This is a genomic window from Rathayibacter sp. AY1F4, from assembly GCF_002931775.1.
Classification (GTDB): domain Bacteria; phylum Actinomycetota; class Actinomycetes; order Actinomycetales; family Microbacteriaceae; genus Rathayibacter.
Genome location: NZ_PSVE01000029.1, coordinates 1 through 52,823 on the forward strand (window position 1 = coordinate 1; position 52,823 = coordinate 52,823).

The window sequence follows — 52,823 nt, forward strand, 5'->3', positions numbered from 1 at the left end:
GGCGAGCACAGCGACGACGCCGATCGGGACGGATCCGCGAGCGGCCGGCGCTGTCCGGGCCGGGGCTGTCGGGGCCGGCCGCTCGCGGATCCGTCCCGATCGGCGTCGTCGCTGTGCTCGCCGCCTCCGTGCCGTCCGGCTCCGCGGAGCCCGGCGGGGTCGTGCTCTGTCCTGTCATGCTGCGAGTCTCCCGTGCGCCCCACGGCCCGGACCATCGGGGGAACCCCTGATCCGACCCCGAGAGCACCCCCGATCGTGCGGCCGACCTGTTTGGATGCAGGGGTGAGCACAGTCCCCGGCACCGCCGTCCGCCCCCCGCTGCAGCGGCCGCGGACGATGCTGCTCGGCGGAGTGTGCACCGCGGTCGCCGACCACCTCGGCTGGAGCGTGCGGAGGACCCGCCTCCTGGCCGTCCTCACGACCGCGCTCGGCGGGGGCGGCGCGCTCCTCTACCTCTGGCTCTGGGCGCTGGTGCCCCTCGCGCCGCTCGAGTCGCGCGACGCGGATCCGGCCGTCCGCCGCTCGGCTCCCGTGGCCGGCCTGCTGACCCTCGCCGCCGCCGTCGCGGCGCTCGCCGTGCTGATCACCGTCGACAGCGGCGACGACGCCGACATCACGCGCGCGCTCGTCGCCGTCGGCCTGCTCGCGGGAGGAGCCGTCGGCTGGAGCCTCGGGCTCGACCGCGGCGACGCCGTCCGCCCCGCCCGGTACGGCTCCGCAGTGCGCCTCGCCTCCTGCGCGCTGCTGGTGCTCGCCGGAGCGGCCGTGCTCACCGGCCGCCCGAGCGCCCTCAACGCGGTGCTCGCCGTCGGCGTGCTGCTGATCGCCGCCGGCGTGCTGGCCGCGCCCCGGGTGGTGACCCTCTGGTCCGAGCTGATGGGCGAGCGCGCCGCCCGCGTGCGCGAGGAGCAGCGGGCCGAGATCGCCGCGCACCTGCACGACTCCGTGCTGCAGACCCTCGCGCTCATCCAGAACCGCGCCGGAGCCTCGAGCGAGGTCGCCCGCATCGCCCGCGCCCAGGAGCGGGAGCTGCGCGACTGGCTGTTCGAGCGCGACGTCCCGGTCGCCAACGACCTGGCCGCCGAGGTCCGGGCGATCGCCGCCGCCGTCGAGCTCGACTACCCCGTGCACCTCGAGGTGGTGGCCGTCGGAGCGTCCGTCCCCGGCGCCGCCGCGCTCCTCGCCGCGACCCGCGAGGCCGTGCTGAACGCGGCCCGGCACGCGGGCGGCGACGTCTCGGTGTACCTCGAGTCCTCCGTGCAGGGCGTCGACGTGTTCGTGCGCGACCGCGGCCCCGGCGTCGTCCTCGACGAGGTGCCCGGCGACCGCCTCGGCATCCGCGAGTCGATCATCGGCCGGATGGCGCGCGCGGGCGGCAGCGCGACCGTGCGCCCCGGAGTCGGCGGCACCGGCACCGAGGTGCATCTGCGGCTCCCCGCGGAGGTCGAGCGGTGACCCGCGTGCTGCTGGTCGACGACCACTCCATCTTCCGCTCCGGCCTGCGGGCCGACCTCTCCCCCGAGCTCGAGGTCGTCGGGGAGGCGGCCGACGTCGACTCCGCCGTCGGCCTGGTCGCCTCGCTCGCGCCCGAGGTGGTGCTGCTCGACGTGCACCTGCCGGGCGGTGCGGGCGGAGGCGGGGCCGAGGTGCTGCGGCGCAGCGCCGGGTCGTCGTCGCGCTTCCTGGCGCTCAGCGTCTCGGACGCCGCGGAGGACGTGGTCGGCGTGATCCGCGCCGGCGCCCGCGGCTACATCACCAAGGCCAGCTCCGGAGCCGAGGTGAGCCGGGCCGTGCTCGCGGTGGCGGGCGGGGACGCCGTGTTCTCGCCGCGCCTGGCCGGCTTCGTGCTCGACGCCTTCGGGGCGCTGGCGGGCGAGCAGGCGGAGTCGGTGGACGAGCTCGACCGGCTCTCGGCCCGCGAGCGCGAGGTGATGCGCCTGATCGCCCGCGGCTACGCCTACAAGGAGGCGGCCGCCGAGCTCTTCATCTCGGTCAAGACGGTCGAGTCCCACGTCTCCGCCGTCCTCCGCAAGCTGCAGCTCTCCTCCCGCTACGAGCTCACCGCGTGGGCCTCCGCCCGCCGCCTGCTCTGAGGCGCGCGCGAGCAGTCAACCCCGTCCCTCCTCCCGCTCCTGCCGTCCGACACTGTCGGGACACGACAGGAAAGGACGACCCGATGGTGACCACCACCCCCGCTCTCCCGACCCTGGCCGAGCTCCTCCGCGACTCCCGGCCCGTGTCGCAGCTCTACGTCGACCTCGCGATCGACTCCGGGGATCCGCCGGACATCTCGCTCGAGCGCGCCACGTCCCTCGGAGACGAGCTCGCCCGCCAGGGCGCCCCCCAGGTCGACATCCGGGCCCTCACCGCTCTGCTCGAGGGGGCCGGGCGCCCCCAGGGCGCCTGCTGCCTCTTCGCGGTCGCCGTGGACGGGAGGGTCGTGCTGAACGAGGTGCTGCCGGGTCGGCCGGTCGCGCCCGAGGCCACCGCCCCGGAGGGGATCGACGTGGTGACGCTGCCGCACGACGCCGACGCCGCGGCGATCCTCCGCTGGCGCACCGGCCCGCCGGTCCCGGGGGCCTGAGCGGCGGGTCCCCGAGCGCGACAGGGCCCGGGCCCCGATCCTGCGATCGGTCCCGGGCCCTGTCCGGCCTCACGCCTGCGGGTCGTCCTCGCCCTCGGCGGCCGCGCGGCGGCGCGCTCCGAGTCCGAGCGCGGTGGCGCCCGCGGCCAGGAGCGCGGTGGCGCCCGCGATCAGGCCGACGCTCTCGACTCCGGTCGAGGCCAGCCCGCCGCCCGAGCCGCCGACGGGCAGCGGGGTGGGAGTGCCGGTCGGCGCGGTCGTGGGCATCGGGGACGGAGCAACGGTGGGCGCCGCGGTCGGCCCGGCGGTCGGCGCCGTAGTGGGAGTCGCCGTGGGCGCGGTGGTCGGCGGGGTCGTCGGAGCCGTGGTCGGCCCGGCGGTCGGCGTCGGAGTCGGCGCCACCACCTGCGAGGCCGGCAGGATCTGCACGATGGTCGGACGCGGTGCCGCCACCGCTCCCGCCGCCGTCGATCCGTAGTCCGGGAAGAACGAGGTCGGCGCCTCGAAGGTGCCCTCCTCGCCCGGGTGCTGCACCGCCACGAACACGTGCTGGTCGAGGTCGTGGACAATCGGTCCGCAGGTCTCGGCGTCGCGGGGCACCGAGAGGAACTGCTCCACCCTGCCGCGCGTCGCGCCCTCGAGCGCGACCTTGAAGAGCCCGTCGTTGTAGCCGATGCCGCTCGGGGCGCCGTCGGTCGAGATCCAGAGGTTCCCGACCGAGTCGAAGGCCAGGTTGTCCGGGCACGAGATCGGCGAGACCTGGTCCGCCGGGAAGCCGGAGAAGTAGACGACGTCGCCCTGCGCCTGGTCGCCGCAGAGCATCAGCAGGTTCCAGGTGAAGGTGCGGCCGGTCTGGTCGCCGCCGTCCTCGATGATCTCGACGATGTGGCCGTCGCGGTTCTCGGTGCGCGGGTTGACCTCGGTCGCGCCCTCCTTGGCGCCCTCGGTGCCGCGGGCGGAGTTGTTGGTGCAGGCCACGTAGATCCGGCCGCTGACCAGGCTGGGCTGCACGTCCTCGCAGCGGTCCATCTTGGTCGCGCCCGCGGCGTCCGCCGCCTGGCGGGTGTGCACGAGCACCTCGGCAACGCTCATCCCGGCGATCGTCGAGGCGCCGTTCAGCACCAGGGGCAGCCACTCGCCGATCCCGTCGAAGCCGCCGTCCGAGGGGACCGCCCCGGTGCCGGTGATCTCGGCCACGGGGGAGTCGCCGGTGAAGCGGGCGACGTAGAGGTCGCCCTCCTCCAGCAGGGTCTTGTTGTGGGCGCGGTCGCCCTCGATGTAGCGCTTCGTCGAGACGAACTTGTAGAGGTAGTCGAAGCGCTCGTCGTCCCCCTGGTACGCGACCACGCGGCCGTCCGGGGCGATGATGACGTTCGCGCCCTCGTGCTTGAGCCGGCCGAGCGCCGTGTGCTTCTTCGGCGTGGAGTCGGGGTCGAAGGGGTCGAACTCCACGATCCAGCCGAAGCGGTTCGGCTCGTTCTCGTAGCCCGGGGTGCGGGCGTCGAAGCGGGGGTCGTCGAGCTCCCAGAGGCGCGAGGTCTCGGAGTCGGCGAGGCCGTAGCGCTTCTCGGCGTCGCTCGTGCCGACGGCGCGGAAGTAGCCGTTGAAGTTCTCCTCGCCCGAGAGGATCGTGCCCCACGGCGTCGTGCCTCCGGAGCAGTTGCCGAGCGTGCCGAGCACGGTGCGGCCCTCGGGGTCGGCGACCGTCTTCAGCAGCTCGGTGCCGGCGGCGGCGCCGGTCACCTCGTAGGGGGTGTCGAGCAGGTAGCGGCGGTTGCGCTCGCCCCCGCGGACGTAGGCCCACGGGCGGTCGACCGCGGTGCGGACCAGCTCGACGACGCTGAGGCCGTGGGCGGCGCGGCCGACGGCGCGCACGCGCTCCGGCTCCGCCTCGAGCTGCGCGGCCGGGAACATGATGCTCTCGTTCGTGTACTCGTGGTTCACGACGAGCAGGGCGCGGAGGCGCTTCGAGCCCGGGATCTCGACGATGTCGGTGTAGTCGTTGTTGTAGCCGAACTGCGCGGCCTGGGCGGCCTCCGTCTGGTCGGCGATGTCGAAGGCGGGGCTGTCGGCGAAGAGCGGGTCGCCCCAGCGGATGATCGGCTGCCAGGCGAAGCCCTCGGGGACGGTGAACCGGTCGACCGTGTACGGCACCGGAGCGATCGGAGTGAAGGCGAGCGGCGAGCCGTCGGCCGCGGTCGCCACGGCCGCCTCGGCGGTGGGCGCTCCTCCGGCGGAGGCGACGGCGACGGTGACCGCGCCGGCCAGGCCGAGGCCGAGGGCGCTGCGGCGGGAGAGCTGCGACGAGACGATGTCGCGGAAGTAGCTGTTGTGCGACGTGTTGCAGGTCGCGGTGGAGCAGGCGTTGGCGCACTTCAGCGCGCAGGTGACGGGGCTGCGCTTGCCGCGCACGTGGCCGGCCATCGGGAGGAGGAGCGGGCGGCGGGCGGTGTCTGACATGGAGGTCCTTCGATCACGAGCAGGAGACGCGATCGAGGCAAGCAAGGGGAGGGGGCGCCGATGCCGCCGGGTGGAGGCTCCTCCCTGAACGGGACGTGAACGTTCTCACAAGAAGGTGAGGCTCACCTTCCCTCCCGGCGGCCCTCCGAGCGCGCCTCCAGGACCGCCCCGACGTTCCCCGCGATCCACTCGACGACCGGCAGCAGCCGATCCGCCAGCTCCGCTCCCAGCGGCGTCAGCCGGTACTCGACGTGCGGCGGGACGACCGGCCGCGCCTCGCGGTGCACGAAGCCGTCCTCCTCCAGGATCCGCAGCGTCTGAGCGAGCATCTTCTCGCTGATCCCGCCGATCCGGCGCCGCAGAGCGCCCCAGCGCAGCGTGCCCGGAGCGAGCGCCGCGAGCACCAGGACGCCCCACTTGCTGGTGACGTGGCCGAAGACCTCGCGGCTCGGGCAGTCGGCGGAGTAGACGTCCCCGGCGAGCAGGGGGGAGTCGGCGATCGTCATGGGCGCTCCTCGGGACAGGGGTGATGACAGTACTAACGAAATAGTGGGTACTGCATTCCGGGAAGCAGGAGGAGGATGCGCCGGTTGCACCCTCCTGGCGGCGGACCCCGCCCGCCCCCACCCGTCAGGAAGGACCCCTCATGACCCTCGTCGTCACCGGAGCCACCGGCCACCTCGGCCGTCTCGCCGTCGAGCACCTGCTCGCCCGCGGCACCGCCGCCTCCGACATCGTCGCCACCGGCCGCGACGCCGCGAAGCTCGAGGCGCTCGCCGCCGACCTCGGCGTCCGCACCGCCGTCGCGGACTTCGACGACCCCGCCTCGCTCGACGCCGCCTTCTCCGGCGCCGAGGCCGTCCTCCTCGTCTCGGGCTCCGAGGTCGGCAGGCGCGTCGCGCAGCACACCGCCGCGATCGACGCCGCCGTCCGCGTCGGCGCGCGCCTGGTCTACACGAGCGCCCCGAAGGCGACCACGAGCGCGCTCATCCTCGCCCCCGAGCACAAGGCCACGGAGGAGGCGATCGCCGCCAGCGGCGTCCCCGCCGTCGTCCTCCGCAACGGCTGGTACAACGAGAACTACGAGCAGACCGTCGCCGAGCTCGCCTCCACCGGCAGCACCCTCTCGAGCGCCGGCGAGGGCCGCGTCGCCAGCGCCGCGCGCACCGACTACGCCGAGGCCGCAGCGGTCGCCCTGACCGACCCGTCCCTGGTCGGCACCGTGCACGAGCTCTCCGGCGACACCGCCTGGAGCTTCGACGAGCTGGCCGCGATCGTCGCCGAGGTCGCCGGACGCGACGCCGCGATCAGCCACGTCTCCTCCGACGAGCACGCCCGCGTCCTCACCGGCGCCGGCGTCCCCGAGGGCGGAGTCGGCTTCGTCGTCGGCCTCGACGCGAACATCGCCGACGGCCTCCTCGGCGGGACCGACGGCTCGCTCGCCCGCCTGATCGGGCGGCCGACCACGCCGATCCGCGCGTACGTCGAGGAGCAGCTCGGGCGCTGACGCTCCGGCGTCCCCGTCGGCCACCGTCCGGCTCGCAGGAGCAGTCCGCCCCCGCGAGCCGGACGCAGGCGCGCCCGGCCCTCCCGCGGCTCCGCGCCGGGCACTCCCGTCCGCGGCTCCGCGCCCGCCCTCCGCGGCTCCGCGCCCGCCCTCCGCGGCTCCGCGCTCGACCCGCCGCACCTCGCGCCACCGTGTCGGCGGCCCGACGTAGGCTGTCCGCCATGACCTCGACGACGCCTCGCTCCGGTATCGACCGCTCCGAACTCGACCCCGCGACGCGCCCGCAGGACGACCTCTACCGGCACGTCAACGGGCTCTGGATCGACCGCACCGAGATCCCCGCCGACAAGGCGCGCTACGGCTCCTTCCACGTCCTCCAGGAGGAGGCGGAGAAGGCCGTGCGCGACATCATCGTCGAGGCGCAGACCGCGCAGCACGGCACCGAGGAGCGCCTGTTCGGCGACCTCTACGCCTCCTTCATGGACGAGGAGCGGGCCGAGGAGCTCGGCGCCGCCCCGATCGCCGACGACCTCGCCGCCGTGCAGCGGGTCGACTCGATCCCCGGCCTGCTCCGCGCGGTCGGCGCCTTCGAGCGCACCGGCGTCCCCGGGATCTTCGGCCTCTTCGTCGACAACGACCCGGGCAGCCCCGAGCGCTACCTCGTCTTCGTCAACCAGGGCGGCCTCGGACTGCCGGACGAGAGCTACTACCGCGAGGAGGAGTTCGCCTCCGTCCGCGAGGCCTACACGCCGTTCGTCGCGCGGATGCTGGCGCTGGCCGGCATCGACGCCGCCGAGGCCCGCGCCGAGCGCATCGTCGCCCTCGAGACCGACCTGGCCGCCGCGCACTGGGACAAGGTCCGCAGCCGCGACAGCCAGGCGACCTACAACCTCCGTTCCTGGTCCGAGGTCGAGGAGCTCGCCGCGGGCGTCGACCTCGGCGTGTGGCTCACCGCGATGGGCGCTCCGGAGGGGGCGCTCGCCGAGGTGGTCGTCCGCCAGCCGAGCTTCCTCCAGGGTCTCGCGGGCCTGCTCACCGAGGACCGGCTCCCGGCCTGGCGCGACTGGCTGTCCTGGCAGGTGATCCGCGGAGCCGCGGCCTACCTGTCCAGCGGCTTCGTCGACGCCAACTTCGACTTCTACGGCCGCACCCTCACCGGCACCCCGCAGAAGCGGGAGCGCTGGAAGCGCGCCGTCTCGCTCGTCGAGGGCTCGCTCGGAGAGGCGGTCGGCCGCACCTACGTCGCCCGCCACTTCCCCGAGACGGCGAAGGCCGCGATGGACGTGCTGGTCGCGAACCTCATCGAGGCGTACCGCCGCTCCATCGTCGACCTGGAGTGGATGAGTCCCGCCACCCGCGAGCGCGCGCTCGAGAAGCTCGCGAAGTTCACGCCCAAGATCGGCTACCCGGTGCGCTGGCGCGACTACTCCGCCCTCTCGATCGACCCGGCCGACCTGCTCGGCAACGCCCGCCGCGTGGCCGAGTTCGAGTTCGCCCGCGAGCTCGGCAAGATCGGCCGCCCGCTCGACCGCGACGAGTGGTTCATGACCCCGCAGACGATCAACGCGTACTACAACCCGGGCTTCAACGAGATCGTCTTCCCCGCCGCGATCCTGCAGTTCCCCTTCTTCGACGAGGCCCGCGACCCCGCCGCGAACTACGGAGCGATCGGCGCCGTCATCGGTCACGAGATCGGCCACGGCTTCGACGACCAGGGCTCGCGCTTCGACGGCGACGGCCGCCTCACCGACTGGTGGACCGAGGAGGACCGGGCCGCGTTCGAGGAGCGGACGAAGGCGCTCATCGCGCAGTACGACGCGCTCGCTCCCGCGACCACGCCCGGGCACCACGTGAACGGCGCCCTGACCATCGGCGAGAACATCGGCGACCTCGGCGGTCTCGGCATCGCCTGGAAGGCGTACCTGCTCTCGCTGGACGGCGAGGAGCCGCCCGTCGTGGACGGCCTGACCGGCGCCGAGCGCTTCTTCCTCTCCTGGGCGCAGGCCTGGCAGCAGAAGTCGCGCGACGAGGAGACGATCCGCCTCCTCGCCATCGATCCGCACGCTCCGGCCGAGTTCCGCTGCAACCAGATCGTCCGGAACATCGACGAGTTCTACGCTACTTTTGACGTCTCCGAAGGCGACGCCCTCTGGCTCTCCCCGAGCGAGCGCGTCACCATCTGGTAGTCGCCGCTGACCACCTCCGCACCACGGACGAGGAGCCCCGGGCATCGAGAGCCGACCGATGCAGCGGGGTCGTCCGCCGATCGCGCGTCCTGCCGGCGCGTGAGGACCCAGGTCCCCCTCCGCACGACCGCACTCCCGACCCGTAGAGGGGCCGTACCCGTGGTGATCCCCACCAGCGAGACCCGCCGTGAGAGCCGACGCAACCGCCGGGGGCGCCACAAGGGCGGCGGCGACCGCGAGAACTTCCAGCGCGGCTTCGACGCCCTCGGCCGTCTCGCGATCGACGGGGTCGTCGTCTCGGCGCGCGCCGTCGACCTGGCGACCGGCCGCACCCTGTTCGCGGTCGACGACTCCGTCTCGATGCCCACCGCCTCCCTCGGCACCGTCGTGCTGCTGATCGAGGTCGCCGCCCGGCTGGCGAACGAGCCGCAGGAGAACCTGCGCCTGGTCGACCGGACCGCGTCGGACGCGGTCTCGGGGTCCGGGCTCTGGCAGCACCTCCAGGTGCCGTCGATGCCGATCGCCGACCTCGCCGCCCTCGTCGGTGCCTCCAGCGACAACCTCGCGACCAACGTCCTGCTGCGCCGCGTCGGTCTCGACGCCGTGCGCGAGCGGGCGGAGGCGCTCGGCCTCTCCCGCACCGCCCTGCTCGACGTCGTGCGCGACGAGCGCGGTCCCGACGACGCGCCGCAGCTCTCGATCGGCTCCGCGCGCGAGCTGACCTGGCTGCTCGCCACCCTCGCGAACGGCGAGATCGTCGACGCCGCCGTGAGCTCGCGGGTGATCGGCTGGCTCTCGCTCGGCACCGACCTCTCGATGGTCGCCGCCTCGTTCGGGCTCGACCCGCTCGCGCACCGCCACCCCGACCACGGGGTCCTGCTCGTCAACGCGACCGGCACCGACGTCGGCGTCCGCGCCGAGGCCGGCGTCCTCCGCGGCCCGCGCGCCGGAGTCGCCTACGCGGTCGCCACCCAGTTCGACGACACGACCCTGCACTACCGCCTCGCGGTGCTGGAGGGCATGCGCACTCTCGGAGCCGACCTGCTCGAGTACGTGCACTGACGGCTGCCGGGGCGGATGCTCCTCCGGAGCGGGCCGACCCCGCGGGGCCCCTCGGGTGCCCCGTCAAGTCCGTGACCGCCTCCGGGGGCGCGACCTAGGCTGCCCGCAGCGGCGCCGCCTCCCGGGCGCACCGCGGAGAGGGAACCATGAGCAGCTTCGGCTTCGACGCCCCCGAGGACGTCACCGACACCACCCGCCCCGACGGCGACTCCCTGCCGGTCCCGCCGGAGGACCCGGCCGAGATCGACGACCCCGAGTCGATCGACGAGGCGCTCGACCAGGGCGCCGACGCCCGCCTCGGCGACGACCAGGACCCGCCGGAGCACCCCTTCATCCCGTCGCCCAGCTGATCGGCCGGCCGGGCGCCCCAGCGGCGCCCGGCCTCCTCCGACCTGGCTGCTCCTCCGAGCCGACTACTCCTTCGACCCCGGCTTCAGGCGGTGCGCGAGGCGCTTGATCGGGTGGGCGGGCTCGCGCTCCGCCGGATCCTCGACCTCGAGGCCGTAGAACGTGCCGATGTCGCCGACGAACGCCTTGCGGCGGGCCTTGTCGTAGGCGCGGATCTCGCGGCGGAAGGCGATCACCGTCGCGACGCACATCAGGATCATCACGACGCTGAACGGCAGGGCCGAGAGGATCGCCGCGGTCTGCAGGGCGTCGAGGCCGCCGGCGACCAGGAGCGACAGGGCGAGCAGCGCGGTCGCGACGGCGAAGAACACGCGGATGCGGTTGCGCGGCTCCGGCTCGCCGCCGGTCGCGATCATCGACATCACCAGCGCTCCGGAGTCGGCGGAGGTGACGAAGAAGACGCCGATCAGGAGGATCGCGCCGATCGTCAGCACCGAGCCCGCGGGCAGTCCCTGCAGCATCGAGAAGAGCGCCAGGTTCGTGTCGACCGAGCCGTCGGCGCCGACAAGGCCGCCGTCGCCGTAGAGCTCGCGGTAGATGGCGGTGCCGCCGAGGACGCTGAACCAGAGGAAGGTCATGATCGTCGGCACGAGGAGCACGCCGCCGACGAACTCGCGGACCGTCCGGCCCTTCGAGACGCGGGCGATGAAGATGCCGACGAACGGCGCCCACGACATCCACCAGCCCCAGTAGAACGTGGTCCACGAGGCCTGCCACTGCTCGCCCTCGCGGCCGGCGTAGGCGCTGACCGTGAAGGTCAGGCCGATGAAGTTCTGCAGGTAGTTGCCGAGCGACTGCACGAACTCGCGGAGGAGGAACTGGGTCGGGCCGGCGACGAGCACGAAAACGAGGAGCGCCGCGGCGAGCAGCAGGTTGCCGGTCGAGAGCCACTTCATGCCCTTGCCCACGCCCGAGATCAGCGAGAAGACGGTCAGGCCCGTGACCACGGCGATGACCACGATCTGCACGGTGAGCGACGACTCCACGATGCCGCTCGCCTCCAGGCCCGCCGAGATCTGGGTGACGCCCAGGCCGAGCGAGGTCGCGACTCCGAACATGGTGCCGACCAGGGCGACCACGTCGATCGCGTTGCCCCAGCCGCCGCGGACCCGGCGGCCCAGCAGCGGCTCCAGCGCCCAGCGGATCGACACCGGCCGCTTGCGGCGGTGGATCGCGTACGCGAGGGCGAGGCCGACCACCACGTAGATGGACCAGGCGTGGACGCCCCAGTGCAGGTAGGTCTGCGAGATCGCGCTCTGCGCGAGCTGCGTCTCGGTGCCGGTGACGCCCGGGCGCGGAGTGGCGAAATGGGTGAGCGGCTCCGCGACGCCGTAGAAGACGAGGCCGATGCCCATGCCGGCGGCGAAGAGGAGCGAGATCCAGGCGAGCATCGAGAACTCGGGCTCGTCGTCATCGGCGCCGAGCTTGATGTCGCCGAAGCGGCTCACGCCCATCCAGATGGCGAAGGCCACGAAGACCGCGGCGATCAGCACGTAGTACCAGCTGAACGTGTTGACGACGGTGGTCTGCAGCGTCGAGAACACGGAGGTCGCGGCGTCGGGCGCGAGGATCGCGAAGGCCGCGATCGACAGCGTGAGGACGGCGGCGGGCCAGAAGACCCACCGCGCGAGGCGGTGCGGAGGGGCGGTCGTGCCTGCGGTGGCGGGGGCGGTGTCCGGGGAGGACGGGTGCTCGGACATGGGGTCCTCTCGTCGGCGGCAACCGTCCACGGTACACGGGGGCCCGTCGGCGGCCCCGGCCGGGGGAGCCGGGCTGGCATGATCCGGCCCCGGTGCGGGAGGCTGGACCCGTGCAGTTCAGAGTGTTCACCGAACCCCAGCAGGGCGCGAGCTACGAGGACCTCCTCGCCGTCGCGCAGGCCGCCGAGAGCCTCGGCTACGACGGCTTCTTCCGCTCCGACCACTACCTCCGGATGGGGGACGGCGATCCCGGCGTGGGCCCGTCCGACGCGTGGACGACGCTCGCCGGCCTCGCCCGCGAGACCGAGCGGATCGCGCTCGGCACCCTCGTCTCCTCCGTCACCTACCGGCCGCCGGGGATCCTCGCGATCCAGGTCGCCCAGGTCGACGCGATGTCCGGGGGCCGTGCCGAGCTCGGCCTCGGCACCGGCTGGTTCGAGGAGGAGCACGCCGCGTACGGCATCCCCTTCCCTCCGCGCCGCTTCGACCTCCTCGAGGAGCAGCTCGAGATCGTGACCGGCCTGTGGTCGACGCCGGTCGGCGAGCGCTACTCCTTCGCCGGCGAGCACTACACGCTGACCGACTCCCCGGCTCTGCCCAAGCCCGCGCGCCTGCCGCTGCCGGTGATCGTCGGTGGCGGCGGCCCCAAGCGGACCCCGGCGCTCGCGGCGCGGTTCGCGAGCGAGTTCAACCTGCCCTTCCCCGAGTTCGACGCGATCCCGGGGGCCTTCGAGCGCGTCGACGAGGCGTGCCGGGCGATCGGGCGCGAGCCCTCGTCGCTCGTGCACTCGGTCGCGCTGATCGCGGTCGGCGGAGGCGACGAGGCGGAGTTCACGCGCCGTGCCGCGGCGATCGGCCGCGAGCCCGCCGAGCTGCGGGAGCACGGAGTGGCCGGCGGCGTCGACGAGGCGGTCGACCGCCTCGAGTCCCTCCGCGAGGCCGGCTGCGAGCGCGTCTACCTGCAGTTCATGGACCTGCAGGACCTCGACCACCTCGACTTCTTCGCCCGGGAGGTCCTGCCGCGCCTGTCGGCCTAGGGCGGGCGCCGCTCCTGCCTCTGCTCCGACTGTCCAGAAGTCGTCGCACCCGCGCTCGAGTGCGACGACTCCTGGCTTCTCGCGGTCCCCGTCCTCGTGCCCCCGCGCCGAGTGCGACGACTCCTGGGCACTCGCGGGCTGCGGGCAGCACGCTCCGGCCCGCGCGCCCGGGCGTCCGTCCGCGCTGCGGCCTACGCTGGAGGGATGGCGGACACGATCGAGCGCGCGGACGAGCGCCTGGCGACCCGCTCGGCGGCCGAGGTCCCGTGGATCGTGCTGGTCTGGGACGATCCGGTCAACCTGATGTCGTACGTCTCGTACGTCTTCCGCAGCTACTTCGGCTTCGGCCGGGCCGAGGCGGAGCGGCTGATGCTGCAGGTGCACACCGAGGGGCGCGCGGTCGTCGCGACCGGCAACCGCGAGGAGATGGAGCGGCACGTGGAGGCGATGCACGGCTACGGCCTGTGGGCGACGCTGCAGAAGGCCGACGCGTGAGCGCCCCGCTGCGCCCCGCGGCCGCGGAGACCGGAGAGCACCCCGCTCGCGGCATCCGAGGACTCGGCTGATGCGCGCGTTCCGCCGCGACTCCTCCGGAGCGGCCGTCGCCCGCTTCGACCGCGAGGAGGCCGGGATCCTCCGCCACCTGGCCGGCGAGATGCTCGAGCTGCTCGATCGCGGGGCGTCCTCGGAGGAGGCCCGCTCCGATCCGGCGCTCGCGCGCCTCCTGCCCGACGCCTACCGCGACGACGCCGAGGCGGCCGACGAGTTCCGCCGCTTCACCGCTCCGGACCTCGCCGCCCGCAAGATGGACGACGCCCGCGCCGTCACGGCGGCCCTCGACGCCGGCGACGGCACGAGTCACGGCCGGATCTTCGAGGGGCTCGGGGAGGTCGCGGTTCGTCTCGAGGAGCCGCAGGCGATCGCCTGGCTCCGCGCACTGACCGACATGCGGCTCGCTCTGGCCGTGCGGCTGGGGATCGACGACACCGACGACGTCGTCCCGGAGGAGGGGAGCGCGGCCGCGATCCGCAGCGTCTACGACTGGCTGGGCGGCGTGCAGGACGGGCTCGTCCGCGCCGTCGACGTGTGATCCGCTCGTCCCTCTAGCGATTCCACAGCTGTGGACAACCCTGTGGAAAGGTGTGGAGAACCGGCTCCGGGAGCACCTCCGAACGGCGGAGCGCCGGGCGCGGGGGTGTGGAAACGCGTAGCGTCCACCCTGTGAACACTCCGAGCACCGCCGACGCCCAGCGCACCGCCGACGACATCCAGGACTCCCGGGCGGTGCGGACCCTCGCCCGCGGCGGCTTCGCGGCGAACGGCCTCGTCCACCTCCTGATCGGAGTGATCGCGCTCGGCGTGGCCCGCGGCGGCGGAGGCGAGGCCGACCAGAGCGGTGCTCTCGGCGCCCTCGCGGCGCAGCCCGGCGGTCTGGTGATCGTGTGGATCTGCACGGTCGGCCTTTTCGGCCTGGCGCTGTGGGGGCTGCTCGAGGCGTTCCTCGTCCGCCCGCGCGAGAGCGCCCTGAAGACCTGGGGCAGCCGGCTCAAGGAGGCGGGCAAGGCCGTCGTCTACGGCGCCCTCGGCGCGACGGCGCTGAAGTTCGCGACGGGCGGCGGGTCGAGCTCGTCCGAGTCGTCCGAGAGCGCGAGCGCGCAGGTGCTCTCGGCGCCGGGCGGAGTCGTGCTGCTCGTGATCGCGGGACTGGCCGTCCTCGCGGTCGGCGGCGTCTTCGTGTACCGCGGAGCGAGCAGGAAGTTCCTCGAGAACGTCGCGGAGCCGGGCGGTACGGCGGGCACCGTCGTCACCGTGCTCGGCGTCGCCGGCTACGTCGCCAAGGGCGTCGTCCTCGGCGCTCTCGGCGTGCTGCTGATCGTCGCCGCCGTCACCCATGATCCGGAGCAGGCGGGCGGGCTCGACGAGGCGCTGAAGTCGCTCGTGGAGCTGCCGGCGGGCGTGCTCCTCCTCGGCTTCGTCGCCGTCGGGCTCATCGCCTACGGGCTCTTCTGCTTCGCCCGCGCGCGCTGGCCGCGCCTGTGATGCCGGATGGCGGATCCGCTCCATACCTGTCACCCCCCTTCCGCGCAACTGGTCCCGCCGTCCCGGAGTCGGTGACACGCTGAGGTCTGTGAGTGCTGGAGGCGAGGACGCGACCGGAGGACGGGTGCGTCCGCCGCTGACGCAGGACGCCGCCCGTCTGCTGGCCCGCTCCGCCACGGGGGACGCCTCCGCTCTGGGAGAGCTCGTCGACCGCTTCGGCGGCCTCGTCTCGGCGTGCGTCGGCACGGTCCAGGCCGACCCGGCCGGCCGCGACCGGCTCTGCACCGACGTCTTCACCGCCGTGTGGCGCCGCTCCCGCGAGGGCGCCCGCTCGCCGGAGCCCGTGCTGTGGGTGCTCGAGGTCCTCTGCGAGACCCTCGGCACCGCGCACGAGCTCGCCCGGCGTCCGCTCGGCAGCGGCCTGCTCGCCCTCGACTGCCCGGACCGCGAGCTCCTGCTGCTGGCTGCGGCCGGCGGCTTCTCGCAGGCCGAGATCTCGGCGCTGACCGGGATCGACGAGTTCCGGCTGCGCTCGATCCTCCGGAACGCGCTCGAGGCGCTCCAGGGCCGCGACAGCGATCTTCTGACGGCCTGACCGCCGGAGCCGTCGCGGGAGTAAAGTTGAGTCCGTCGAACTCAACTTTCGAGCCACGGAGGAGACCACCATCATGCAGGCCGGTCGGATGCCCCAGCAGGACGAGAAGTCCGCACTCGAGCAGTACGGCGTCAACCTGACCGCCATCGCGGCGAGCGGCAAGCTCGACCCGGTGATCGGGAGGGACGCCGAGATCCGGCGCGTCAGCCAGGTGCTCACGCGCCGCACCAAGAACAACCCCGTCCTCATCGGCGAGCCCGGCGTCGGCAAGACCGCCGTCGTCGAGGGGCTCGCGCAGCGGATCGTCGCGGGCGACGTCGCCGAGAGCCTCAAGGGCAAGCAGCTCGTCAGCCTCGACCTCTCGGCCCTGATCGCCGGAGCGAAGTACCGCGGCGAGTTCGAGGAGCGGCTGAAGGCCGTGCTCCAGGAGATCGAGGAGTCCGACGGCCGGATCATCACCTTCATCGACGAGCTGCACACGCTGATGGGCGCGGGCGGCGGCGAGGGATCGGTGGCGGCCGCGAACATGCTCAAGCCCATGCTGGCGCGCGGCGAGCTGCGGATGATCGGCGCGACGACGCTCGACGAGTACCGCCAGTACATCGAGAAGGACGCCGCTCTCGAGCGCCGCTTCCAGCAGGTCTTCGTCGGCGAGCCGACCGTCGAGGACACCGTGGCGATCCTCCGCGGGCTGAAGGAGCGCTACGAGGCGCACCACAAGGTGGCGATCGCCGATTCCGCCCTGGTCGCCGCCGCGTCGCTCTCGAACCGCTACATCACCTCCCGCCAGCTGCCGGACAAGGCGATCGACCTGATCGACGAGGCCGCGTCGCGGCTGCGCATGGAGATCGACTCCGCTCCCGTCGAGATCGACGAGCTGCGCCGCTCCGTCGACCGGCTGAGGCTCGAGGAGCTGGCGCTGAAGAAGGAGAAGGACGAGGCCTCGAAGGCGCGGCTGGAGAAGCTGCGCGAGGACCTGGCCCGCCGCGGCGCCCAGCTCGAGGAGCTGCAGGAGCGCTGGGAGCGCGAGCGCGCCTCCCTCAACCGCGTCGGCGAGCTCAAGAACCGGCTCGACGCCCTGCGGATCGCCGCCGAGCGGGCGCAGCGCGAGGGCAAGCTCGAGCGCGCGTCGAAGCTGCTCTACGGCGACATCCCGGTGATCGAGCGCGAGCTCGCGGCCGCCGAGGCGGAGGAGGAGCCGGCCGAGGGCCGCATGGTCAACGAGCAGGTGACGGCCGACGACATCGCCGCGGTGATCGCCGCCTGGACGGGGATCCCCGTCGGGCGCCTCCTGCAGGGCGAGACCGAGAAGCTTCTGCACCTCGAGACCGAGCTGCACCGCCGATTGATCGGCCAGGACGAGGCGGTGTCGGCCGTCGCGGACGCGGTGCGCCGCACCCGCGCGGGCATCTCCGACCCCGACCGGCCGACCGGCTCCTTCCTCTTCCTCGGGCCGACCGGCGTCGGCAAGACCGAGCTGGCGAAGGCGCTCGCCGACCACCTCTTCGACGACGAGAAGGCGATGGTCCGCATCGACATGTCTGAGTACGGCGAGAAGTTCGCCGTCTCGCGGCTGGTCGGCGCCCCTCCCGGCTACATCGGCTACGAGCAGGGCGGCCAGCTCACAGAGGCGGTCCGCCGCCGCCCGTACTCGGTGGTGCTCCTCGACGAGATCGAGAAGGCGCACCCCGAGGTGTTCGACGTCCTGCTGCAGGTGCTCGACGACGGCCGGCTCACCGACGGCCAGGGGCGGACGGTCGACTTCCGCAACACGATCCTCATCCTCACCTCCAACCTGGGGTCGCAGTTCCTCGTGGACCCGGCGCTGTCGCGGCCGCAGAAGGAGGAGGCGGTCCAGCAGATGGTGCGCCAGGCCTTCAAGCCCGAGTTCGTGAACCGGCTCGACGACATCGTGATCTTCGACGCGCTCGACCGCACCGAGCTCGGCGAGATCGTGTCGCTGTACGTCGACCGGCTGTCGAGGAGGCTCTCGGAGCGACGGCTCGACCTGGCGGTGACGCCCGCGGCCCGCGGGTGGCTGGCCGAGCGCGGCTACGACCCGCAGTACGGCGCGCGGCCGCTGCGCCGGCTGATGCAGCGGGCGATCGACGACCAGCTGGCCACGGCGCTGCTCGGCGGCACGGTGCGCGACGGGGACGTGGTGCTGGTGGACGTGGCGCCGGACGGCGAGAGCCTGTCGGTGACGGCGGGGATGCCCGCGACGGACTGACCGGGGTGCTCGACCCCTGTCGCGAGTCCGCAGACGTCGCGGTGGTCGCGGTCGAGTACCGCGACGTCTGCGTTCCCGCAGGGGGAGGAGCGCGGGGGCGGCGACGGGATGTCCCTCCACAGGGCGCGCGAGGGCGGGAGTCGTCCACAGTCGCGGGATCCGCGGCGCGCCCGTCCGGCGGGCTCCGTAGCGTCGGCGGCATGTCCTTCGAAACGCCCGGCCCCCGGATGGCCGACCTCCCTCCCGAGGAGAGGCCGAGGGAGCGCCTCCGCGCCTACGGACCGGAGGCGCTCACCGACGCCGAGACCCTCGCCGTGCTCATCGGGGCCGGCGTCCGCGGCGCGAACGCGACCGTCGTCGCGCAGCGCCTCCTCGCGCGCTTCGGCGGCATCGACGCCGTCGCCCGGGCCGGGGTGGCCGATCTGATGCGGCACCGCGGAGTCGGCGAGGTCGCCGCCTGCCGCCTGGTCGCCTCCTTCGAGCTGCGGCGGAGGATGAACCGCGCCTCGCGCGCCGCCCGCGTGACCGACGCCGCCGGCCTGGCCGGGCTCGTCGCTCCGCTGCTGGCCGCCCGGCCGGTCGAGACCGTGCTGGCGGTGGCGCTCGCCGAGTCCGGAGCCGTCCGCGACGTCCTGACGCTGGCCGACGGAGCCCCGGCGCACGCCGAGGTCCCCGTGGCCGCGGTGCTCGCCGAGGTGCTGGCGCGGGGCGCGGCGGGCATCGGCCTGGCGCACAGCCACGCGGGCGAGGCCGTGGTGCTCCCCTCCGACCGTGCGGCGACGCGAGCGATCGCCGACGGGGCAGAGGCGTGCGGCCTGCGGTTCCTCGCGCACGTCGTGATCGGGCGCGACGGCTGGGCGGAGGCGCAGCCGTGACGCGGCGCAGGGCTGCTGCGGTCCGCTCCGTTCCGGCAGGACGCCTCCCGCCCGGCGCCGGACCGCCCCGGCTCTCCACCTGTGACGCGTCGGCGCGCGTTCGTGCAAGCCCCCGCCTCTCCGGCGCCCGCGGCCGGTCGCGGGCGTACCGTGGACGCCGACCCCACCCCCCTCCCGACCAGGAGCACCCATGCGAGCAACACTCATCCACGGCGAGCGCGACATCCGACTCGAGGAGGTCCCCGACCCGCAGCTCTCGACGGGGCGCGACGCGATCGTCCGCGTCACCGCGGCCTGCGTCTGCGGCTCGGACCTCTGGCCCTACCGCGGCGTCACGCCCACCAAGGAGGCGCACCGCATCGGCCACGAGTTCGTCGGCGTCGTCGAGGAGATCGGCGACGACGTGCACGACGTCGCGGTCGGCGACTTCGTGATCGCCCCGTTCTACGTCTGCGACGGCACCTGCGCGAACTGCGCCAACGGCGTCTCCACCTCGTGCCTCACCGGCGGCTGGTGGGGCGCCGAGGTCCGCGAGGAGGGCTTCGCGGACGGCGCCCAGGGCGAGAAGGTGCGCGTGCCCCTCGCCGACGGCACGCTCTTCCGCGTGGGCATCGACCCGGATCCGGCGCTCATCCCCAGCCTGCTCACCCTCGCCGACGTGATGGGGACCGGCCACCACGCCGCGGTCTCGGCCGGCGTCACCGCGGGCTCGACCGTCGCGGTCGTCGGCGACGGCGCGGTCGGCCTCTGCGCCGTCCTGGCGGCCAAGCGCCTCGGCGCGACCACGATCATCGCGATGTCGCGGCACGAGTCGCGGCAGAACCTCGCCCGCCGCTTCGGGGCGACCCACATCGTCGAGACCCGCGGCGACGAGGGCGTCGCGCGCGTCCGCGAGCTGACCGGCGGGATCGGCGCCGACTGCGTGCTCGAGTGCGTCGGCACCAAGGAGTCGATGCAGCAGGCCCTCGACTCCGCCCGCCCCGGCGGCATGGTCGGCTACGTCGGCGTCCCCAACGGAGGCCCCGAGCTGCCCGTCCGCCAGATGTTCGGCTCGAACGTGGGCGTCAACGGCGGAGTCGCGCCGGTCCGCGGCTACATGGCCGAGCTGCTGCCCGACGTGCTCAGCGGCGCGATCGAGCCCGGTCTGGTCTTCGACCTCGAGCTGCCCCTCGAGGAGATCGCCGAGGCGTACGCCGCCATGGACGAGCGCCGCGCGATCAAGACCCTCGTGCGTCCGTAGTCCCGCCGAGGGGCGCCGGCACGGTCGCGAGGAGTAGCCTCCCGCGCATGACCGCGTCAGCCCGCACCGCCGCGACGGCGCCCCTCTTCCACCCCGACCTCGCGCTCGGCCGCTTCCTCCCGCCGATCGTCCTCGGCCCGCGACTGCTGCGCCTCGCCACGCGACGCGCCGCCGAGGGAGGCGAGGCCCCGCCCGACATCGTGGTCGACGACGTCGAGATCCCCGTCGCCGGAGCCGCTCCCGTCCGGGCCCGCAGCTACCGGCCGCGCATCCTCCGCGGTACCGCTCCCGCGCTCCTCTGGGTGCACGGCGGCGGCATGGTGCTCGGCAGCCACCTCCAGGACGAGGCGTCCTGCATCGACTTCGCACGCACCCTGGGCATCACGGTCGTCTCCGTCGACTACCGCCTCGCGCCCGCGCATCCGGCCCCGGCTGCCGTCCAGGACGTGCTGGCCGCGTTCGACTGGCTCGTCGAGCACGCGCAGGAGCGCGGCGTCGACCCGGCGCGCATCGCCGTCGGAGGCGCGAGCGCGGGCGGCGGCATCGCCGCGGGTGCGACCCTCCTCGCCCACGACCGCGGAGGAGCGCAGCCCGCGTTCCAGCTGCTCGTCTACCCGATGCTCGACGACCGCACCGTCACCCGGCCCGGTCCTCCTCCGCGCGGAGTCCGCGTCTGGACCCCGGGCAGCAACCGCTTCGGCTGGACCGCCTACCTCGCCGGCGAGCCCGGCGGCCCCGGCGTCACGGCCTACGCCGCCCCCGCCCGCCGCGACGACCTCACGGGCCTGCCGCCGGCCTGGATCGGCGTCGGCGGCCTCGACCTCTTCCACGACGAGGACGTCCGCTACGCCGAGCGCCTGCGCGCGGCCGGAGTGCCGTGCGGGCTCGAGATCGTGGAGGGCGCCTTCCACGGCTTCGACGCCCTGTTCCGCCGAACCGGCGTGGCGAAGCGCTTCTGGGCGGCGCAGGCCGCGGCGCTCGGCGACGCCCTCCTCGCCTGACCTCCGCGTCGACGCGCCGGGCCGATTCCGTCTCCGGCGCTCGGCACTGCGAGGCTGAGGGGCGACGGCCGCCGCCGCCCGCGCGTCACCCGTGCCGTGCCTGCCGCGCATCCGTCTCCGCCCCGTCGCCCCGCCCCGCCCCGTCTCCCGGAGGACCCATGGACATCGACCGACTCGCCACCCGCTACGAGATCGCCCTGCCCGCCTGGATCGGCGACGCCCTCCGCGACGTCCCCGAGGTCCTCCCGAGCCTCGAGGACCGGATGGCCCTCGTGCACGCGCTCGCCGACCGCAACTTCCGCGAGGGGAACGGCGGCCCGTTCGCGGCGATCGTCGTCGAGCGCGACTCCGGTCGTCTCGTCTCGGTCGGAGTGAACGTCGTCCTCGGCAGCGGGGTCTCGTCCGGCCACGCCGAGGTGACGGCGCTCGGTCTCGCGCAGACCGCGCTCGGCACCTGGGACCTCGGCGGCGAGGGCCTCCCCGCTCACGACCTGGTCGTCAACTGGCGCCCGTGCGTGCAGTGCTACGGAGCGACGATGTGGTCGGGGGTGCGCCGCCTGGTCGTCGCGGGCTCCGGCCCCGAGCTCGAGGAGATCAGCACCTTCGACGAGGGGCCGATGCGCGAGGACTGGGCCGCCCAGTTCGAGGCCCGCGGGATCGAGGTCGTCGACGGCGTGCTCCGCGACGAGGCCCTCGACGTGTTCCGCGCCTACCGCGCCTCCGTCGACTCCGGCGAGGTGCTCGTCTACAACGCCCGCGCCGACTCCTGATACCGCGGCAGGTCCGGACCGCGCGGGGGTTCCGCGCCGGACGCACGGGAGCCCCGCCTCAGCGGGGCCCCGTGCGGTCCTGAGCTGCCGGCCGCTGGAAGCGGTCAGCGGCGGCTCAGCGCCACCAGTCGTCGAACATCGACAGCGGCACCTGGCGCTTGTGCTCGGTCGCGGCGTACCTCGCCTCGATGGCCTCGGCGACGGCCCGGTCGACCTCGCCGCCCTCGAGGTACGTGTCGAGGTCGGCGTAGGTGAGCCCGAGGTTCGTCTCGTCGGTCTGGCCGGGGTTGTCGTCGAGCAGGTCCGCCGTCGGCGCCTTCTCGTAGAGCCGGGCCGGTGCGTCCAGGTGCTCGAGGAGCGAGCGGCCCTGCCGCTTGGTGAGACCGGTGAGCGGGAGGACGTCGGCGCCGCCGTCGCCGTACTTCGTGAAGAATCCGGTGACCGCCTCGGCCGCGTGGTCGGTCCCGACGACGAGCATCCCGGCCTGGCCGGCGATCGCGTACTGCGCGATCATCCGCATCCGCGCCTTCACGTTGCCCTTCACGAAGTCGCTGATCGGCTCGTCGACGGCGTCTCCGAACGCCGCGGCCACGCCGTCGACGCCCTGGTGGATGTCGAAGACGACCTGGCGGTCCGGGCGGATGAACGTGAGGGCGAGCTGGGCGTCCTCCTCGTCGGCCTGCACCTTGTACGGCAGGCGGACCGCGATGAAGGAGGCGTCGCCGCCGGTCGCGCGGACCTGCTCGACCGCGAGCTGGCAGAGGCGTCCGGCGAGGCTCGAGTCCTGGCCGCCGCTAATGCCGAGGACGAGGCCCTTCGCGCCGGTGCTGCGGAGGTAGTCGGCGAGGAAGCCGCTGCGCCGTTCGACCTCGACGGCCGGATCGACGGCGGGGGAGACGTGGAGCTCGGAGATGATCTGCTGTTGGACGTCGCGCACGGCTTCACGCTACTCCGGATGCTCCCCGGCGGCCCCTCCTCGCCGCGGACGCGCAGGCTCCCGACGCCTCCCCGAAACAGGCGCCGCCCGCCGCGTCCGCGCGGCGCGGCGCCTACCCGCGCTCGGCGACGATGCGGGCGATGCGCGCCGGGACGGTGTCGTCCTGGAGGCTCGTCACGTCTCCGAGCGGGCGGCCGTCGCGGATGTCGCCGAGCAGCCGCCGCATGATCTTGCCGGAGCGGGTCTTGGGCAGATCCGGCACCACCACCACGTCGCGCGGCTTGGCGATCGGCCCGATCGCGACCGCCACGTGGTCGCGCAGGAGCGCCGAGAGCGTCGTGCCGAGCGCGGTCCAGTAGGCCGGGTCCTCCTCGGTGCGGTCGACGGCCTCGTCGGAGGGGATGACGAACGCCGCGATGGCCTGCCCGGTCGTCGCGTCGGCGACTCCGACGACTCCGGCCTCGCCGACGGCCGGATGGGCGACGAGGGCCGACTCGATCTCGATCGTGGACAGGCGGTGCCCGGAGACGTTGATGACGTCGTCGACGCGGCCGAGCACCCAGACGTCGCCGTCGGCGTCGTACTTCGCGCCGTCCCCGGAGAAGAACCACCCCTGGGACGCGTAGCGGGCCCAGTAGGAGTCGCGGTACCGCTCCGGGTCGCCCCACACGGTGCGGGCGAGCGCCGGGCCGGTCCGGTCGACCACGAGGTACCCGCCGGAGCCGTTCGGCACCCGCTCGCCGTGCTCGTCCACCACGAGGACGCCGAGCCCGGGCAGGGCTCCGAGCGACGAGCCCGGCTTGAGGGTCGAGACGCCCGGCAGCGGGCACATCACGGCGGCGCCGGTCTCGGACTGCCACCAGGTGTCGACGATCGGGCAGCGCCCGCCGCCGATCGCCTCGTGGAACCAGACCCAGGCCTCGGGGTTGATGGACTCGCCGACGGTGCCGAGCAGGCGCAGGCTCGACAGGTCGTACCGGGCGGGCACGCCCTCGGGGAACCAGGTCATCAGCGTCCGGATCAGCGTCGGCGCCGTGTAGTAGACGGTCACCCCGTACCGCTCGATGATCTCGAAGTGCCGGGCCGTGTGCGGGGTGCTCGGGGTGCCCTCGTAGATCACCTGGGTGAGCCCGTTCGAGAGCGGTCCGTAGATCTCGTAGGTGTGCGCGGTGACCCAGGCGAGGTCGGCGGTGCACCAGTGCACGTCGTCCGGCTTCGCGTCGAACACCGCCCAGTGCGTCCAGGAGGCCTGCGTGAGGTAGCCGCCGCTGGTGTGCACCAGCCCCTTGGGCTTCCCGGTCGTGCCGGAGGTGTAGATGATGAACAGTGGCGTCTCGGAGTCGAAGGCCTCGGCCTCGTGGACGTCGCTCTGCGCGTCGACCAGCTCGTGCCACCAGACGTCGCGGCCCGGGGTCCACGGGACGTCGGTCTCACCGGTGCGGCGGACGACGAGGACGTGCTCGATCGACGCGACGCCCTCGACCGCCCGGTCGGCGCTCGCCTTGACCGGCACCGTCGCTCCGCGCCGGAACTGCCCGTCCGTGGTGACCAGGAGCTTCGCGCCGGTGTCCTCCACGCGGAACCGCACCGCCTCGGCGGAGAAGCCGCCGAAGACGAGCGAGTGGATCGCTCCGATCCGCGCGATCGCGAGCGTGATGACGATGGTCTCGGGGATCACCGGGAGATAGACGACGACGCGGTCGCCCTTACCGATCCCGAGCGCGGTCAGCGCGTTAGCGGCGCGGGAGACCTCGCGCTGGAGCTCGGCGTAGGTGATCGACCGCCGGTCGCCGCGCTCGCCCTCGAAGTGGAGGGCGGTCTTCCCGCCGCGTCCCGCGTCCACGTGGCGGTCGACGCAGTTGACGGCCACGTTCAGCCGTCCGCCCTCGAACCAGGTCGTGCGCGGCACCGAGAGCGAGCCGTCGGGCAGCGGAGCGGCAGGCTCCCAGCTGTGGGCGGTGTGCCACGGCTCCGCCCACTCGAGGCGGCGGGCCGCCTCCTCCCAGAACGCGACCGGATCGGCGGCGGCGCGCGAGTACTCCTCCGCGCCCGCGTTCGCCTGCGCGGCGAAGGCCGCGGGCGGGGGGAACCGGCGGTGCTCGTCGAGCAGGTTGGCGATCGTCCCGCTCACGCTCGGAGCTCCCTCCCCGGCGCTCACGCCCACTTCCTCACGGCGTAGCGCTGGAACACGCCGACGACGGCATCGGTGAGCTTGCCCAGCACGGCCAGCAGGACGATCGCCAGGAACACCCGGTCGATCCGGCCGTTGTTCTGGCTGTCGATGAGGCGGAAGCCCAGGCCCATCGAGGAGGCGATGAGCTCGGAGGCGACCAGGAACAGCCACGACTGGGCGCGCGCGAGGCGCAGCCCGGAGATCACGGACGGGATCACCGCGGGCAGCTGCACCGTCGTGAAGAGCCGGACGCCCGAGAGGCCGAAGGCGCGGCCGGCCTCGACGAGGTGCCGGTCGACGTGGCCGAGCGCCGTGGCCACCGTGGTGAAGACGGGGAAGAACGCGCCGATCGTGATCAGCGTGATCTTCGACTCCTCGCCGATGCCCATCCAGAGCAGCAGCAGCGGGACCCAGGCCAGCGACGGGACCGCCCGGATCGCGCCGAGCGTCGGCCCGAGGACGACCTCCCAGACGCGGGAGAGCCCGAAGAGCGCGCCGACCACGAGGCCGAGCGCCGAGCCGAGTGCGAACCCGATGAGCACGCGCTGCGTCGAGATGGCGACGTCCTGGCCGAGGTCGCCGCGCTGGGCGAGGTCGACGCCGGCCGCCCAGACCATCGCGGGCGAGGGGAAGACCGCCACCGAGACCATCCCGGTCGTCGTCGCGATCTGCCAGGCGGCGAGCAGCAGCACGGGCAGGACCGCGCCTCCCGCGACGACGAACCACCGTCGCGATGTGAGCGGGTGGGAGCGGTCCTCGCGGAGGCGGCGCTGGGAGGCCGCGACCGACGGGCCCGCCGTCGCGAGTCCGGGCTCACCCGGCATCGGCGCGGACAGCGCGCTCCGGCGCAGCACATCGGCGTCGGTCGCGGTGTCGTCGTCGCGGATCGTCATCGTCGGTCTCCTCGGATCACGGGGTGGGGGCGGAGGGCCGGACCCTCAGGCGCCGATGGCGCTCGGGTCGGCCGCCGAGGCGTAGGTGTCGTCGAGCAGCGAGTCGAGCGCGTCGTCGACCTGCTGCTGCGAGGCGACGTCGCCGTTCTCGACGAAGATCGGGCCGATCACGGCGAGCACGTCGGTCTGCGCGGAGCCGGGGACGTTGTCGACGTCAAGGTTGCTGCGCTCGGTGATGACCGTCGTCGCCACCGCCACGTCGAGGCCGGCGACGGAGGCGAGGATGCTCGCCGTCTCGTCCTGGTTCTCGAGCGCCCAGGCGCGGGCGTGCTCGTACGCGTTCACGACGGTCTGCGCGAGGTCCGGCTTCTCGGCGAGGAAGCTCTCGGTCGCGTTGAGCAGACCGTAGGAGTTGAAGTCGACGTTGCGGTAGAGCAGGGTCGCCCCGGCCGCCTCGGCGCCGGCCATGATCGGGTCCAGGCCCGCCCAGGCGTCGACGGAGCCGTTCTGCAGCGCCGCCCAGCCGTCGGCGTGCTGGAGGTTCTGCACCGTCACGTCTCCGATGCCCAGCCCGGCGGCCTCGAGCGCCTGCACCAGGAAGAAGTACGGGTCGGTGCCCTTGGTGGCCGCGATCTGCTTGCCCTCGAGCTGCTCGACCGACGTGATCGCCGAGCCGGCGGGGACGACGAGGGCCGACCACTCCGGCTGAGAGAAGATGTCGATCGTCTTGATCGGCGAGCCGTTCGAGCGGGCGAGCAGTGCGGCCGAGCCGGCGGTGGAGCCGACGTCGATCGCTCCGGCGCGCAGGGCCTCGTTGGCCTTGTTGGAGCCGGCCGACTGCACCCAGGCGACGGTGACCTGCTGCTCGGCGAGGGCGGCCTCGAGCCAGCCCTTCTCCTTGATGACCAGGCTCAGCGGGTTGTACGTCGCGAAGTCGAGCGTGAGCGTGCCGCCCCGGGTTCCTCCGGAGGCGGCGTCGGCGGTCGCGGCCGCCGCTCCTCCTCCGCCCTCGCCCTGCACGCAGCCCGCCAGGAGCGGGACGGCGGCGGCGGTGAGCAGACCGGCGAGAGCGGTGCGGCGGGTGAGCGGGGAGCTGGTGAACGACATGGGGGCCTCGGCTTCGGGGATGCGGTGACAGCGAGTGTGGACGCTGCGGAGGAGGGGCGGTGCGGGGAGGTGCTCGTGCGGTGGAGAGCGGGAGGAGGAGGCGGCTGGGGAGGGAGGTCGTGCCGCCCGGACCGTGCCGCCCGGGTGGAGGGACGCGGGTCGATCCGCCCGGGGTCAGTGCCGCTCGATGCCCAGCCCCGCGAGGAGCTCGGCCCGGTGCTCGGCGAGCTCCGCCGAGCCGCGGTCGCGGGGCCGCGCGCCGGGGACGGTGACGATCCGCTGGATGCGCGAGACGCCTCCGGGCTCGTCGCGCCCGAGGAGCACGATGCGGTCGGCCAGCTGGAGGGCCTCGTCGACGTCGTGGGTGACGAGCAGGATCGTCGCCGGAGCCGCCGCGTGCACGTCGAGCAGCAGGTCCTGCATCCGCAGGCGGGTCAGCGCGTCGAGCGCCCCGAAGGGCTCGTCCAGGAGGAGCACGCCGGGGTTCCGGGCGAGGGCGCGGGCGAGGGAGGCGCGCTGGGCCATCCCCCCGGACACCTCGCGGGGCCGCGAGCGGGCGTGCGCGGTGAGGCCGACCAGCGAGAGCAGCTCGTCGACGGCGGCGCGGGCGGCCGGGCGCGGGGTGCCGCGCGGCAGGCCGAGCGCGACGTTGTCGGCGATGCTCCGCCAGGGCAGCAGCCGCGGCTCCTGAAACGCCACCGCGCAGCGCGGGTCGATGCCGGAGACGGGGGCGCCGTCGATGAGGACGGACCCCTCGGAGGCGGTGTCCAGGCCCGCCGCGATGCGCAGCAGCGTCGACTTGCCGCAGCCGCTCGGGCCGAGGATCGCGATGACCTCGCCCGCGGCGGCCTCGAGCGTCACGTCCGTCAGCACGGGGGCCCCGGGCGCGAAGGTGCGGCCGACCCCCTCGAAGCGCACGGGGAACGCCGACTGGCCGAGCTCGGCGTCGAAGGCCAGGCTCGTGCGGGCGGCGGGGGTGGCGGGCATGTCTCTCCGGGCAGCGGGACGGGCGGGCGGATCGTCCGATCGTACGGAGAGGCTCCCGGCGGCACAGCGGGGACCGACACGGGGAGTAACACAGGGGGTGGGACGCGGAAGGCCTCCCCGGTCCGCGGACGGGGGAGGCCTTCCGCCGGAGGGCTACGCCTGGACGAGCACGAGCTCCTCGAGGGGCAGGCGGGTGCGCGGCGCGGTCTCGCGCTCGCGGAGGGTCTCGTTCGCCAGCGCGTCGGCGTCGGCCGCGACTCCCACCGCGGCGATCGTCACCGGGTCGAAGCGCTCGTCGACGCCGAACGCGGCGCGGACGGCGTCCTTGTCGAAGCCGGCCATCTGGTGCACGTGCAGGCCCTCGTGGTGCGCCTGGACGCTGAGGTGGGCGATCGACTGGCCGAGGTCGTAGACGGCCCAGGGGCGCGGCTTCCCCTCGGAGTCGACGGTCTCGGCCAGCGCGACGACCAGGACGGCGGCGGAGCCGGCCCAGGCGCCGTTGAAGCCGGCGAGCGTCGCGACGATGCGGTCGAACTCGTCGGTTCCGCGGCGGGCGACGATGAAGCGCCACGGCTGCGAGTTGCTCGCGGACGGAGACCAGCGCGCGGCCTCGAGGAGGGACGCGAGGGTCTCGTCGGAGACGGTCGCGGTCGCGTCGTAGGAGCGGGGGCTCCAGCGCTCCGCGAGGACGTCGAGGATCGGGGCGCTGGTGCTGGCGGTGCGGGAGGCGGTGGCGGACATCGCGGGGCTTCTTCCGTGCGGGGGACTGGGGGAGGGGCTCCGTCGCCCGAGGAGCCCAACCGTCCCCGCCCCGCGGGCATTCCCGCGCGTGCACGGCAGGCGCCCGCACGCGCGTTCGCCCACGGAGGAGCGGGCCGTCTCCGAGCCCCGGAACGGTACGGTGGGAGACGGCGTGGTCACCCCGCGCACCACCATCCACGACTCTGGAGGATCATCCATGGCCCAGCACTTCGACGTCGTCGTCCTGGGGGCAGGCCCCGGCGGATACGTGGCCGCGATCCGCGCCGCCCAGCTCGGCAAGTCCGTCGCCGTCGTCGAGAAGCAGTACTGGGGCGGTGTCTGCCTCAACGTCGGCTGCATCCCGTCCAAGGCGCTGCTGCGCAACGCGGAGCTCGCCCACCTCTTCCACACCCAGGCGAAGCAGTTCGGCATCTCGGGCGACGTCTCGTTCGACTTCGGCGCGGCGTTCGACCGCAGCCGCTCGGTCGCGGACGGCCGCACCAAGGGCGTCCACTTCCTGATGAAGAAGAACAAGATCGCCGAGTTCGACGGCGTCGGCTCCTTCACCGGCCCGCAGGGCCTCGACGTGCAGCTGAGCAAGGGCGGCACGGAGTCGCTGACCTTCGACGACGCGATCATCGCGACCGGTGCGAGCGTCCGCCTCCTCCCCGGCGTCGAGCTCTCCGAGAACGTCGTCACCTACGAGACCCAGATCATGACCCGCGAGCTCCCCGACACGATGGCCATCGTGGGCGCGGGCGCGATCGGCATGGAGTTCGCCTACGTCCTCAAGAACTACGGCGTCGACGTGACGATCATCGAGTTCATGGACCGCGCCCTCCCCAACGAGGACCCGGACGTCTCCAAGGAGATCCAGAAGCAGTACAAGAAGCTCGGCGTCGAGATCCTGACCTCGACCAAGGTCGAGTCGGTCGTCGACAAGGACGGCTACGTCACGGTCACCTACACCGCGAAGGACGGCACGCAGTCGACCCTCGAGGTCGACAAGGTGCTCATGTCCATCGGCTGGGTCCCCCGCACCGAGGGCTTCGGCCTCGAGAAGACGGGCGTCGAGCTCACTGAGCGCGGCGCGATCGCGATCGACGACCACATGCGCACCAACGTGCCGCACATCTACGCCATCGGCGACGTCACCGCGAAGCTGCAGCTCGCGCACGTCGCGGAGGCGCAGGGCGTCGTCGCCGCCGAGACCCTCGCCGGTGCCGAGACCCAGACCCTGGGGGACTACCGGATGATGCCGCGCGCGACGTTCTGCCAGCCGCAGATCGCCTCCTTCGGCCTCACCGAGAAGCAGGCGACGGACGAGGGACACGAGATCACCGTCTCGACCTTCCCCTTCATGGCGAACGGCAAGGCCCACGGCCTCGGCGAGCCCACCGGCTTCGTGAAGCTCATCGCGAGCAAGAAGTACGGCGAGCTCCTCGGCGCCCACATGATCGGCCCGGACGTCTCGGAGCTGCTCCCCGAGCTCACGCTCGCCCAGAAGTGGGACCTCACCGCGACCGAGCTGGCCCGCAACGTGCACACCCACCCGACGCTGTCGGAGGCGCTGCAGGAGGGCTTCCACGGCCTCAAGGGGCACATGATCAACATGTAGGGCTCGTCCCTCCACGGCCTCCGGCCCGCAGGATCCCGCTCGGCTCGTCCGCGGCGGATCCTGCGGGCCGGAGCCGTCTCCGGGGGCGTCCACAGGGCTCCGGCGCCGCTCCCGCTACCGTGGCCCGATGGATCCGCGCCTGCTCGACCGCCTCGCCGCCGACGCCTGGCCCGCGCTCGTGCGGCGCCCCCTCGGCGCGTGGGAGCTGCGCGCCTCCGCAGGAGTCACCAAGCGCGCGAACTCGGTGCTCGCGTCCGGCGACGTCGTCGACCAGGAGGCGGCGCTCGACGCGGCGGAGGCGTTCGCCCGCGAGCACGGGATCGCGCCCCTCGTGCAGATCGGGCCGCCGAGCCCCGCCGGTCTGACCGGGCTGCTCGCCGAGCGGGGCGCCGCGCCGATCGACCGGACGCTCGTGCTGACGGGTTCGGTGCAGGAGGCGCTCGCCGCCCTGCCCTCGACGTCGGGGTCCGCGCCGTCGGTATCCGCGCCGCGGCCTCGCGTCCGCCTCGCCCCGGCTCCCGACGAGGACTGGCTCGCCCTCTGGTGGTCGGTGGACGGTCGCGGTGGCGCGGAGGAGCGTGCGGTCGCCGAGCGCATCCTCGCGGGCTGCCCCTCCTCCTACGCTCTCGCCGTCGACGGGGACGGCCCGGCCGCGACCGGCCGACTCGCGCTCGTCACGGCGCCGGACGGCGAGCTCTGGGGCGGCCTCTTCGCCCTGGCGACCCGGCCGGACGCCCGGCGCCGCGGGCTCGCCTCCGCCGTGATCCGCGCCCTCCTCGAGGACGCGTCCGGCCGGGGCGTCGCGCGCTTCTGGCTCCAGGTGCTCGCCGAGAACGCCGGCGCCCGCCGCCTCTACGCGTCCCTCGGCTGCCGCGAGTCGTCCTGGTACGAGTACTGGCGCTGACCCGCTCGCGGAGGAGGAGCGGGGTGCCCGGGTCAGGCGTTCGCGAGCACGGCGCGGGCGACGGCCTCGGCCTTCGCCGCGTCGCCGGTGACGGTCACGCGCCACCACACGTCGTCGGCCAGCGCGTCGATCTCGCAGACGTCCGCCGCGCAGCCGGTGAGGGCCTTCTCGCCGAAGCCGTCGAGCGGCTCGAGCGGGATCGCCAGGCCCGAGGTCAGCGAGAGGTTCCGCCAGCCGTCGTCGCCGTTCGGGAGCGCGTCGACCGTCACGCCCGAGTAGGTGGCGCTGGAGGCGTCGCTCCAGCTGCAGGAGGCGTACCCGGCCCGGGCGGCGGCAGCAGCCGACGCGGTGGTCGGCGTCCCGGTCCCCGTCCCCGCGGTCGCCTGCGCGAGACCGGCGGCACCGGACAGCTGCTCGGCCGTCAGGACCTCGGTGCAGACGGGCGCCGTCGCGGTGACCGGCTCGTCGAGGGTGCCGAGCGCGGCGGAGGCGGTGCCGGTCGCCAGCGCGGCGAGGTCGACCGCGGCCGGGGCGCCCCGCAGCTGCAGCGTCACCCAGGTGGAGCCGGCGAGCAGGTCCAGGTCGCAGCTGCCGTCGGTGCAGGAGCCGTAGGCCTCGACGCCGGTCTCGAGGCGCGGGCCCGGACGGCCGGCGAAGGCCTCGGCGGCGTCGTCGACCGCCGCCGCGGTGATCGAGGCGTCCTCGTCGTACCAGGCGCAGCGGAGCGCTCCGCCGTTCTCCTCCGCGGCCTCGCGGATCAGCTCGCCCGAGGAGCGCGTCGTCACCTCGCGGCTGCCCTCGAGAGCGCTGCGGGAGACCCCCAGCGCCGTGGCCGCCCGCGTGGCGGGGAGGAGGGAGTCGCAGCCCAGGCGGGTCGAGGCCGTGGGCGAGGGCGTCGGAGTCGCGGAGGGAGTCGGAGCGGCGGTCTCGGACGCCGACGGGGTGGCCGCGACGTCCGAGCGCTCGGCCGTCGTGCAGCCCGTCAGCGCGACGAGCACGGCGAGCGCGGCGCCGACCGTCGCCAGGCGCGGGAGGCGGGCCCTCACGCGGCCAGCTCGCGCTCGATCGCGGCCGTGAACGCGTCGATGTCGTCCTCCGTGGTGTCGAAGGAGCAGACCCAGCGGACCTCGCCGGTCGCCGGGTTCCAGTCGTAGAAGCGGTAGGCGGCGCGGAGCCGGTCCGCGACTCCGGGCGGCAGCGTCGCGAACACCGCGTTGGCCTGGGTCTGCTGAGTGAACTCGAGCCCGGTGATCCGTCCGGCGGCGATCGCCTCCTCGAGCCCCGAGCGCAGGCGCGCCGCCATGGCGTTCGCGTGCCGGGCCGAGCGGAGCCACAGGGGCTCCTCCTCGCCGCCGTCGCCGAGCAGGGCGAGCAGCTGCGCCGAGATGAAGCGCATCTTGGAGGAGAGCTGCATGTTGGTCTTGCGGAGGAAGGTCAGCCCGGTCGAGGCCGCCGGGTCGAGCACGACGATCGCCTCGCCGAGCAGGATGCCGTTCTTGGTGCCGCCGAACGAGAGCACGTCGACGCCCGCATCGGTCGTGAAGGAGCGCAGGGGAAGGCCGAGGGCGGCCGCGGCGTTCGCGATGCGCGCCCCGTCCATGTGCAGCCGCATGCCGAGGCCGTGCGCGTGGTCGGCGAGCGCGCGCACCTCCTCGGGGGTGTAGACGGTGCCGAGCTCGGAGGACTGGGTGATCGAGACCACGAGCGGCTGGGCGCGGTGCTCGTCGCCGAAGCCCCACGCCTCTTGGTCGACCAGCGCCGGGGTCAGCTTGCCGTCGGGCGTGGGGACCGTGAGGATCTTGATCCCGCCGACCTTCTCGGGCGCTCCGCCCTCGTCGGAGGTGATGTGCGCGGTGCCCGCCGAGACGACGGCGCCCCACCGCGGCAGCATCGACTGCAGGCCGGTGACATTGGCGCCCGTGCCGTTGAAGACGGGGAAGGCCTGGGCCTGCTCGCCGAACTCGCGGCGGAACGCCTCCTGCAGGCGCTCGGTGTAGACGTCCTCGCCGTAGGCGATCTGGTGCGCTCCGTTGGCCGCGGCGATCGCGGCGAGGACCACGTCGTGCACTCCGGAGTAGTTGTCGGAGGCGAAGCCGCGGACGTCGGGATCGTGCAGAGCGCTCATCCCTCCATCTTCGCAGCCCGCCGCCCGGAGGAGCCCCGGAGGCGCCCTCCGAGACACCCCTCCTGCCTCCCGCATGTTTCGGGCAGGTGAACGGACGACGACCCGAAAGCCGATCTCCGTCAAGAAGTTGGTATCGGCTGGGAGGCAGGCCACTCTTGACGTATGCGCATGGACACGACGGGAGCTGTCCGCGACATGCCCGCCCCTCCCGGGGTGGACGAGATCGCGGCTCGCTTCGGCGATCCCGTCCTCGCGTTCGCGCCCCAGCCGAGGCTGGAGGAGTTCGCCGCGGCGCAGACGATGGCGCTCGGCCGCTTCGTCGAGATCTCGCTCTCGTACTCGTTCTACAAGAACCCGCGCAACCGCGCCGACCCCGTCAACCACGTCCCGCTGACCCCCGAGCAGAAGCGCGCGATCGAGCGCGCCGAGAACGACCACCTGCCGCCGTGGATGGTCGACCAGGTGACGCGGATGCGGTACCCGGTGCTCTGGGAGGCGGTCCGCACCTCCGTGCCGATCCCCGCCGAGCGCAGCCGGCCCCTGGAGTCCCGCCTCGCGGCCCACATGGGCGACGTGCTCCGCAACACCTTCCCGGGCCGCGTGCGCAGCCGCCGCGGCGGGATGCCGGTGGTCGCCGCCGCCCTCCGCGACGAGGACGTCGTGCGGGGCGTCCCGGTGATCGTGGACGGGGAGGCGCTGCGCGGCTACCGCGTGGACACCGATCCGGACGTGGTCGCGATCGGCGCCCGCGTCGACGGCCGCTACATGACGGTCGTGCTCGACCGGAAGATCGTGCCGGAGATCCGGATGGAGTTCGTCCGCCGCACTCCGCCGCGCCCGGCCTCGAGCCAGCCCCGGCGCTGACGGCCCGACGTCGAGCACCCGAGAGCCGACCGCCCGGCCCACCGCTCAGGGGCGCCCCGGCACCGCGATCCCGTGCTCGTAGGCGAACACGACCGCCTGGATCCGGTCGCGCACGCCGAGCTTCATCAGGATCTTCGAGACGTGCGTCTTCACGGTCGCCTCGCCCACGAACAGCTCGGCAGCGATCTCGGCGTTCGACCAGCCCCGCGCCAGGTGCACGAGCACCTCGCGCTCGCGGTCCGTCAGATCGGCCACTCCGGAGTGCTCGGCGGCGGCCGGCGTGCGCTCGGGCACGGACGCGAACCGCTCGATCACGCGCCGGGTGACGTCGGGGGCGAGCATCGCGTCGCCGCGGGCGACCACCTGCACGGCCTCGACCAGCTCCTCCGGCGATGCGTTCTTGAGCAGGAACCCGCTGGCGCCGGCCGAGAGCGCCTCGAAGAGGTAGTCGTCGCGGTCGAAGGTGGTGAGGATGAGCACCCGCGAGCACAGGCGCGGGTCGGCCACGATCTCGCGGGTCGCGGCCAGGCCGTCGAGGCCGGGCATCTGCACGTCCATGCAGATCACGTCGGGGCGCAGCTCGGAGGCGCGCTGCAGGGCCTCGAGCCCGGTGCGGGCCTCGCCGACCACCTCGATCCCCGGCTCCGACTCGAGGATGATGCGGAAGCCCACGCGGACGAGCTCCTGGTCGTCGACGAGCAGCACGCGCACGTGCTCGGTCATGGGCGGCCCCCGCTCGCTCGCTCCTGACGCCCCCGCGACGTCTCCGACGACGGTACCGGGTCGTCGGCGTCCGGCACGCTCGCCCGGACGGGGGACAGCGGCACCCGGGCGTGCACGAGGTAGCCTCCGCCCCTCGGCCCCATCTCGATCCAGCCGCCGACCGCGGCCGCGCGCTCGCTCATGCCGGTGTGCCCCAGTCCGCAGGAGGCGGGAGCGCTCGGGTGCGGGCCGGACCCGCCGTCGTCGGCGATCTCGAGCTCGACCGCGTCGGGGGCGTAGCGGAGGCGCACCTCGGCGTGCGCGCCGCGCCCCGCGTGCTTGCGGACGTTCGTGAGCGACTCCTGCGCGATGCGGTAGAGGCTGAGCCCCACCGTCGCGGGGATCTCGCGGGGCGTGCCGAGGGTGAGGAAGACGGTGGGCAGGCCCGACCCGCTGGACGCCGCGACCAGCTCCTCGAGCTGGGCCACCCCGCGGGTGGACGCGGCGTCGGTGAGCGGATTCGGCACCGCGTCCTCGGCGCGCAGCGCGACCAGGATGCGGTGCAGCTCCTCGATCGCCGAGCGCGCGTCGCCCTCGATGGCGCTGAGCGAGGCCGCCGCCCGCTCCGGATCCCGCGCCAGCACCCGCCGCGCCGCTCCCGCCTGCACGCCCATCACGCTGACGTGGTGCGCGACCACGTCGTGCAGCTCGCGCGCGATCCGCAGCCGCTCGGAGGACACGGCCTGCCGCGAGGAGCGCTCCCGCTCGTCGTCGAGCTCGGCCGTGCGCGTCTCGAGCGCCTCCAGCCGGCGGGCCGACTGCCACGACGCCTCGCCGAAGACGTAGGCGCTGCCGAAGTAGAGCAGGTTCGACACGACCGCGAGGGCCGACTCCGCCGCGTAGGGCGAGAGCAGGCCGGGGGAGTCGTCGACCGGCACGGAGCTGCCGAAGTACTCGCCCGTGGCGAGGGTGGTGAGCAGCCAGCCCAGCATCCCGACCGCGATCGCCACTCGGACGACGAGCGCCGTGCGCCGGTTCCGGCCCCACGCGCCGACCGTGTAGAGCGCGAGGAACAGGCAGATCTGGCCGAAGAGCGACTCCGGCACCTGGAGCACGATCCCGAGCGCGTAGACGACGGAGAGCCCGGCCGCCACGCTCGCGGGGAACCGGCGGCGCAGCGCGAGGGGAAGGGTCATCAGGACGGCCCAGTGGGCGCTGACGACGGGGTGCGCCGCGTCCGGGAAGCCCGCCGAGGAGTACAGCGCGACGGAGACGACCGTCGCCACCAGCAGGATCCCCGCGGTGACCGCGTCGCGCACGTATCCGGCCCGGCTCGGCGCTCGCCGGATCCAGCCCGCGTCGAGCGGGTCCGCGGCTCCGTCACCTGAGGGCATGCGCCCCACGCTAACCGACGCCGGTCGGACGGGGCCCGGGAGGCGGAGGAGCGCACCCCGCCGCGTCCCGGGCGCGACGTCAGTCCCGGCCGGTGATGCCCCGGGTCGAGGCGATGACGTCGCCCATCTTCTTCCCGAGGGCCTCGTAGAACATCGACAGCGGGAACTCGTCGTCCAGCACCGCGTCGGTGAACCCGCGCGGGGCGCCGAGCAGCACCTCGTCCGGGAGCCCGCGGGCCCAGGCGGAGGCGGGGTGCGGAGTGAGAGTGGCCGCGATCAGCTCGTGCGCGGCCAGCCAGTGCGCCGTCTTCGGCCGGTCGATCGAGCGCCAGTAGAGCTCGTCGATCGCGTCCGAGAGGGCGACGACCACGTCGGCGACGCCGTCCCACTCGAACGCCAGCCGGGTGTCGGTCCAGTGCAGGACGCCGTGCTGGTGCAGCCAGGCGAAGAGCAGCTGGCCGCCGAGGCCGTCGTAGTTGCGCACCCGCGACCCGGTGAGCGGGAAGCGGAAGAGCCGGTCGAACAGGATCGCGTACTGCACGAAGCGCGAGCGCTCGGCCAGCGCCTCCTCCTCGTCGTCACGGCGGTCCAGCGCGCCGAGGCGGCGCTCGATGGCGACGGCCTCGCGGAAGGCGGTGAGGTCGCACCGCAGCTCCTCCAGCGAGTAGAGGAAGAAGGGCATCCGCTGCTTGATCATGAACGGGTCGAACGGCAGGTCGCCGCGCATGTGGGTGCGGTCGTGGATGAGGTCCCACATCACGAAGGACTCCTCCGCCAGGCGCTGGTCGGCCAGCAGGCGCTGCGCGTCCTCCGGGAGCTCGAGACGGGTGATCCGGGCCGCCTCCGTGACGACGCGGCGGAACCGGGCCGCCTCGCGGTCGGCGAAGATCGCGCCCCAGGTGAAGGACGGGACGGAGCGCATCGCGACCGTCTCGGGGAACAGCACGGCGCTGTCGGTGTCGTAGCCGGCGGTGAAGTCGACGAAGCGCACGGGCACGAAGAGGGCGTTGGAGTAGTCGCCCGCCTCCAGCTCGGCGACGAACCGCGGCCAGACGACCTCGACGAGGACGGCCTCGACGTGGCGGTCGCGGCTGCCGTTCTGGGTGTACATGGGGAAGACGACGAGGTGGCGGCGGCCGTCGACGCGCTCGAGCTGCGGCTGGAACGCCGTGAGCGAGTCGAGGAAGTCGGGCAGGCCGAGGGCGCCGGCGCTCCAGCGCTCGAGGTCGACGACCAGCGCGTCGAGGTACGCGGCGTCGTGCGGGAACGCGGGGGCGAGGGTGCGGACGCCGGCGACGATCCGCTCGACGAGGGAGCGCGCCTCCTCGAGCCGCTCGGGCTCGGCGAGCGAGCCGTCCTGGGACTGGAGCGGCTGCAGCGCGGCGGCGGCCGCCTTCAGGTCGAGCCAGGCGGCGGAGTCCTCCACGCGGTCCTCGACGACCTCGGGTTCTCCGACGACGGTGCTCTGCACGGCTTGCGACATGGTGATCCTCCTCACGCTGGTGATACGGGGCTGCAGGAGCGGAACGCGCTCCGACTCCGAGCGTATGGGCTCGTGCGCGCGCTTTTCTTGCGTCTCGGCGGAGCGAAGCGGCGATCTCGCGGGGGCGGGCGCACGTCTCCGCCGCCCCTCGGAGGCCCCGCGGTCAGCGGTTGCCCAGGTGTTGTGCAGGTCCCACCCCCCGTCCGGGGCTAGATTCCTCACCGCTTCCGTTTCCCTCCCCTGATCGGGTCGAAGATGGGGCGACACCGTGTCCGCATCCCGAGTGCGGAGACATCCGATCGGACAGGCGCGCCGAACACCCTGGCGGCGCGCTCGATCGGCGAGCCATCCTGAGAGAGAGGATCGGAGCGCGTGACGGGACCCGAACCCGGAAGCGACCAGAGAACAGCCAGCATCGACCACCACCCCGAGAACCTCCGCCTGCTCCCCTGGCCGCAGGCGGACGCCTCCGTCCTGCGCGACACCCTCGCGCACGCGGGCAGCGGACTCGAGAGCGAGAGCGAGATCCTCGTGCGCCACGACCGCTACCTGCGCGGTTGGGCGGACGGCGACGCGTTCTTCTACGTGGTCGAGCTGGACGGACTCTCCGTCGGCTCCATCGGCTATTGGTACGGCTGCTCGCGCGGCGTCGTCGCCTATGAGGCGGCGTGGAGCATCGCTCCGCACGCCCGCGGCATCACCGCGGACTCCGTGCGGATGCTGCTCGAGGAGGCGGCGGCGTTCCCCGTGCCCCGCTTCGTGCACGCCTTCGTGGCGGAGAGCGACCTGGACGCCGGCGCGACCTGCGTCGAGGCCGGCTTCGACCGGATCGACCTCGTCGAGCAGGGCGAGCCGCCGGAGCTCTACGTGGACTGGGCGTTCGACCTGGCCGCCGTGGCCTGATCAGATCCCGTGGCGCTCCAGCCACGGCCGCAGCACCGCGAGGAACTCCTCCGGGTGCTCGAGGCTGGGCAGGTGCGCCGCGTCCTCGAGCACGTGCAGCTCTGCACCGCCCACCTCGGCGGCGAGGTGCTCGCAGACCGGCAGCGACTCCGAGAGGTCGTGCGCGCCCGCCACGACGAGGGTCGGCACGGCGATCTCCCCGAGCCGCTCGCCCGCCGGCCCGGAGGGATCGACCGGGCGGGGGGCCTCCGCCTCATGGCCGACGCCCGTGAGCGCGAGCTCCCGGACCCGCGCGAGGAACTCCGGAGCCACGTCGTCCGCGGAGCGGTCGGGACCCACGGCCCAGAGCTCCGCCTCGACGATCGCCGCGGCCTCCCGCTCGCCCGCGAGCTCCAGCGCCTCGACCTCCCCGAAGCGGCGCTCCTCCTCCGCCGTCAGCGCGGGGTAGTCGAAGCCCGCCAGGCCCGGGGCGATCACGACCAGGCCGGTCACCCGCTCCGGATGCTCGAGCGCCAGGTCGAGCGCGAGCGTTCCGCCCCGCGAGCAGCCGACGACCACCGCGCGCTCGACGCCGAGGTGGTCGAGCACGTCCAGGGCGTCCCGGCGCGGGTCGTACTCCACGTCCTCCGTGCTCGTTCCGCCCGCGCCGCGGACGTCGTAGCGGACCACCAGCCGGTCGCGGGAGAGGTCGGGGACGAGCGGGTCCCACATCCGCAGGTCGGCGATGCCCGCGTGCACGAGCAGCAGGGCGGGCGCGGAGGCGTGGCCGTCCGCCTCCCAGTGGAGGCTCGCGCCGGGGACCTCGAGATGCGGCATGCCGCACACCGTAAGCGCGTCGCGCCGGCGCTGCAACGCCCGGCCACTGCCTAGGGTGGAGGCGCGACAGCGGACGGGCCGCGGCGGGGAGGCGGCGGCGTGGAGGGCGTGCTCACCGGCTTCTCGATCATCGGGGTCGTCATCGCGGTCGGCTACCTGATCGCGCGGTTCCGGATCGTCCCGCCCGAGAGCCGGCTGATCCTGTCGCGGATCGCCTTCTTCGTCACGACGCCGGCGCTGCTGTTCACCGTGCTGTCGCGGGCCGACGTCTCCGTCCTCTTCTCCTCGTTCCTGCTCGTCTCGCTCCTGACGGTGCTGACCGTCGCCCTGCTCTACGTGCTGGCCTCGCGGCTGCTCTTCCCCCGCCCGCTGCCGGAGACGGTGATCGGGACCGCGGCCTCCTCCTACGTCAACGCCAACAACATCGGACTGCCGGTCGCCATCTACGTACTGGGCGATCCGCAGTGGGTGGCCCCGACGCTCCTCCTGCAGCTGATCGTCCTCGCACCGACGATCCTGACGCTGCTCGACGTCTCGACGAGCGGGCGGACCTCGGTCGGTGCGATCCTCACGCAGCCGCTGCGGAACCCGATGATCATCGCCTCCGCCCTCGGCCTCGTCGTCGCCCTCACCGGCGTGGAGCTGCCCGCGCCCGTGCTGCAGCCGTTCTCGATCATCGGCAACGCGTCGATCCCGCTGGTGCTGATCGCCTTCGGCATGTCGCTGCGCGGGCAGCGGCCGCTGGAGGCGGGGCCGGCGCGGGTCGAGGTGGTGGTCGCCTCCGTCCTCAAGTCGCTGGTGATGCCGGCGGTCGCGCTGCTGCTGGGGCGCTTCGCGTTCCACCTCGACTCCGAGCACCTCTTCGTGGTGACGGTGACCGCCGCGCTGCCGACCGCGCAGAACATCTTCACCTTCGCCTCGCGCTACGACCGGGGCGTCGCCGTCGCCCGCGACACGGCCCTCGTGACCACGGTCGCCGCGGTGCCCGTGCTCATCGGGGTGTCCCTCCTGCTGGGCTGAGCGGAGCAGCATCCCCGCCTCCCGCTCGGTCCCGGCGGAGGCGCCGGACGGCCCGCGCATCCGCGTCGCGTGTCCCTCGTCCTGGGACGGGGCCGGTGGCGCGGGCCCGGTCGCACTCCGCCGACCGTCGCTTAGGCTCTCTCGAATGAGCACCACCACGTCCGCCGACCGATCCGCCCGCGGCAGGCCGCGCCGCCGTCGCGGCCTCTGGATCACGCTGATCGTCCTCCTGGTCCTGCTGATCGGCGCCGTCGTCGCGGTGCTCCTCGGCGTGCGCACCTACGACAAGGCGATGACCGTCCGCGACAAGCTGACCGAGGCGATCCCGCTGGTATCGCAGGTGACGGACAGGCTGACGACGTTCGACACCTCCGGTGCGGAGGAGACCGCGGGCCGGATCGCGACCCTCACCGGCGAGGCGCGCGACGAGACCGAGGACCCGGTGTGGCGGGTGATGGAGGTGGTGCCCGTCCTCGGGCCGAACCTGTCCGCGGTCCGCGCCGCGACCGAGATCGCCGACGACGTCTCCGGCCGGATCGTCACGCCGCTCTCCACGACCTCGCTCGACATCCTCAAGCCCGTCGACGGCAGGGTCGACCTCGCGGCGATCACCGAGCTGTCGCAGAAGATCACCGTCGCCAAGGAGGTCGTCGACGCGGCGCAGACCCGCGTCGAGGGCATCGACCGCGGCCCGCTGGTGCCGCAGGTCGCCTCCGCGCTCGACTCCTTCACTCCGCAGCTGGCCACCGCGACCGCGGCGATGGAGCAGGTCGAGCCGCTCACCGCGATCCTCCCCGACTCCCTCGGAGCGTCCGGTCCGCGCCACTATCTGGTGATGTTCCAGAACCTGGCGGAGTCGCAGGCTCTGGGCGGCGGCGCGTCGTCGGTGATGCAGCTCGACGTCGACGGCGGCGCGATCTCGATAGGCCGTCAGCTGGGCAGCGGCGACTTCCGCGGTCTGGCTCCCGTCACCGTCGACCAGAGCGCGCTCGACACCATCGGTGAGAACATGGCGACGACCTTCAACGTCTCGACCAGCCGCCCCGACTTCCCGACGGCCGCCTCGATCGCCTCGCAGTTCTGGGCGCAGAAGTTCCCCGAGCAGAGGATCGACGGCGTCCTCGCGATCGACCCCGTCGCCCTCTCCTACCTCCTCGGCTCGACCGGGCCGGTGACCCTCACCGACGGCACGGTCCTCACGAGCGAGAACACCGTCTCGACCCTGCTCAACGAGGTCTACTTCCGCTACCCGGAGTCGGTCGTGGCCGAGCGCACCGACGAGTTCTTCTCGGAGGCGAGCGCGACGATCCTGGGCAAGATCCTCGGCGGCGAGATGGAGCCGACGAAGATGCTCCCGGCGATCGTGAAGGCGGTCGACGAGAGCCGCATCCTCGCCTACAGCTCCGACGCCGACGAGCAGGCGCTCCTCGCGCCCACGCCGATCGCGGGGGTCCTGCCGCAGACGACGACCGACGGCACGACCACCGGAGTGTTCTTCCAGGACGCTTCGGGCGGCTCGAAGATGGACTACTACCTGAGCACGGCGGTCACGCAGTCGAGCGCGGGCCGGTGCGCCGCCTCCGGCGCGGTCTTCACCACCTCCGTCACCGTGACCAACACGATCTCGAAGGCGGTCGCTCGGACGCTGCCCGGCTACGTCGCCGCGGCCGGCGGGCGCGGTGCGTACCCCCTGGGCGACTTCGTCACCAACATCTACGTCTACGGCCCTCCCGGGACCACGGTGTCGAGCGCGGCCTGGGCCGACGGCACCGGCTACGGACCCGAGAGCCTCGACGACCTCGGCCGTCCCGTCTCGAAGGTCGCCGTGCAGCTCTCGCCCGGCCAGTCCGAGACGTTCGACGTGCAGTTCAGCGCCGGCGACGCCTCCGGCTTCGGCGACCAGACCGTGCGGGTGACCCCGATGATCAACCCCACCGCGGTGACGCTGAACGACGAGCCCGCCTGCGGCTGACCTCGCCGGCGGTCGGCGCCCCGGGTCGGTGCTGGACCAGCGCCGCCCGCTCGACCGCTGACGCGCCCCCGGGTCGGTGCTAGACCAGCGCCGAACCGGGGATCGAGCTCGTCACGAGCGAGGAGGCGAGGAACGCGGTGGCGATGCAGAGCACGAACCCGATGACCGGCACGAGGAACGCGCGACGGCCCACGAGGTAGCGCACGACCGTCACGGCCACGGCGATCAGCGTCAGCGCGGGCGGCCCGATCAGCGCGATCGAGACGCCCCAGTCGATCCGGTCGAAGTCGCAGGCGAAGTTCTGGCCCTCGCACTGCGCGGGGAAGACCGAGAGGATCGCGGCGAGGTAGCCGAGCACGATCGTGAGCAGGCCGAGGGCGAGGCAGCCGAGGATCGAGAGCACGAGGTCCCAGCGGCGCCGGCGCGGCTTCCCGGCGGCGATGATCTCGCCCACCGAGCGGTAGGCGTCGGACCGGAACTCGTCGTGCGCGGCTCCGGGGCGGGCGGTCGCAGGGCGTGCCGTCGCGGGTCGGGCGGCGGGGCGGGAGGCGCCGGCCGAGGCGGCCTGGGCCCGCGCGCGCTTCTTCTTCGACGAGGCCATGCTCAGAAGATCATCGGGCGGTCGTCGTCGAGGGTCGTCTCCAGGTCGAGGTCGACCACCACCGGGACGTGGTCGCTCGGGGCGTCGCCCTTGCGCTCATCCCGGTGGATCGAGGCGCCGGTGACGATCTCGCCGAACGCGGGGGAGCCGAGCACGAAGTCGATCCGCAGCCCCTCGTTGCGCGGGAAGCGGAGCTGCTTGTAGTCCCAGTAGGTGTAGCCCTCGGGCACGAGCGGGCGGACGACGTCGCGCAGGCCCGCGTCCTCGAAGGCGGCGAAGGCGGCGCGCTCGGGGATCGAGACGTGCGTCGATCCGGGGCCGAGGCTCGGGTCGCCCACGTCGCTGTCGAGCGGCGCGACGTTCCAGTCGCCGACCAGGGCGAGCGGCAGGTCGGGCTCGGCGGCCAGCCACTCGCGGGTGCTCGCCTCGAGAGCTGCGAGCCACTCGAGCTTGTAGAGGTAGTGCGGGTCGTCGACCGCGCGGCCGTTCGGGACGTAGAGGCTCCAGACGCGCACGCCGTCGACCGTGGCGCCGATCGCGCGGGCCTCGAGCGGGTAGGAGCCGTCGGCCGCCGCCTCCTTCGCGAAGCCGGGCATGCCCGGGAAGCCGATCTGCACGTCCTCCATCGGCAGGCGCGAGGCGATGCCGACGCCGTTCCACTGGCTGAGCCCGACCATCTCGACGTGGTAGCCGGCGTCGGCGAAGGCCTCGTGCGGGAACTGCTCGGGCTTGCACTTGAGCTCCTGCATGGCGAGGACGTCCACGTCCTCGCGCACGAGCCAGTCGACGACGCGGCCGGTGCGGGCCCGGATGGAGTTCACGTTCCAGGTGGCGATGCGCATCCTGGAAGTGTAGGAGCCGCCGCCGACACGTCTCCTGCGCGTCCTCCGCGCGTCCCGGCGGCCGCGGGCCGGGGGAGTCATCCCCTCGGCGGATTGCGGAACCGGTGTCGGTGGTCGATGGTTGTCTAGCGCCGTCCCGACCGGCCGTTCGTCGTGCCGTCCGGACGCCGCCGCCGCCCGCGCCGTGCGGGCCCGACGGGCTCCTCGGCGCTCCGCGCTCCCCAGCCCGGTCCCCACCCCTCCCGCTCCTGCTCCGCCCCTCCGGAGGACCCATGATCCTGCTCCGCCTCGCCTCCGCCTACGCGAAGCCCTACGCGCGCTGGGTGGCCGCCGTCGTCGTGCTGCAGCTCGTCGCGACGCTCGCCGCGCTCTACCTGCCGAGCCTCAACGCCGAGATCATCGACCAGGGCATCGGCCGCGGCGACACCGACTTCATCTGGGGCACCGGCATGACCATGCTCGGCGTCTGCGTCGTGCAGGTCGCCGCGGCGATCGGAGCCGTCTACTTCGGCGCCCGCACCGCCATGTCCGTCGGCCGCGACCTGCGCCGCGACGTCTACCGCCGCGTCGACTCGCTCAGCGGGCTCGAGGTCGGCGGCTTCGGCACGGCCACCCTGATCACCCGCGGCACGAACGACGTGCAGCAGGTGCAGATGCTCGTGCTGATGACCCTCAACTTCATGGTCTCCGCGCCGATCATGTGCGTCGGCGGCATCGTCTTCGCCCTGCGTGAGGACGCCGGCCTCTCCTGGCTGGTCTGGGTGTCGGTGCCGCTGCTGTTCGTCGTGGTCGGCTTCCTGGTGTTCCTGCTGCTGCCGCTGTTCCGCCTCATGCAGGACCGGATCGACGGGATCAACAGCGTGCTGCGCGAGCAGATCACGGGCATCCGCGTGGTGCGCGCCTTCGTGCGCGAGCCGTTCGAGTCCGAGCGGTACCGCAAGGCCAACGCGGCGATCACCGAGGTGTCGATCAAGGTCGGCAACATCTTCGTGCTGATGTTCCCCGCGATCATGATGATCCTGCACCTGGCCACCGCGGCCGTGCTGTGGTTCGGCGGGCAGCGGGTCGACGCCGGTCAGATGCAGGTGGGCTCGCTCACCGCGTTCCTGCAGTACCTCCTCCAGATCCTCACCGCCGTGATGATGGGCGTCTTCATGGTGATGATGATCCCGCGCGCGGTCGTCTGCGCCGAGCGGATCCAGCAGGTGCTCGACGCCCGCACCAGCCTCACCACGCCCGAGGGCGGAGTCCCGACGCCCGCGCGCGGCCGCGTCGAGTTCTCCGGGGTCGTCTTCGGCTACCCGGGCGCCGAGCGCCCCGTGCTCTCGGGCATCGACATCGTCGCGGAGCCGGGCCGCACCACGGCCGTCGTCGGCTCCACCGGCGCCGGCAAGACGACCCTGCTCGGCCTCGTGCCGCGCCTGTTCGACCCGCAGGAGGGCACCGTCACGATCGACGGCGTGCCCGTCTCCTCCCTCGACCGGGCGCAGCTCGCCGAGGTGATCGGGCTCGTGCCCCAGCGCCCCTACCTCTTCTCGGGGACGATCGCCTCGAACCTGCGCTTCGGCCGCCCCGACGCGACGGACGCCGAGCTGTGGGAGGCGCTGCGCATCGCCCAGGGCGAGGACTTCGTGCGGAGCAAGGAGCACGGGCTCGACGAGCCGGTCTCGCAGGGCGGCACCAACGTCTCCGGCGGGCAGCGCCAGCGGCTCTGCATCGCGCGGGCCCTCGTCGCGAAGCCGCGGGTCTACCTGTTCGACGACTCGTTCTCGGCGCTCGACGTCGCGACCGATGCGCGGCTGCGGGAGTCGCTGGCCGACGCCACCACCGACGCGACCGTGATCATCGTGGCCCAGCGGGTGTCGACCATCCGCCACGCCGACCAGATCGTCGTGCTCGACGCGGGCCGCGTCGTTGGCCGCGGCACGCACGACGAGCTCCTCGAGACGAACGCGACCTACCGCGAGATCGTCGAATCCCAGCTGAGCGTCGAAGGAGTGTCCTGAGATGGCGCGCACACGCGACACCACCGCCCCCGAGGAGACGACGTCCCCCGAGCCCGAGTTCGAGCCCGGCGAGGGCGACGGCGGCATGTTCGGGGACGGGCCGCCCGCCCGCAAGGCGCAGAACTTCTGGCCCTCGGCCAAGCGCCTCTTCTCGCTGCTCGGCCCCGAGCGCGCCCGGATGGTCCTCGTGGTCGCCCTGGTCTCGCTGTCGGTCGTCCTCACCGTCATCGCGCCCAAGATCCTCGGGCAGGCGATGGACACGATCTTCAACGGCGTGATCGGCTCCCAGCTCCCCGCCGGCGTCCCGCTCGAGCAGATCATCGAGCAGCAGCGCGCCTCGGGCAACGGCACCTTCGCCGACATGCTGGCCAAGACCGACATCGTGCCCGGCGCGGGCATCGACTTCGTGGTCCTCGGCCGCCTGATCATCATCGTGCTGCTGATGTACGTCGTCGCGTCGGTGCTCATGTGGGCGCAGGGCTACATCCTCAACGGCCTCGTGATGCGGGTTGTCTTCGACCTCCGCCAGGACATCGAGGCGAAGCTCAACCGCCTCCCGCTGCGCTTCTTCGACACCCGGCAGCGCGGCGACGTGATGTCGCGCGTCACGAACGACGTCGACAACATCCAGACGGCGTTGCAGCAGGCCTTCTCGCAGCTGGTGCAGTCGGTGCTGACCATCGTCGGCATCGCCGCGATGATGTTCATCGTGTCGTGGCAGCTCGCGCTGATCGCGCTGATCTCGATCCCGCTCTCGGGCGTGATCGCGGGCGTCATCGGCGCCCGCTCGCAGAAGCTCTTCGCGGCCCAGTGGAAGAACACGGGCGCGCTGAACGGCCACATCGAGGAGACCTTCTCCGGCCTCGAGATCGTCCGCGCCTTCGGCCGCGACCGCGAGATGCTCGAGGAGTTCGACCGCCGCAACGACAGCCTCTACACCGCCTCGTTCGGCGCCCAGTTCGTCTCGGGCATGATCATGCCCGCGATGACCTTCGTCTCCTACCTCTCCTACGTGCTCATCGCCGTGGTCGGCGGCCTGCGGGTCGCCTCCGGTCAGCTGACGCTCGGCGACGCGACCGCGTTCATCCAGTACTCGCGCGAGTTCACCCAGCCGGTGACCCAGCTGGCGAGCATGGCGAACATGCTGCAGTCCGGCGTCGCCTCGGCCGAGCGCACGTTCGAGCTGCTCGACGCCGAGGAGCAGGAGCCGGAGACGGCGACCGCGTCGCTCCCGCAGCGCACCGACGGCCACGTGGAGTTCGAGAGCGTCTCGTTCTCGTACGACCCGGAGCAGCCGCTGATCGAGGACCTGACCTTCTCGGCGCAGCCCGGGCAGACGGTCGCCATCGTCGGTCCGACCGGGGCGGGCAAGACCACGCTGGTCAACCTGGTCATGCGCTTCTACGAGCTCACCGGAGGGCGCATCCTGCTCGACGGTGTCGACATCACGAGCCTCGCGCGCGGCGATCTGCGCTCGCGCGTGGGCATGGTGCTGCAGGACGCGTGGCTCTTCCAGGGCACCATCCGCGAGAACATCCGCTACGGGCGGTTGGACGCGACCGACGAGGAGATCGTCGACGCGGCGAAGGCCACCATGGTCGACCGCTTCGTGCGCCAGCTGCCCGACGGCTACGACACGGTGCTGGACGCCGACGGCGGCAGCGTCTCGGCGGGCGAGCGGCAGCTGATCACGATCGCGCGCGCGTTCCTCGCGAACCCGTCGCTGCTGATCCTCGACGAGGCCACCTCCTCGGTCGACACCCGCACGGAGCTGCTCGTGCAGCACGCGATGAACGCGCTCCGCACCGACCGGACCTCGTTCGTCATCGCGCACCGGCTCTCCACGATCCGCGACGCCGACACCATCCTGGTGATGGAGTCGGGCCGGATCGTCGAGCAGGGCGCGCACGAGGCGCTCCTGAAGCAGCGCGGCGCCTACTACGAGCTCTACATGACCCAGTTCCGCGGAGGAGGCGACGAGGCGGGCGAGCACGCCGCAGCGGGCGCGCTCCCGAGCGGGGGAGGGGTCGCCCCGTAGAGTAGGCGCGTGACCGACGCACGCCAGCAGCTCATCGAGTACATCGGCTCCGACGCCGTCTTCCACGGGGACTTCACCCTCACGAGCGGCAAGAAGGCGTCGTACTACGTCGACCTGCGCCGCGTGAGCCTCGACCACCGCGTCGCGCCGCTGATCGGGGAGGTCATGCTCGACCTCATCGCGCCGATCGAGCGCGTCGACGCCGTCGGAGGCCTCACCATGGGCGCCGACCCGATCGCCGCCGCGATCCTCCACCAGGGCGCCGCCCGCGGTCTCGCCTACGACGCGTTCGTCGTGCGCAAGGAGCCCAAGGACCACGGCCGCGGCCGGCAGGTCGAGGGCCCCGACCTCGAGGGCAAGCGCGTCGTCGTCGTCGAGGACACGTCCACCACCGGCGGCTCGCCGCTGAAGGCGATCGAGGCCCTGCTGAAGGTCGGCGCCGAGATCGCAGGAGTCGCCGTCGTCGTCGACCGCGCGACCGGGGCCCGCGAGATCATCGAGGACGCCGGCTACCCGTACTTCGCCGCGATCGGTCTGGCCGACCTCGGCCTGAGCTGATGGTCGACGAGGGGGGACGCGGCGGGGGCCCGGGAGGCGGCGAGCACCCGGAGCCGGAGCGCCGCGGGTCCGAGCCTGCCGGATCGGAGACCTCCGAGCCGGAGCGTGCCGAGCCGGAGCGACCCGAGCCGGAGCGTCCCGTCGGCAGCAGCGAGTGGCTGCTCCAGCAGCTCAGCGGCGGCCGCCTGAAGAGCATCTTCGACTCGCCCCGCCCCGTCCCTCCCGTGGAGGAGTCGCGCGCGGAGCGGACGTCCGGTCCTGCTGAGTCCGCAGCCGACGAGGCCCACGCGTCAGCGGAGGAGCGGAGCGTTGCGAGCGAGTCGGCCTCCTCCGCCGACGCAGCCGGACCGTCTTCGAGCGACCGTGACAGCGACAGCGACTCCGACGCTGCGTCGCGCCGTGCCCCTGCCGCTCCGGTCGGCCTGTGGCCGGGGGAGCCCGTGCTGAGCGCGACGTCCGCCGCCGAGGAGGACGGCGGCGACCTCCCGGACCCCGCGGACGACTCCGCTCGGGTGGAGGAGCAGGACGCCGACGCCGACCGCGGAACGGTCGTGGAGCCGGAGCGCTCCTCCGACCGCGACGGCGTCTCCGCCGAGGGACGGAGCTCTCGGGGCGGCGACACGGGAGTCCCCGACACGGGAGCCCGCGCCGTGGGAGCGCCCGAGACGGATGCCCGCGAGGCGAGTGCCCGCGAGACGGGTGCCGGTGGGACGACTGCCCGCGAGACGAGTTCCTCCGACGCGGACGTGTCCGACGAGGACGACTCCGACGAGGACGCCTTCGACGCGTTCTTCGCCCCCCTCCGCGACGACGCGGACGGCTCCGGCTCCGACGCCTCCGCCGATGCCGGCCGCACCGAGGTGCACCGCCGCGGGGCGGACTCCGTGCGCCCGGTGCTGCCGCACACCGACCCTCCCGCCGACCTGCCGACCGCCCCCGCCGGACTGCGCAGCGCCCACCGGCCGGACGACGAGCCCGATGCCGGATCCTCGACCGACGTCGACCCGGCGGACCGCTCCGGCGCCCTCTACCCCGCTGACGGACGCCCGGTCGGCGCGACCCCGCCGACTCCGCGCGAGCCGACTCCGCCCGCCGTCTACGAGTGGCCCGACCCGCGCGGGGACTGGGACCAGCCGCCCGTGTGGGAGCAGGTCGTCGCTCCGCATGACGAGCCCGACGAGGACGGCGGCGACGAGGAGCTGTGGCGCGAGACCGCCGGCGCCTACTCGTGGAACCTCGAGCCGGCCGCCGAGCCCGCCGACCGCGCCGAGCCCGCGCCCTTCCGCACCGCTCCCGCGGCCGCCCACGTCAACGCCGCTCCGCCGCGGAAGCGCCGCTCCGCCCGGTCCCGACCCGAGAGCCGCGAGCGCGACTCGGCGCCCGCCGCGGCACCCGCGTGGCGCACGCTCAGCCGACGCCGGCTCCTGATCGGCCTGATCGCTGCGGGTGCGGTGATCCTCCTCGCCGGGCTCTTCGCGATCGGCATCGCCGTCGGGAGCGCCGGCGGCCGGGCCGAGCCGCAGGCCGCCCCGGTCGTCAGCGAGACGCCCGCGGCGGAGCCGACCCCCTCGCCCACTCCGACCGCGACCCTCCCGACCGTCGGACCGCTGCCCGTCGGCACCTGGGCCTGGAGCGCGCTCCTCGGCGGCGAGTGCGTCGAGCCCTTCGACTCCGTCTGGGCGGAGGAGTTCACCGTCGTGGACTGCGCGAACGCCCACTCCGCCCAGCTCGTCGCCACCGCGGAGCTGACCGACGCGGCGTTCCCCGGCCAGGACGCCCTGGCCGTCACCGTCTCCTCGCTCTGCCAGGCGCAGGGCGTCGTGGACGTCGCCGCGGCCGAGACCTACGGCGACGTGCAGGTCGCCGGTGCGTTCCCCGTCACCCAGGAGCAGTGGGACGCGGGCGAGCGCAGCTACTACTGCTTCGTCGACCGGGCGGGCGGCGGCGGGCTGACCGGCTCCCTCGCCGGCACTCCCGCGGCCTGACGCGCGCCGTCCCGCAGGCCTCGGAGGATGCCGCCGGGCACCGGCCCGGTGCACCCGGCCGAGCCGCGGAGCGCCCAGTAGGATCGCTCGTCGTGCAGGAGAACGAGGCGACCCCCGCGACCGGACCCACTGCCTCCGTGGAGCTCACCACGAACGGCGTCGGCCCCTGGCAGGGGGAGCGGCCCGAGGACGACCGCCTCGACCCGGAGCTGCTGGAGCGCGGCGACGCGCGCAACGTGGTCGACCGCTTCCGCTACTGGCGGATGGACGCGATCGTCGCGGAGCTCGACCGCACGCGGCACCCGTTCCACGTCGCGATCGAGAACTGGCAGCACGACATGAACATCGGCTCGATCGTCCGCAGCGCCAATGCGTTCGGCGCGGAAGGCGTCCACATCGTCGGCCGGCGGCGCTGGAACAAGCGCGGCGCGATGGTCACCGACCGCTACCAGCACGTCCAGCACCACGAGACGGTGGCCGACCTCGTGCAGTGGGCCGCGGAGGCGGACGTGCCCCTCCTCGCCGTCGACAACGTCCCCGGCTGCGTGCCGCTCGAGACGTACCGGCTCCCCGAGCGTTGCCTCCTCCTGTTCGGGCAGGAGGGACCCGGCCTCTCGGAGGAGGCGATCGCCGCCTCGGAGGCCGTGCTCGAGATCACGCAGTTCGGCTCGACCCGGTCGATCAACGCCTCGGCGGCGGCAGCCGTCGCGATGCACGCCTGGGTGCTGCAGCACGTCCGCTTCTGACCCCCGCGAGCCGCGGTCCCCCGTCAGGAACCGGCGCCCGACCCGCTGCCGGGCCGCCGGGACTCAGACCGCCGAATCCGGCGGGAACTCCGACTCCAGCGGCTCCGACGACAGGAGCTCGTGCACCCCGCTCAGCACCTCGTCCGGGCGGAACGGATAGCGCTCGATCTCGGCCTCGTCGCTGATCCCCGTCAGCACCAGCACAGTGTGCAGGCCCGCCTCGATGCCCGCGACGATGTCGGTGTCCATCCGGTCGCCGATCATCCCGGTGTTCTCGCTGTGCGCGCCGATCTTGTTCATCGCCGAGCGGAACATCATCGGGTTCGGCTTGCCGACGACGTACGGATCCTTACCCGTCGCCTTCGTGATGAGCGCCGCGATCGCCCCCGTCGCCGGGAGCACGCCCTCGGCGCTCGGCCCCGTCGCATCGGGATTGGTGACGATGAAGCGCGCACCCGCGACGATCAGGCGGATCGCCTTCGTGATCGCCTCGAAGCTGTAGTTGCGGGTCTCGCCCACGACCACGTAGTCCGGCGCCGTCTCCGTCATGATGAAGCCCGCCTCGTGCAGCGCAGTGGTGATCCCCGCCTCGCCGATCACGAAGGCGCTCCCGCCCGGCTTCTGCGACGCGCAGAAGTCCGCCGTCGCCAGGGCGCTCGTCCAGATCCGCTCCTCCGGCACGTGCAGCCCCGACCCGCGCAGCCGCGCCGCCAGATCCCGCGGCGTGAAGATCGAGTTGTTCGTCAGCACCAGGAACGGGGTGCCCGAATCGGTCCACTCCTGGATCAGCTCGGGCGCGCCGGGGAGCGCCTTGTTCTCGTGCACCAGCACGCCGTCCATGTCCGTGAGCCAGGCCTCGACTTCACTGCGGTTCGTCGCCATGGGTCGATGCTATCGGCGGCACCCCCGCGCACGACGGCGACGACCGGCGAACCGCCCGGCTCCCTCCGCTGATGCCCCTGTGGAGGGACGACCGTCGTGCGCCGGACGGCCGGACCCCGGACCCGCACAGCCACGAGCGGGATAGCCTGGGAGGCATGAGTGGCGAGAACCTGCTGGGCCCCGAACCGACCCTCCTCCCCGACGAGCCCGCGGTCACCGCGGCCCTCGCGAAGCACGCGAGCCCGGGAGCCGTCGAATTCGCCGCCCTCGCCGCCGCCCACCCGCGCTCCCCGCTGGCCTGGGCACTGCTCGCCGACAGCGTCTGGGGCATCGACGCGGCCCTCCCCTCCTACGCCTACGCGCGCGTCGGCTACCACCGCGGCCTCGACCTCCTCCGCGGAGCAGGCTGGCGCGGCCAGGGCCCCATCCCCTGGCGCCACGGACCCAACCGCGGATTCCTGCTCTCCCTCTACGCCCTCCGCCGCGCCGCCGACTCCATCGGCGAGACCGAGGAGGTCACCCGCCTCACCCAGTTCCTCCAGCAGGCCGACCCGGTCGCCATCGAGGAGATCGAGCGGTACCACGAGGACGCGTTACCCCCTACCGCCGCCATCATCATCCTCGGCAACGACTAGGCGCCGCCCGGGTGCGGTTCTGGCGGCGTTGTCGTCGGGCGCCGTAGCGCCGCTACGGCTTCCTCCTCCGCCTTGCCAGAACCGCACCCGGACGCCGCCTAGCCCTGTGCTGGTGGGAGGGGCGCCGTGCCGGGGGCACGAGCGCGGGGCGCCGTGCCCCCGGCACGGCGCCCCTCCCACCAGCACAGGGCTAGGC

General features: G+C 73.4%; 47 protein-coding genes. 29 read left to right on the forward strand and 18 right to left on the reverse strand.

Going from position 1 to position 52,823, the window contains the following annotated elements; translation table 11 throughout:
- Positions 1–282 precede the first annotated feature (282 nt).
- The 3 genes from C5C59_RS15190 (at position 283) to C5C59_RS15200 (ending at position 2,584) form a co-directional block, all read left to right on the forward strand.
- Complete coding sequence (locus C5C59_RS15190) at positions 283–1,455, forward strand: sensor histidine kinase (RefSeq protein ID WP_146083471.1); 1,173 nt, start codon at positions 283–285, stop codon at positions 1,453–1,455.
- Positions 1,452–2,093, forward strand: a complete 642-nt coding sequence (locus tag C5C59_RS15195) for a response regulator transcription factor (RefSeq protein WP_104239467.1) — start codon at positions 1,452–1,454, stop codon at positions 2,091–2,093. The genes C5C59_RS15190 and C5C59_RS15195 overlap by 4 nt, the downstream gene beginning before the upstream one ends.
- Before the next feature lie 83 nt (positions 2,094–2,176).
- Positions 2,177–2,584 carry a hypothetical protein gene (locus C5C59_RS15200; RefSeq protein WP_104239468.1) on the forward strand — a complete coding sequence of 136 codons (408 nt, stop codon included), beginning with the start codon at positions 2,177–2,179 and terminating at the stop codon, positions 2,582–2,584.
- 69 nt (positions 2,585–2,653) lie between these two features.
- Here C5C59_RS15200 and C5C59_RS15205 read toward each other — a convergent pair whose 3' ends face one another.
- Together C5C59_RS15205 and C5C59_RS15210 are read right to left on the reverse strand one after the other, a co-directional pair.
- Positions 2,654–5,044: a PhoX family phosphatase gene (locus C5C59_RS15205; RefSeq protein ID WP_104239469.1), complete on the reverse strand. Its 2,391-nt coding sequence runs from the start codon at positions 5,042–5,044 to the stop codon at positions 2,654–2,656.
- A gap of 122 nt (positions 5,045–5,166) precedes the next feature.
- Complete coding sequence (locus tag C5C59_RS15210) at positions 5,167–5,550, reverse strand: helix-turn-helix domain-containing protein (RefSeq protein WP_160033071.1); 384 nt, start codon at positions 5,548–5,550, stop codon at positions 5,167–5,169.
- Positions 5,551–5,690: 140 nt separating this feature from the next.
- On the opposite strand from C5C59_RS15210, the gene C5C59_RS15215 reads away from it, so the two are divergent.
- From C5C59_RS15215 to C5C59_RS15230, 4 genes are all read left to right on the forward strand, one after another.
- Positions 5,691–6,551 carry an NmrA family NAD(P)-binding protein gene (locus tag C5C59_RS15215; protein ID WP_104239470.1) on the forward strand — a complete coding sequence of 287 codons (861 nt, stop codon included), beginning with the start codon at positions 5,691–5,693 and terminating at the stop codon, positions 6,549–6,551.
- 221 nt (positions 6,552–6,772) lie between these two features.
- Positions 6,773–8,737: a M13 family metallopeptidase gene (locus C5C59_RS15220; protein WP_104239471.1), complete on the forward strand. Its 1,965-nt coding sequence runs from the start codon at positions 6,773–6,775 to the stop codon at positions 8,735–8,737.
- A 159-nt stretch (positions 8,738–8,896) separates the two neighbouring features.
- Positions 8,897–9,799, forward strand: coding sequence for a serine hydrolase (locus C5C59_RS15225; RefSeq protein WP_104239472.1), 903 nt, complete (start codon positions 8,897–8,899; stop codon positions 9,797–9,799).
- A gap of 146 nt (positions 9,800–9,945) precedes the next feature.
- Positions 9,946–10,149: a hypothetical protein gene (locus C5C59_RS15230; protein ID WP_104222832.1), complete on the forward strand. Its 204-nt coding sequence runs from the start codon at positions 9,946–9,948 to the stop codon at positions 10,147–10,149.
- A gap of 63 nt (positions 10,150–10,212) precedes the next feature.
- Here the strand turns inward: C5C59_RS15230 and C5C59_RS15235 are convergent, their stop codons facing one another.
- Positions 10,213–11,907: a BCCT family transporter gene (locus tag C5C59_RS15235; protein ID WP_104239473.1), complete on the reverse strand. Its 1,695-nt coding sequence runs from the start codon at positions 11,905–11,907 to the stop codon at positions 10,213–10,215.
- 110 nt (positions 11,908–12,017) lie between these two features.
- Here C5C59_RS15235 and C5C59_RS15240 point away from each other — a divergent pair, with 110 nt between their 5' ends.
- The 10 genes from C5C59_RS15240 to C5C59_RS15285 all read left to right on the forward strand — a co-directional run bounded on the left by C5C59_RS15240 (position 12,018) and on the right by C5C59_RS15285 (position 21,695).
- Positions 12,018–12,944, forward strand: coding sequence for an LLM class F420-dependent oxidoreductase (locus C5C59_RS15240; protein ID WP_104234367.1), 927 nt, complete (start codon positions 12,018–12,020; stop codon positions 12,942–12,944).
- A gap of 204 nt (positions 12,945–13,148) precedes the next feature.
- Positions 13,149–13,439 (forward strand): ATP-dependent Clp protease adapter ClpS, encoded by a 291-nt coding sequence (gene clpS, locus C5C59_RS15245; protein WP_104222829.1) that lies wholly within the window; start codon positions 13,149–13,151, stop codon positions 13,437–13,439.
- A 70-nt stretch (positions 13,440–13,509) separates the two neighbouring features.
- Positions 13,510–14,034, forward strand: coding sequence for a DUF2017 domain-containing protein (locus tag C5C59_RS15250; protein WP_104225742.1), 525 nt, complete (start codon positions 13,510–13,512; stop codon positions 14,032–14,034).
- Between the two features lie 131 nt (positions 14,035–14,165).
- The gene (locus C5C59_RS15255; protein WP_104239474.1) at positions 14,166–14,984 is read left to right on the forward strand and encodes a DUF1206 domain-containing protein; all 819 of its coding nucleotides are present in this window, start codon (positions 14,166–14,168) and stop codon (positions 14,982–14,984) included.
- Between the two features lie 88 nt (positions 14,985–15,072).
- Positions 15,073–15,579, forward strand: coding sequence for an RNA polymerase sigma factor (locus C5C59_RS15260; RefSeq protein ID WP_146083124.1), 507 nt, complete (start codon positions 15,073–15,075; stop codon positions 15,577–15,579).
- An 88-nt stretch (positions 15,580–15,667) separates the two neighbouring features.
- A complete protein-coding gene (locus C5C59_RS15265; RefSeq protein ID WP_374953255.1) occupies positions 15,668–17,809 on the forward strand; it encodes an ATP-dependent Clp protease ATP-binding subunit in 2,142 nt (713 codons plus the stop codon).
- 200 nt (positions 17,810–18,009) lie between these two features.
- Positions 18,010–18,684, forward strand: coding sequence for a RadC family protein (locus C5C59_RS15270; protein ID WP_104239580.1), 675 nt, complete (start codon positions 18,010–18,012; stop codon positions 18,682–18,684).
- A gap of 190 nt (positions 18,685–18,874) precedes the next feature.
- A complete protein-coding gene (locus C5C59_RS15275; RefSeq protein ID WP_104222823.1) occupies positions 18,875–19,924 on the forward strand; it encodes a zinc-dependent alcohol dehydrogenase family protein in 1,050 nt (349 codons plus the stop codon).
- Between the two features lie 47 nt (positions 19,925–19,971).
- Complete coding sequence (locus C5C59_RS15280; protein ID WP_104239581.1) at positions 19,972–20,925, forward strand: alpha/beta hydrolase; 954 nt, start codon at positions 19,972–19,974, stop codon at positions 20,923–20,925.
- Positions 20,926–21,083: 158 nt separating this feature from the next.
- Positions 21,084–21,695, forward strand: coding sequence for a nucleoside deaminase (locus C5C59_RS15285; RefSeq protein WP_181027247.1), 612 nt, complete (start codon positions 21,084–21,086; stop codon positions 21,693–21,695).
- Between the two features lie 115 nt (positions 21,696–21,810).
- On the opposite strand, the gene nadE is transcribed toward C5C59_RS15285, so the two are convergent.
- The 6 genes from nadE to C5C59_RS15315 form a co-directional block, all read right to left on the reverse strand.
- Positions 21,811–22,632, reverse strand: a complete 822-nt coding sequence (gene nadE, locus C5C59_RS15290; protein WP_104239582.1) for an ammonia-dependent NAD(+) synthetase — start codon at positions 22,630–22,632, stop codon at positions 21,811–21,813.
- A 112-nt stretch (positions 22,633–22,744) separates the two neighbouring features.
- Positions 22,745–24,763 carry an acetate--CoA ligase gene (gene acs, locus C5C59_RS15295; RefSeq protein WP_104251311.1) on the reverse strand — a complete coding sequence of 673 codons (2,019 nt, stop codon included), beginning with the start codon at positions 24,761–24,763 and terminating at the stop codon, positions 22,745–22,747.
- Between the two features lie 23 nt (positions 24,764–24,786).
- Positions 24,787–25,629 (reverse strand): ABC transporter permease, encoded by an 843-nt coding sequence (locus C5C59_RS15300; protein WP_104239207.1) that lies wholly within the window; start codon positions 25,627–25,629, stop codon positions 24,787–24,789.
- Between the two features lie 114 nt (positions 25,630–25,743).
- Positions 25,744–26,805 (reverse strand): aliphatic sulfonate ABC transporter substrate-binding protein, encoded by a 1,062-nt coding sequence (locus C5C59_RS15305; protein WP_104239206.1) that lies wholly within the window; start codon positions 26,803–26,805, stop codon positions 25,744–25,746.
- Between the two features lie 174 nt (positions 26,806–26,979).
- On the reverse strand, positions 26,980–27,792 hold the full coding sequence (locus C5C59_RS15310) for an ABC transporter ATP-binding protein (protein WP_104239205.1): 813 nt from the start codon (positions 27,790–27,792) through the stop codon (positions 26,980–26,982).
- Between the two features lie 153 nt (positions 27,793–27,945).
- Complete coding sequence (locus C5C59_RS15315; protein ID WP_104239204.1) at positions 27,946–28,533, reverse strand: nitroreductase family protein; 588 nt, start codon at positions 28,531–28,533, stop codon at positions 27,946–27,948.
- Between the two features lie 217 nt (positions 28,534–28,750).
- On the opposite strand from C5C59_RS15315, the gene lpdA reads away from it, so the two are divergent.
- The gene (lpdA, locus tag C5C59_RS15320) at positions 28,751–30,151 is read left to right on the forward strand and encodes a dihydrolipoyl dehydrogenase (RefSeq protein WP_104222818.1); all 1,401 of its coding nucleotides are present in this window, start codon (positions 28,751–28,753) and stop codon (positions 30,149–30,151) included.
- A 127-nt stretch (positions 30,152–30,278) separates the two neighbouring features.
- Positions 30,279–31,055, forward strand: a complete 777-nt coding sequence (locus C5C59_RS15325) for a GNAT family N-acetyltransferase (RefSeq protein WP_104239203.1) — start codon at positions 30,279–30,281, stop codon at positions 31,053–31,055.
- A gap of 32 nt (positions 31,056–31,087) precedes the next feature.
- Here the strand turns inward: C5C59_RS15325 and C5C59_RS15330 are convergent, their stop codons facing one another.
- Both C5C59_RS15330 and C5C59_RS15335 read right to left on the reverse strand, forming a co-directional pair.
- Complete coding sequence (locus C5C59_RS15330) at positions 31,088–32,101, reverse strand: hypothetical protein (protein WP_104239202.1); 1,014 nt, start codon at positions 32,099–32,101, stop codon at positions 31,088–31,090.
- The gene (locus C5C59_RS15335; protein WP_104239201.1) at positions 32,098–33,180 is read right to left on the reverse strand and encodes a low specificity L-threonine aldolase; all 1,083 of its coding nucleotides are present in this window, start codon (positions 33,178–33,180) and stop codon (positions 32,098–32,100) included. Before C5C59_RS15335 ends, C5C59_RS15330 begins: the two co-directional genes overlap by 4 nt.
- Positions 33,181–33,348: 168 nt before the next feature.
- Between C5C59_RS15335 and C5C59_RS15340 the strand changes: the two genes are divergently transcribed.
- On the forward strand, positions 33,349–34,044 hold the full coding sequence (locus tag C5C59_RS15340; protein WP_104239200.1) for a hypothetical protein: 696 nt from the start codon (positions 33,349–33,351) through the stop codon (positions 34,042–34,044).
- A 45-nt stretch (positions 34,045–34,089) separates the two neighbouring features.
- Here C5C59_RS15340 and C5C59_RS15345 read toward each other — a convergent pair whose 3' ends face one another.
- From C5C59_RS15345 to C5C59_RS15355, 3 genes are all read right to left on the reverse strand, one after another.
- Positions 34,090–34,767: a response regulator transcription factor gene (locus C5C59_RS15345; RefSeq protein WP_104234377.1), complete on the reverse strand. Its 678-nt coding sequence runs from the start codon at positions 34,765–34,767 to the stop codon at positions 34,090–34,092.
- On the reverse strand, positions 34,764–36,140 hold the full coding sequence (locus C5C59_RS15350) for a sensor histidine kinase (RefSeq protein WP_104234378.1): 1,377 nt from the start codon (positions 36,138–36,140) through the stop codon (positions 34,764–34,766). Before C5C59_RS15350 ends, C5C59_RS15345 begins: the two co-directional genes overlap by 4 nt.
- 79 nt (positions 36,141–36,219) lie before the next feature.
- A complete protein-coding gene (locus C5C59_RS15355) occupies positions 36,220–37,623 on the reverse strand; it encodes a DUF6421 family protein (protein WP_104239199.1) in 1,404 nt (467 codons plus the stop codon).
- Positions 37,624–37,995: 372 nt separating this feature from the next.
- Between C5C59_RS15355 and C5C59_RS15360 the strand changes: the two genes are divergently transcribed.
- Positions 37,996–38,526 carry a hypothetical protein gene (locus C5C59_RS15360; RefSeq protein WP_104239198.1) on the forward strand — a complete coding sequence of 177 codons (531 nt, stop codon included), beginning with the start codon at positions 37,996–37,998 and terminating at the stop codon, positions 38,524–38,526.
- On the opposite strand, the gene C5C59_RS15365 is transcribed toward C5C59_RS15360, so the two are convergent.
- Complete coding sequence (locus C5C59_RS15365; protein WP_104239197.1) at positions 38,527–39,342, reverse strand: alpha/beta fold hydrolase; 816 nt, start codon at positions 39,340–39,342, stop codon at positions 38,527–38,529.
- A 99-nt stretch (positions 39,343–39,441) separates the two neighbouring features.
- Here C5C59_RS15365 and C5C59_RS15370 point away from each other — a divergent pair, with 99 nt between their 5' ends.
- Both C5C59_RS15370 and C5C59_RS15375 read left to right on the forward strand, forming a co-directional pair.
- Complete coding sequence (locus C5C59_RS15370; RefSeq protein ID WP_104222809.1) at positions 39,442–40,362, forward strand: AEC family transporter; 921 nt, start codon at positions 39,442–39,444, stop codon at positions 40,360–40,362.
- A 145-nt stretch (positions 40,363–40,507) separates the two neighbouring features.
- Complete coding sequence (locus tag C5C59_RS15375) at positions 40,508–42,334, forward strand: DUF4012 domain-containing protein (protein WP_104239196.1); 1,827 nt, start codon at positions 40,508–40,510, stop codon at positions 42,332–42,334.
- Between the two features lie 79 nt (positions 42,335–42,413).
- Here C5C59_RS15375 and C5C59_RS15380 read toward each other — a convergent pair whose 3' ends face one another.
- Positions 42,414–42,935, reverse strand: coding sequence for a DUF6264 family protein (locus C5C59_RS15380; RefSeq protein ID WP_104239195.1), 522 nt, complete (start codon positions 42,933–42,935; stop codon positions 42,414–42,416).
- Between the two features lie 2 nt (positions 42,936–42,937).
- Positions 42,938–43,777 carry an exodeoxyribonuclease III gene (locus C5C59_RS15385; RefSeq protein ID WP_104239194.1) on the reverse strand — a complete coding sequence of 280 codons (840 nt, stop codon included), beginning with the start codon at positions 43,775–43,777 and terminating at the stop codon, positions 42,938–42,940.
- 272 nt (positions 43,778–44,049) lie between these two features.
- Here C5C59_RS15385 and C5C59_RS15390 point away from each other — a divergent pair, with 272 nt between their 5' ends.
- From C5C59_RS15390 to C5C59_RS15410, 5 genes are all read left to right on the forward strand, one after another.
- Positions 44,050–45,783: an ABC transporter ATP-binding protein gene (locus C5C59_RS15390; RefSeq protein WP_104239193.1), complete on the forward strand. Its 1,734-nt coding sequence runs from the start codon at positions 44,050–44,052 to the stop codon at positions 45,781–45,783.
- Position 45,784: 1 nt separating this feature from the next.
- Positions 45,785–47,821 carry an ABC transporter ATP-binding protein gene (locus tag C5C59_RS15395; RefSeq protein ID WP_104239192.1) on the forward strand — a complete coding sequence of 679 codons (2,037 nt, stop codon included), beginning with the start codon at positions 45,785–45,787 and terminating at the stop codon, positions 47,819–47,821.
- A 9-nt stretch (positions 47,822–47,830) separates the two neighbouring features.
- Positions 47,831–48,379 (forward strand): orotate phosphoribosyltransferase, encoded by a 549-nt coding sequence (gene pyrE, locus C5C59_RS15400; RefSeq protein ID WP_104239191.1) that lies wholly within the window; start codon positions 47,831–47,833, stop codon positions 48,377–48,379.
- The gene (locus C5C59_RS15405; RefSeq protein ID WP_104251310.1) at positions 48,379–50,364 is read left to right on the forward strand and encodes a septum formation family protein; all 1,986 of its coding nucleotides are present in this window, start codon (positions 48,379–48,381) and stop codon (positions 50,362–50,364) included. Before pyrE ends, C5C59_RS15405 begins: the two co-directional genes overlap by 1 nt.
- 92 nt (positions 50,365–50,456) lie before the next feature.
- Entirely contained in the window at positions 50,457–51,110 is a 654-nt protein-coding gene (locus C5C59_RS15410) for a TrmH family RNA methyltransferase (RefSeq protein WP_104225722.1), read from the forward strand.
- Between the two features lie 63 nt (positions 51,111–51,173).
- Here the strand turns inward: C5C59_RS15410 and C5C59_RS15415 are convergent, their stop codons facing one another.
- Positions 51,174–51,992, reverse strand: a complete 819-nt coding sequence (locus C5C59_RS15415; protein ID WP_104225721.1) for an HAD-IIA family hydrolase — start codon at positions 51,990–51,992, stop codon at positions 51,174–51,176.
- A 155-nt stretch (positions 51,993–52,147) separates the two neighbouring features.
- Between C5C59_RS15415 and C5C59_RS15420 the strand changes: the two genes are divergently transcribed.
- Positions 52,148–52,627, forward strand: coding sequence for a DUF3151 domain-containing protein (locus C5C59_RS15420; protein ID WP_104239685.1), 480 nt, complete (start codon positions 52,148–52,150; stop codon positions 52,625–52,627).
- Positions 52,628–52,823 lie beyond the last annotated feature (196 nt).

What these genes read in the sequence shown, in the direction of transcription:
- C5C59_RS15200 (WP_104239468.1), top strand. Translation starts at nt 2,177, where the DNA reads ATGGTGACCACCACCCCCGCTCTCCCGACCCTGGCCGAGCTCCTCCGC.
- C5C59_RS15205 (WP_104239469.1), bottom strand. Translation starts at nt 5,044, where the DNA reads ATGTCAGACACCGCCCGCCGCCCGCTCCTCCTCCCGATGGCCGGCCAC.
- C5C59_RS15210 (WP_160033071.1), bottom strand. Translation starts at nt 5,550, where the DNA reads ATGACGATCGCCGACTCCCCCCTGCTCGCCGGGGACGTCTACTCCGCC.
- C5C59_RS15215 (WP_104239470.1), top strand. Translation starts at nt 5,691, where the DNA reads ATGACCCTCGTCGTCACCGGAGCCACCGGCCACCTCGGCCGTCTCGCC.
- C5C59_RS15220 (WP_104239471.1), top strand. Translation starts at nt 6,773, where the DNA reads ATGACCTCGACGACGCCTCGCTCCGGTATCGACCGCTCCGAACTCGAC.
- C5C59_RS15230 (WP_104222832.1), top strand. Translation starts at nt 9,946, where the DNA reads ATGAGCAGCTTCGGCTTCGACGCCCCCGAGGACGTCACCGACACCACC.
- C5C59_RS15235 (WP_104239473.1), bottom strand. Translation starts at nt 11,907, where the DNA reads ATGTCCGAGCACCCGTCCTCCCCGGACACCGCCCCCGCCACCGCAGGC.
- clpS (WP_104222829.1), top strand. Translation starts at nt 13,149, where the DNA reads ATGGCGGACACGATCGAGCGCGCGGACGAGCGCCTGGCGACCCGCTCG.
- C5C59_RS15250 (WP_104225742.1), top strand. Translation starts at nt 13,510, where the DNA reads ATGCGCGCGTTCCGCCGCGACTCCTCCGGAGCGGCCGTCGCCCGCTTC.
- C5C59_RS15265 (WP_374953255.1), top strand. Translation starts at nt 15,668, where the DNA reads ATGCCCCAGCAGGACGAGAAGTCCGCACTCGAGCAGTACGGCGTCAAC.
- C5C59_RS15270 (WP_104239580.1), top strand. Translation starts at nt 18,010, where the DNA reads ATGTCCTTCGAAACGCCCGGCCCCCGGATGGCCGACCTCCCTCCCGAG.
- C5C59_RS15275 (WP_104222823.1), top strand. Translation starts at nt 18,875, where the DNA reads ATGCGAGCAACACTCATCCACGGCGAGCGCGACATCCGACTCGAGGAG.
- C5C59_RS15280 (WP_104239581.1), top strand. Translation starts at nt 19,972, where the DNA reads ATGACCGCGTCAGCCCGCACCGCCGCGACGGCGCCCCTCTTCCACCCC.
- C5C59_RS15285 (WP_181027247.1), top strand. Translation starts at nt 21,084, where the DNA reads ATGGACATCGACCGACTCGCCACCCGCTACGAGATCGCCCTGCCCGCC.
- C5C59_RS15300 (WP_104239207.1), bottom strand. Translation starts at nt 25,629, where the DNA reads ATGCCGGGTGAGCCCGGACTCGCGACGGCGGGCCCGTCGGTCGCGGCC.
- C5C59_RS15305 (WP_104239206.1), bottom strand. Translation starts at nt 26,805, where the DNA reads ATGTCGTTCACCAGCTCCCCGCTCACCCGCCGCACCGCTCTCGCCGGT.
- C5C59_RS15310 (WP_104239205.1), bottom strand. Translation starts at nt 27,792, where the DNA reads ATGCCCGCCACCCCCGCCGCCCGCACGAGCCTGGCCTTCGACGCCGAG.
- C5C59_RS15315 (WP_104239204.1), bottom strand. Translation starts at nt 28,533, where the DNA reads ATGTCCGCCACCGCCTCCCGCACCGCCAGCACCAGCGCCCCGATCCTC.
- lpdA (WP_104222818.1), top strand. Translation starts at nt 28,751, where the DNA reads ATGGCCCAGCACTTCGACGTCGTCGTCCTGGGGGCAGGCCCCGGCGGA.
- C5C59_RS15325 (WP_104239203.1), top strand. Translation starts at nt 30,279, where the DNA reads ATGGATCCGCGCCTGCTCGACCGCCTCGCCGCCGACGCCTGGCCCGCG.
- C5C59_RS15335 (WP_104239201.1), bottom strand. Translation starts at nt 33,180, where the DNA reads ATGAGCGCTCTGCACGATCCCGACGTCCGCGGCTTCGCCTCCGACAAC.
- C5C59_RS15340 (WP_104239200.1), top strand. Translation starts at nt 33,349, where the DNA reads ATGGACACGACGGGAGCTGTCCGCGACATGCCCGCCCCTCCCGGGGTG.
- C5C59_RS15345 (WP_104234377.1), bottom strand. Translation starts at nt 34,767, where the DNA reads ATGACCGAGCACGTGCGCGTGCTGCTCGTCGACGACCAGGAGCTCGTC.
- C5C59_RS15350 (WP_104234378.1), bottom strand. Translation starts at nt 36,140, where the DNA reads ATGCCCTCAGGTGACGGAGCCGCGGACCCGCTCGACGCGGGCTGGATC.
- C5C59_RS15355 (WP_104239199.1), bottom strand. Translation starts at nt 37,623, where the DNA reads ATGTCGCAAGCCGTGCAGAGCACCGTCGTCGGAGAACCCGAGGTCGTC.
- C5C59_RS15365 (WP_104239197.1), bottom strand. Translation starts at nt 39,342, where the DNA reads ATGCCGCATCTCGAGGTCCCCGGCGCGAGCCTCCACTGGGAGGCGGAC.
- C5C59_RS15375 (WP_104239196.1), top strand. Translation starts at nt 40,508, where the DNA reads ATGAGCACCACCACGTCCGCCGACCGATCCGCCCGCGGCAGGCCGCGC.
- C5C59_RS15380 (WP_104239195.1), bottom strand. Translation starts at nt 42,935, where the DNA reads ATGGCCTCGTCGAAGAAGAAGCGCGCGCGGGCCCAGGCCGCCTCGGCC.
- C5C59_RS15385 (WP_104239194.1), bottom strand. Translation starts at nt 43,777, where the DNA reads ATGCGCATCGCCACCTGGAACGTGAACTCCATCCGGGCCCGCACCGGC.
- C5C59_RS15390 (WP_104239193.1), top strand. Translation starts at nt 44,050, where the DNA reads ATGATCCTGCTCCGCCTCGCCTCCGCCTACGCGAAGCCCTACGCGCGC.
- C5C59_RS15395 (WP_104239192.1), top strand. Translation starts at nt 45,785, where the DNA reads ATGGCGCGCACACGCGACACCACCGCCCCCGAGGAGACGACGTCCCCC.
- C5C59_RS15405 (WP_104251310.1), top strand. Translation starts at nt 48,379, where the DNA reads ATGGTCGACGAGGGGGGACGCGGCGGGGGCCCGGGAGGCGGCGAGCAC.
- C5C59_RS15415 (WP_104225721.1), bottom strand. Translation starts at nt 51,992, where the DNA reads ATGGCGACGAACCGCAGTGAAGTCGAGGCCTGGCTCACGGACATGGAC.
- C5C59_RS15420 (WP_104239685.1), top strand. Translation starts at nt 52,148, where the DNA reads ATGAGTGGCGAGAACCTGCTGGGCCCCGAACCGACCCTCCTCCCCGAC.